Origin of the sequence: Psychrobacter sp. SC65A.3 (assembly GCF_025642195.1) — a bacterium.
GTDB classification, from domain to species: Bacteria; Pseudomonadota; Gammaproteobacteria; order Pseudomonadales; family Moraxellaceae; genus Psychrobacter; species Psychrobacter cryohalolentis.
The window spans coordinates 115344-173014 of record NZ_CP106752.1 but is presented as its reverse complement, the minus strand read 5'-3'; the positions used below and the strand labels follow the sequence as shown (position 1 = coordinate 173014).

The following is a 57671-nucleotide window of genomic DNA, read 5'->3' as shown; positions in this document are numbered from 1 at the left end:
GAGAACTTATCCTAGATTTCTTATTTACCTTTATCGCCATAATACTTTTTAGAACACCACTCAAAAAATATCATAATTAAGTTGTTTATATATCATAGTAATATTTGATTACTATTCTGTTACAATAGTTTTTCACTTAATCAACAAAGTTTAGGATGTATGTAATGGGTATTTCACAAAAAGCAGTATTGGCTTTATTAGTTGGTTGTTTCATGAGTGCTGGTGCGCAAGCAGCTGTTTCTTATGGCGATGGTCAGCCGTATGTTGGTGCTAAAATTGGTCAATTCATGATTGATGATGGCGATAGTAATGATAGTTTTGATGATGCGACAGCATTTGGTGTTTATGCAGGTTATAACTTCACACCACAATTCGGTATGGAAGTAGAGTATGTAGGTTCATCTGTAGTGGTCAACTAATTTAGGACACCTGATAAGAGGTTTTTATTAAAGTAGCGTTTCTCTTTTTCTAGCGGTGTTAAATAATTGTTGAAAGTATGTGGTCTCACGGTTTGATAATAGCCCCAGATATAATCAATAATGGCACTTTTAGCCTCAGCGATATTCTCATAGCCATTCTTTGGCATCCACTCCGTCTTAAAGCTCCTGAAGAAGCGCTCAGTTGGGGCATTATCCCAACAGTTACCTTTTCGGCTCATACTTTGCATCATGCCATTACAACTAGCAACGGATTCAGCAAATGTCTTACTGGTGTAATGGGTTCCCTGATCAGAGTGAAACAGTACTTCACTTGGCTGTAAGCGCGTCTGATACGCCATCTGCAGTGCTTTAGCGGTCAGTATGCTGTCGGGTGAGTCTGATATAGCAAAGCCCACCACACGCCGAGCATATAAATCTAAAACGACAGCTAAATAGCACCAGCCGCCTTTGATGCGAACATAAGTGACATCGCCCGTCCAGACTTGATTGGGCGCTGATGGGCTAAAGTTTCTATTTAAGATATTGTCATGCGTTTTATGCACCTCGTCAGCGTGCTTGTATTTGTGCATCTTCAATTGACAGCTTTTAAGCCCCATTTGCGCCATGAGATTCCCTACCATATAGCGTGTCAGCTTGATGCCATGTTCATTCATCAGTATGGCGGCAGTGCTGCGAGCGCCTGCTGAGCGCTTTGAGTCGTTAAATATTTGGCGTATTAATGCTTTGGTTTTTACAGTGTCAAGGCTGATGGGCTTGAGCTTTATTCCATAGTAGTAACTACTCTTCATCACGCCAAACAGCTTGCACAGAAGGCTTTTATTGACCTGTTTGTCTTGCTCTGCAAGCTGACTGATTAACGATAGCCGTTCAGGCTGTCCAAGGCCAGCAGAGCGGAAGCCTTTTTTAGAATGTCGCGCTCCATAGTCAGCCGTTTAACCTGCTTGCGCAGTTCTTGGAGCTCGCGCTGCTCATCTGTTAAGGCGTTGCCGACTTTAGGTGCTTGGCCAGTCACTTCTTGACGGTACTGACTCAGCCATTTCTGCAAGGTGGATTTACCTACCCCTAATGAATCGGCCACGTCAGGTATGGTGCGGTTGTGGTCAACAACTAAGCTGATGGCTTCTAATTTGAATTCTCGGGTGTATTGGTTGCGTTTGTTGGTCATACTGTTTTCCTTCTTTGGGTTAGTATAAACCTCTTAGCAACTGTCCAAGTTTATTATGCCACTACAATCCAACCTTGCGCTTGGGCAAAGTTACTACTACGAGTCTCACCCATTGCCATGAGCATTTGAGCCCGTTCATGCTGCGGATTCTTAGCTAATATAGCTTGTAATACACGGCGAATATTGGCGTCTAACTGACCTTCATTAACAAAAAAACTAGTCTGAGCATAAGTAGTAGCAATCTCCTCGTTATCAGGTGCTAAACGATAGGCACGCGATAAGGCTTCTAAAGCAGAGCCAGTCGCCTCCATCGATAAGAAAAGCTCAGATAGGCGCATCCAGCGATTAGGATCATCAGCGTTACGATGGACGTTGGTCTGCATAGCGCTAATCAACTGACGACCGTTTTCAGTCGCCCACTTTGGTGGCTTATCAATCTTAGCCGTCAATAGGTCATCAGCCACTTGTCCTACTTTGTCCTCGCTTGTCCACGAATCAAACACGGGCGTACGATTGCCTATTAGTAAGTACGCCATTGCAGCCAATATTGGGATCCAAGCTGCGACAATTAAACGGCTTTTGACATCAGGGGTGACCATAGGTGTTATCTGACGCTGCGCATCTAATAGCTGACGCTCCAGTTCCAGCTTTTGATTTTGATAATGGCTATTATTAATAGTACCGCTGTCTTTATCTGTTTGTAGCTCAGCTAAACGTTCGCGAAATACTGCAACATTAATATCTAGCAGTTGATTGTCTATTGGTTTGGACTGCAAACGCGGTGCTCGTAGCCATGGCATAATAGCAATTAGCGCAAATATAAGAGCAATCAGCAAGCTTAGAGCTACAAATAAGCCAAAAGTAGAAAATAGAGTCATTTTTTGTCCTCTATGCTAGTAATATCGTGGTCGACATTCTCAGCTTGCGATAATAGACGATCAAGCTCAGCCTTTTCCGCAGAGGTCAAGGCAGCAGTACTGTTCACTGTAACGCCGTTTTGGCCACGGGCGACAACTTGGCGGCGTTTACTTTGCCAAAACCAACCAACAATTAAGACGAGCAATAATAATGGTGGAAAAAACCATAGGATCCATGTCGATGGTCGCATAGGCGGCTTGTAGCTAATAAAGTCACCGTAGCGCTCTTGCATATAGGCGCGTATTTCAGCATCACTACGTCTATCTTTAATTAAATCATAGACTTTTTGCTTTAGATCCTGTGCAATCGGTGCATCAGAGGCTGCAAGGTTTTGATTTTGGCATTTTGGGCAGCGAAACTCTTCTATTAATCCACGATACTGAGCTTCTTGCTGTGGTGAATCAAAATCGTATACGTCAATAGCTGCGTTTGCCGTCATGTTAAGCAAACACGCTAGTATTAAGCTTGCTAGTTTTAAAATTATATTGAGTTTTATTTGAGGAGCTCTTATTCGAGTAACGTTCATTTGCACATCTCCTCAACCTGAATGAGATCAGGACTATCGTTGTTCTTATTAGCCTCATTAAGTACGGTCAGGCACGGCTTAACACGCTGTTGCCAATTGGCTTCATTAATCTCACCAACAATATGCTGACGAATGATGCCATCTCCATCCACAACAAAGGTTTCGGGCGCACCAGTTATGCCTAAGTCTAGAGCAAACTGACCCAATGAATCCTGAATAGACATAGAAAATGGATCACCGCCTCGGTTTAAGTAACTGAGCGCATTACCAATCTCATCCTTATAATTCACACCAACGATATCAACGCCGCGCTCTTCTAGTTGCATTAAAAACGGATGCTCAATAATGCAAGTTGGGCACCACGAGCCCCAAACATTAAGTAAAAACGGCTTATCTGGCAAATTATTATTGGTGATAGTACGGGTAGTATCTGCTAATAACGGCAGCTCAAAGGCAGGAACCGGACGCTCAAGAGCGGTATTGGTCACAATGTCTGTTGGTTTACCTAAGCGCATGTACAATATAACTACCAAACCAAAAAAGAGGATAAGCGGAATTAAGAACCATAGCTTCATCTGCTTTTTTTTCATTGCCTTTGGGTTACGCTGCTTACTGTTTTGGCTATCTTTTTGCTCAGGAGTGTTATTCGACATAGTCATTTACTTCTCCTTTAGTGTCGACATCGTCGATACTGAGATTGCCTGCTCAATAGCTACCTCATTGACTCCATAAGTAGCCAAACTACCAGTAACTAGCAACGGAGCTTTAATTTTTTTGATGCGGTATCGTTTATCAAGCATACTAATTAATCCACCTAGAGCCATGATAATTGCCCCTAACCAAATCCAGCGAATTAATGGTTTTACATAAATCCTTAATGCCCATTGGTTACTACCATCGGCAATAGGTTCGCCCAGTGCGACATAAACATCGCGCATAAGACTGGGGTCAATAGCAGCTTCAGTTGTTGGCATCGTGCTGATAATATAAGTACGCTTTTCTGGAGTCAGTTTCGCCACTTCACGACCGTCTTTGGATACCACCACTTGCGCTTGCGTTGCATCAAAGTTACTACCCTTTATTTCAAAAAATTCAGTTACTTCAAAATCGTAACCTTGAACATTGACTGTATCGCCAATACCCATTGCTACGTCACGCTCAATACTCAGGCTACTAGTAAAGGCTATGCCAATGACAGCAACCAATACGCCAATATGAGCAGTCTGTTGACCCCAATAGCTCAGACGCAACTGCCGCAAACCGTTAAAAAGATTAGGCGCATTCTTAGTTTTATCTTTAAAATCAACTGCCATCCATAGCAGTGCCCAAAAGCTAACGGCTAAAGTCACACCAATATTAAGCATAGACGATGGATTAACAAAGTAAGTAATAATGGCGGCTAATACTAAGCTACTAACGGCGATGACCATGCCTATACCCAGTAGTGGACGGGTGTCTTTTTTCCAGCGAATATTTGAGCCCATACCCATAGCTATTAATAACAGCCACGTTAAAGGTACAAATAATGCATTAAAATAAGGAGGGCCAACGGACACTTGTCCTAAACCAAAAGCATCAGCGATAATAGGGTAAAGGGTGCCGAGCAGCACCACTAAGGTTGCAATCAAAATGATGGCGTTGTTGATCACTAAAAAGGACTCACGTGAAATCAGCTGATATTGACTTTCAACGGTTAAACGCCAACCTCGAACGGCAAACATTAATAGACCACTACCGATGATAATGCCAAGAATAGCTAAGATAACCAAACCACGCGTCGGATCAGCGGCAAACGAATGCACTGAGGTAAGGACTCCAGAGCGTACCAGGAACGTGCCAAGCAAGCTTAAGGCAAAGGCGAAAATAGCCAGCATGATGGTCCATGCTTTAAACACCCCGCGCTTTTCAGTGACTGCTAATGAATGCAGCAATGCTAAGCCGACAAGCCAAGGCATAAACGAGGCATTCTCTACCGGATCCCAAAACCACCAACCGCCCCAGCCAAGCTCGTAGTAGGCCCACCACGAGCCCAGTGCAATACCAATGGTCAAAAATCCCCAAGCCGCGAGCGCCCATGGACGTGACCAGCGTGTCCAAGCAGCATCTAAACGCCCTTCCCACAATGCCGCCATACAAAATGCAAAAGGTACTACCATACCCACATAGCCCATATATAACATGGGCGGATGAATAATCAGACCGAAATCTTGTAGGACAGGATTTAAATCAGCGCCATCGACCGCTAGATTGGGTAAGGTACGCTCAAACGGTGACGAGGTAAATATCAGCATCGTTAGCATCATTAACTGTACACCGGCCAAAATAACTAATACCCGCGCACGCATTGATAACGGCAAGCCGCGACTAAAGTATGATACCAGTGCACACCATGTGGCCATGATGGTCATCCATAGCAGCAAAGAGCCCTCGTGTCCGCCCCATGTCGCCGATAACTTATAGTACCAAGGCAACAGCGTATTAGAATGCTGCGCGACGTAACTGAGGCTAAAATCATTATAATAAAAACCTGCTATCAAAGCGCCAAATGACGTTATCATGGCGGCAAACTGTGCCCAAGCTAGGCTAGGGGCTAGTCGTTGCCAAGCAACTTGGTTACGAATAACACCAATAGTTGGCAGAATTACCTGCAATAACGCCAGTACAAAAGCGGTAAGCAAGGCAAAATAGCCCAATTCTGTAATCAACATACGGTCTAACCTTATTTACTCTAATGCGGTTGCAGTTTACTGTGGCGGTGGAATTTTTATTATTAGAACCCACCCCGAAATCTGCTGCTATCTCTAGTTTTTAATTGATTTCGAAGGGTTTTATTTAACTACTTTAGGCGGATTTACCAGTGGAGGCGCGCCTTTAAAGCGCAGTAAACGTAACGCATTAAGAGTAACGATCACTGTTGCTCCAGCATCAGCTAGAACCGCAATCCATAGTCCAGTAATGCCGAATATGGTCGTGATCAGAAAGACGCCTTTGAGACCTAAAGCGAAAATGACGTTCTGATGAATGTTGCGCATGGTGGCACGTGAAAGTGCGATGAGATGAGCCATGTCCGTAACACGACTTTTTAATAATGCGATATCGGCCGTCTCAATGGCCACATCGGTACCACCACCCATCGCGATGCCAACATCGGCAGTTGCTAGCGCTGGCGCATCGTTAATACCATCACCAACCATCGCTATTTTGCGGTTGTTCTTCATCTCGTTAAGCAGGCGCAGTTTGTCCTCAGGCAACAGCTCAGCTTCCCATTCCACGTCTAAATTACTGGCAAGTGCTTGAGCGGTTAAGCGGTTGTCGCCTGTTAGCATGACGGAGCGCACACCCATCGCTTTGAGCTGAGCCACACCTTCATGAGCGTCGTCTCGTAATTCGTCTCTTAGCGCGATTAATCCAAGCACTTCACGGTTTTGCTCATCGAAAAGAACAGAGACGGTCTTACCCTCATTTTGCAGCGCCTCAATTTGCGCCTGTTGTGTGGATGAAATCAATGCCTCATCGGCTGCGTAAACAGGCGAACCGATAGCTAGCGCGCGCTCCGCGACAGTTGCGTGTACCGCTTTACCGGCAGTTGCAGAAGCATTGAAGGCCACAGGTATGAACACTTTAGCAGCTTCAGCATGACTAACAATGGCTTCAGCAAGCGGGTGACTAGAACCAGTCTCCACACTGGCAAAAAGTGCCAATATCTCATCTTGACCTTGAGAATTCTGACCTTGAATACTTGAGTCCTCTTGTGTAAAGGCAACAACATCGGTCACGCGTGGTTTGCCTTCAGTTAAAGTGCCTGTCTTGTCAAAAGCGACCGTCTTCACTTGGCCGATAGTTTCTAAAGCACTACCGCCTTTGATCAGCAAGCCACGGCGCGCACCAACAGCAAGACCAGAGGCGATGGCAGCGGGTGTTGATAGTACAAGAGCACAGGGACAGGCAATCAGCAACAGTGCTAGACCGCGATACAACCAAGTCGACCAATCTCCACCCATGGCTAACGGTGGAATGATAATAATTAGTGCGGCAATAGCCATCACTGCCGGTGTGTAATAGCGACTGAATTTCTCAATAAAACGGGCAGTGGGTGCTTTGGAGGCTTGGGCTTGCTCTACCAGCTCAATAATGCGCGAAATGGTGTTATCGGCGGCTGTCTTTTCTACGCGCACTTGGAGCACACCATCGATGTTAATTGACCCTGCAAATACATTGTCACCCATCGTCTTGGCAACAGGAACAGACTCTCCCGTCACGGGCGAATCATCAAGGCTGGACGCACCTTGAACAATGGAACCATCAGCAGATACCCTATCTCCAGGACGCACCAGCACAAGGTCATTCACTTGTAATGAAGTCGCTGGAACGTTACGCTGCCCACCTTGAGCATCAAGTAAAATTGCACTTTTCGGAACCAGCGATGATAAGGCTCTGATGCCAGCGCGAGCGCGATCAGCAGCGATACTCTCAAACAGTTCACCGATTGAGAACAAAAAGACAACCGCTGCGGCCTCTTCAGCTTCACCAATGATAAGTGCGCCAAGCACGGCGACGGACATCAGCGTTTCAATTGAAAAGAATGAACCTGTTTTAGCCAGTGCTAAGGCTTTGCGCGCAAATGGAAAAACGCCTACAATCACAGCGATGGCAAACACCCATATCCCATAAGCGGGCAACAGTAGTGACAGTGCATAACCGCTGCCCATCAAAATACCGAGGCCAACAACCTGTTTGCCTTTTTGAGTTTGCCACCATTGCTTATCCTGCGGAGCCATCTGATTGTCGCTGTCAATATCAATAGCCGATACAGTTTGTTGACCAGTATTGGCAGAGATGCCGAACCCTAGGCTTTTGATTGTTTTTTCGATATCACTAGCCTGAGTCGGCGCACCAGGGGCTAAATTTAGCTCTAGCGTTTCTGTAGCGAAATTCAGCTGAACATCAGAAACCCCAGGCATACGTTTCAAAGCTGTTTCAATCTTGCCGATGCAACTGGCACAGTCCATACCTTCAATATGATATTTCATAATAATTTACCCTTTGAATAATGATATTATGAACCCTATAGTGGCTTTAGAGTCAAGGTTATTTATCTACAGTTTCGTAATTTTAATTTCTCTAGCGCTAGTCTTTACAGCCACTTTAATTATTTAAATCATAGAGGTTGTTATGACAATCAAAATTGGTGAGCTCGCTAAACGCACAGGTGCCACAGTAGAAACCATTCGCTATTATGAAAAAGAGCGTTTATTACCCGAGCCTTTTCGTAGCGAAGGGAATTATCGTTTATATAATGAAGAGCACATTGAGCGTCTACAATTTATCCTACATTGCCGTACGCTCGATATGGCTTTAGATGATGTGCGAATCTTACTTGAATACTGGGAGTCGCCTGACAAGGACTGCGGCGATGTGAATAACTTGCTAGATGAGCACATTCATGCTGTGGAAATACGAATGGAAGAACTGATGCACTTAAAGCATCACTTGACCGTTTTGCGCCAGAAATGTGCAAGTAGTGCACCAGCGTCATCATGTGGCATTTTAAACGCGCTTGTCGATAACTCCTGTCATGAGTAATGATATCAGTAGTGTTCATTTCTGACGGATCAAATCATGAAAGGTTAAATACGCCCTGATGTTAAGCACAAAAAAACCCAGCAATGATATTAAGATCACTACTGGGTTGGAGAAAAGCAATAAATATGTTGTGCTGACTTCTCAGGTCTTATTTATCATTCATAGCAAGGTAGATATTACGATCTGATGCGGATGCGTCATCCACATATTTTGAATCACGCCATGTCGTATAAGCATAGACACCACTGTATGGGCTGATACTGTTCTGACGGAAGTCAGAAATCCAATCTGTACCATCGAAAATTTGAATATGGCCATGTGGACGCTTTGATGAGCGATCATAGACAATAACATCACCTACTTGGGTTGGCATATCATTGCTGATTTTGCTGAAACCTGCTTTCTCAAGTGTGCCACGAGTAGCGTACTGATAGGCTGAAGGATTTGGAGTGAACTCATAACCAGCTGATTGTAGTGCTTTACGTACGTAACGGGCACAGTATCCAGAGCTGCTAGATAGAGCCACTCGTGAAGCGCGAGCAGCAGCGATAGCGGGTGCTGAATTGCTATCAGGGATAGTATTGACTTGCTGCTGTTGTCTTTCAGCATATAAGCGGCTACTTGATAACGAAAGCTGTTTCTCTTTTTGTTGAGCCTGCGCACTTAAGTTGCTAATTGCTTGACTGATTTCATCATTGCTAGAAACATAAGCACCACTTTTGGTGCTATAAATATTTTTTGACGAACTGTAGTTTGATGCCGCAGAAATATTGGTTATATTATTACTTGTTTGAAAGGTCGTTACAGCAGCAGTACTCGTTTGTGCTATGCCCATACCCAGTACTGACAAAATCAATAAGGCCTGTTTCATAAATCTAATACCTACGGTTAATTCAAAATGGTCTGTTATCAACAACAGCGCAGTCAATTAAATCTCAATAACTCAAGTATATATATGTCATAGTGACTGATACTTCTGCTGCATATTATTCATATAAAAAATGATTATTGGCGATCACAGCTCATTGAAGTCTTACGAAGCTGTTACAAATCAAGCTGCTGACCAAAACACAAAGCCGACTTTAGCATAGGTTGTTTAGCCTGTCATTCCCCTTAAAAACCCCAAAAATACTTTTTTGATGTCGAAAAAATTGCTAATATCCCACATTTTACAATGTAAGTTTGTGTAACATGTACAGAATATAGCTGACTAGATTGACCACAATTTCTACTGTTTTATAAGCAAAAAAAACGTCTGAGGGTTAAATCTATAATTTAGATTTAACCCTCAGACGTTTTTCTATTGGATGAAGTAATTACCCTATATAGGGTCTAACTAATTATTAAGATAATATAATTAATTTATAATATTAATATAGATGCTAATTCCCTACTAGCTTATGTAATATTACGTAATTGTTTCGATACATCCTGTATATTCTTGTATTAACCCTTAGTCATTTATCTATTTTAAGGGTTAATAACCGATAAATTCGCTTACATTGTCATCAAAAGTTACAAATTCAAAGTTATTTTTAATTTTAAAGTCGCAATAGCTAATGAATTTTTTGATGAAGAATCATTTTATAAGCAATAGAACAGTCTTATACCTACCTCATTTACTTTTAACGCTAACACTATAATCAAAGTATTCTTAACTGCTAACACACTATAATTGCTGCTCTACCGATTCAATATCAGCATAAACTTGGGTTGTCCCGTCTTTATTGAGCTGCATAACCTGATAGGGCATGAATTTATTTTGATACTCCATACCTGGGCTACCAATAGGCATGCCAGGTACGGCAAGACCCATAGCTTGTACTGGCGGATTTTCTAAAAACTGCGCCATATATTTAGCGGGTACATGACCTTCAAAGACGTAACCATCCGTAGTGACTACAGTATGGCAAGAACGCATTTCATTTGGAACGCTGTAGCGCTCTTTAAATACGGCTAAGTCCGCAACATCTTGCGCGGTTGCACTTAGACCATTATCTTCTGCATGACTTATCCATTCTTTACAGCAGCCGCAATTGGCATCTTTATAGACAGTGGCTGATACGTTTTTTAGTAAGTCTGGTTTACTTACTGATGTCATCATAGAATTATTTATAACGTTTGGTTCAGCTGTCTTTGGAACAGCCAAAACATCTTCAGTTGATGCCGATGTTGTGCTTGCATCAGATACGCCACTACTCGGTTGGCTACAAGCAAATAGTGATGAGGCAGCCAGTAATAATAACGTACTACGCAACCCCTTAGACAGATAACGATTGCATATAAGACTGGATTTTATTTTTAAGGGGGGCATAGTGCTTTCTCATGTACTGTAGATATTGTGAGCTATAGAAGATCAAGTAACACTTCATATCGTTTGGTAATGTAGCATAATAACCCATTAAACGGAGTACGTAAATTCATCCATTGAGCAGTGCAGGCTGGTATCATAAGCAGTTTTTATTTTAAAATACTGCCTGTAGTATTAACGGCTCTATCTAAGTTTTGGATTTTGATTAAAAATTCAAGGCTCATAATTTTGGATAATTTGCGATGCGCCTGTCTACTATTAATCTACAAAAGCGTTTGAGTACTCACTTAAATCAATTACCGCTATCGCTTACGCTAGTAGCAGCATGGCTTGCAGGAGCTATTTTTTTATTTTCGCTAGCGCCTTATGGGTTTTGGCCGCTAGCAATAGTATCACCAGCGATTTTATATGCGCTGTTGGTGACAAGTATGAGTGGTCGTCGCGCTTTTATTATCGGTGAAGCTTACGGTATGGGGCTATGGTGCGTCGGCGGCTTTTGGCTCTATACTGCTATCCATGATTATAGCGATACACCAACGTGGCTCGCATTGATTATGATTGCATTGATGGGTCTCGGTATGGGACTATTTCATGGATTGTTAGCACTAGTCTTTAACCGTATGGTAGGCAAACAACCCTTTTCATTTGCTGCTCTTTGGGTGCTACAAGAATGGTTAAAAACTTGGTTATTCACAGGCTTTCCGTGGCTGTTTGTTGGTTATGCATTTACTGAAGAGTATTGGTTATCGTCCTTAGCACCCGTTGCTGGTGTTTTTTCCGTCTCTTTTGTTGCCATACTATTGGCTGCAAGTTTAGTAGAGCTACTGCTTCGGCGCAGTAGTTATGCCATCGTTTCTGTACTGTTATTAGCCATTAGCACATCATTATGGCTGGTCAATCCGCAATGGACAAAACCTAAGGGCACACCTGATCTGTCAGTGTCATTGATTCAAGGTAATATTTCACAAGATATAAAGTGGCTGACTAAGTATCAAGTAGAAACGCTAAAGATTTATGCGAAGTTAACACGCACTGAGTGGGGACGTGATGTTGTGGTGTGGCCTGAATCATCTATTCCTATGTTTCAGGATGAGGCTGCGGGCTTTATTAGTGAAATGATAGAAATGGCTAATGCGACCAATACGACATGGATAACTGGTATCCCTTATAAGGATAAAGCGGCATTCAATGCCAGTACGGATAAGTATCCCCCATTTTACAATAGCGTGATTGCTCGAGGTGTAGAAGCGGAAGGCCTATACAAGAAGCAGCGTCTAGTGCCTTTTGGAGAGTATATTCCATTTGAAGGCGTGCTCGATATTTTCCCAAGTTTGGCCGGTAGTCAGGATATTAAGAGCTATAGTCGTGGTAGTGATCAGCAGTCACCTCTAAAGGTGCGTGGACACAATATAGGGACGGCTATCTGTTATGAGGTAGCTTATCCAGATACCACGCGTAAAAATGCCATCGATACTGAATTTTTGTTGACCGTCTCTAACGATGCCTGGTTTGGCACTTCAGCAGGACCATTGCAACATTTGCAAATGGTACAAATGCGCGCGCTTGAGAACGGGCGCTGGTTTATTCGAGCGACCAATACTGGTGTTACCGCTATCATTAACCATAAAGGTCGTATTGTAAAACGCGCACCGCAGTTTGAGCGTACTGTACTACGTGGTGAGATACAGGCACGGGTTGGTAACACGCCCTTTATGCTTATGGGAAATTATCCTATCTTGATAATAATAACCTTGTTATTACTACTAAGCTATTTTGGCAAAGGTCTAACCACACTTAGAAGACGAGGGTAATAGTAAACTTAATCATAATAATTTAATCAGTGTAAGTTTTTTATTTTTTCTAGGTAACGTCCTAACGCACGTAAATATAAAAGTTTTAAACTATTGACCCCTGCCGTCAAATCCGTATACATAAACTTGGGAGATTTTAATTACGCAGCTTGACGATAATAATCAAACCACACCTGTCTTGGCGATTGATAGCCCAAACCCTTTTGAATCCTCGTCTGATTGTAGTACAGCTCGATATAACTGATAATATCATTGATGGCTGTGAACCTTGTTTTATAGTCTTGATGATATACCAGCTCATTCTTTAATGTGCCCCAGAAGCTTTCTATCGGAGCGTTATCGAAACAGTTGCCTTTGCCGCTCATTGAGCCTATAAATTGATGCTGCTTAATGGTCTTGTGGTAGGCGTGACTGCAATACTGACTGCCTCTGTCTGAATGAACGATTAGCCCTTTGCTTGGACGTTTATTCTTGATGGCCATATTTAGTGCTTTGCAAACTAAATCTGCGGTCATACGCTTGTTAATAGCGTAACCGACAAGCTCTTTGGTGTATAAGTCTTTGACCCCTGCTAAGTACAGCCAACCCTCATTCGTCCAGATATAGGTGATGTCGCTGACCCACGACTCGTTAGGGCGCTTAGCATCAAACTTCTGATCCAGTACGTTTGGATAGACCAGCTTGTTGTGATTGGAGTCGGTGGTGACTTTAAAGCGCTTATGACGACGACATTTAATGCCGTGTTGCTCTTTGATGCTTCTTACCATATACAGGCTAATGTTATGGCCTTGCTCGCTTAGATGAGCATGCAGTCGATCTGCGCCATAACGTTCTTTCGTTTCATTGTGAGCCGCTTTAACCAGTAATTCAGACTGGTTGCGATGTATCTGTTGGTCGCTGAGATCACGACTTAGCCAGTCGTAATAGCTTGATGGCTTAACCCTTAACACACGGCACATAGTGGTGATGCGAAAGAGGAACTGGTTGTCTTTGATAAAGGCGTACCTGACTAACTGTTTCTCGCGAAGTACGCCGTCGCCAACTCGAGCATAGCTCTCCCCTTGCGTCGGGGCGAAGCAGTGCTTCGCTTTATCCCTCCTCATTTAGTATTTCGCGTTCCTCTTCGGCAACTTTAAGCTGTCGCTTTAGGCGTTTTACCTCTTCAAGCGCACTCATAAGTTCAGGGTCATACTGCTTTGTTCCTACAAGCTTGCCTTGATTAGCTTTGTTCTGCCAGTTGGATAGCGTTTGCATGGCGATGCCAAGTTGCTTTGCGGTCGCTGAAATATTGCCGTTGTTATCCGCTATCTTCTTGACGGCTTCAGCTTTAAATTCGTCACTGTAGGTTCTTACTTTCTTGGTCATGGTAAACTCCTGTCAATACGCTTAGTTTACCAAGTTTATCTCTACGGTTTCTTCAGCATAGCTCACCATGATTTTGTATCCCTTAATAGTATATTGTAGTATGTTGTATATAATATAACCCCAGTTCGGGATAAGCGCTCAAAAAAAAGATAAAAAAGAAGTCCAAAGTTGCTAAAGTGAGTTTACCAAGACCACTTAAGCAAAAAGGACTTCTTACATGGACAACCTAACCGAACTATACTGCCATATTGACGACTTTTATCAGCAATTCAAACCTGAGTTTGACGCTCATTTAATCGCAACGGGCCGTCAACGGCTAAGAGCATGCCAGATAAGTGTAGCAGAGATGATGACCATCTTGGTACTGTTTCATCAACGGCGGTATCGACAGTTTAAGGCGTTTTACTACCACCATATGCATGGCATGATGAAACGGGAGTTTCCAAACCTGCCGAGCTACTCGCGATTTATAGAGCTTATGCCGCGCAGTATCATGCCACTATGTGCCTACTTGCAAAGCATGATGGGCGACTGTACAGGTATCAGCTATATTGATTCAACCAAGATAGCAGTTTGTCATAACAAACGTATCTACCGTCATAAAGTCTTTGAAGGACTTGCAACCCGAGGCAAAAGCAGCATGGGCTGGTTCTATGGCTTTAAGCTGCACGCCATTATCAATCATAAGGGCGAGCTTGTATCTGTTAAAGTCACTGCGGGTAATACGGATGACAGAGTGCCTGTTAAGGATATGGCAACACCTGTGTTTGGCAAGGTGTTTGGGGATAGAGGCTATATCAGTAAAGCCCTAAACGAGTGGCTCACAAAACACAGTGATACCACGTTGATAACCAAACTTCGGCGTAATATGAAACCCCAATTACTCAAGCCTATGGATGAGGCACTACTCAATCATCGCTCTTTGGTTGAAACGGTGTTTGGAGAGCTTAAAAACTTGTGCCAAATCGAACACTCACGCTATCGTAGTGTCACGGGTTTTATTACAAACTTGCTGTCAGGTTTGATTGCTTATTGCTGGTTTCCCTATAAACCCACCATCAAAAACATGCCTCAGCAGGGACAGGTAGCGACATTGTAAATAGTATCAATGAGTTACAATGTGGCTTATCCCGAACTGGGGTTATGATAGCTATCAGCTTTGGATGTACTAGCTTTGCCCCTGACCCATTCTCTACGTAGAACGCAGCAAGTTTATGACCATGATCAGTAGCAAACTGTATGAGCTCATTTTTGGCACGCTTGGCATCTTGCTCTTCAGGTAACGTTTTATGGTGACTTTAGATAGGATATAGCTCTAAAACAATCTCGTTCCCTTCTGTTAATGTTGGAGCTTAACCGTGCTCGATATTTTACAAGCAATTCCTAATTGGCATCTTGCAGGGCTGTTTTTGGCGGGTATGATTGCTTTTGTGATTTCCACCATATCAGGAGGTGGCGGTGCACTTTTACTTATACCTGTCACCTCTGCGCTGATAGGGATCTCGGCTGCGCCACCCGTGATTAATTTAGGTAATTTCATTAGTCGCCCTTCACGTCTTTATTTATTTTGGCATCATATCGACTGGTCGCTAATAAAGTATTATGCGCCAAGCGCTATCGTTGGTGCGTGGTTAGCTGCATTATTATTTAGCCGTCTTGATGGGAGCTGGATTCAGTTATTAGTGGGTGCATTTTTGATATCTACCGTCTTGCAGTATCGTTTTGGCAAAGTAGAAAAATCTTTTAATATGCCTAAACTGGGGTTTGTGCCTTTAGGTTTTATTACGGCGTTCATTAGCACACTCGTCGGCGGTTTGGGTCCTGTGCTCAATCCTTTCTATATGAATACGGGATTACAAAAAGAAGATTTAATCGCTACTAAAACAGCTAATTCATTCTTTGTAGGATTGGCTCAGATTGGTAGTTATACTTTTTTTGGCGTATTGACTGCCAATCTTTGGATTTATGGCTTTGCTTTAGGGCTTGGTGCTGTGGTTGGCAACATCATTGGTAAGCGCTTTTTAGCAGGTATGAATATCAAGCAGTTTAGAGTGATGCTGATCCTATTAATGGTCATTAGTGGCGTAGTGATGATTGTCCAAAACGTCATGATTCTGTTTTAAATTAAACCAAAGTTATCTGACAGTGAATATATTCATTATCACTGCTAGAGCTAACAATACTGATGTAAAAACAAGCTACGCGGACCATAGCTGAAACGCGGGATACTCAGATAGGGATAGATAACTAAGAATTCATTCGAGGCATGGTTGCCTGTGCGGTACTAATTCTAAATAGTGAGCAGCAAGCAAACCTTTGCCACCGTATTTACTCATGGTCCCACTGTTAAAAAGTCTTTAGTAGAGTTATTAAGCCATATACCTCTTCTGCGGGAAGCTGAAAATGAGCTGTCTGTTATGTTTAATCAAGACTTTCTATAGTCATCCGTCCAATTATTTCACTAGCAAAACACCATAGCCGTTTTTTACTTCTTTACTAATAGGTTATACAGCTATTGATAGCACCACTTTCAAAAGCTGTCCTACATACGGTTCTAGTATTATGAAACTTACTGTAATAATCATTTGTTAAGGGATCTGTTGATTGATTTCAATATTAACTTGAGTCTGTTCAGCGCTAATCACTACTGGGTTACCTGATAGATCACCCGACTCTGCGGACGCAGTCCCACTATGGCTAACACGAGCAACGACTGCTAACTGAGTTTTGTCGCTACGGGCAGATTGTAACGTGCGTTCTGGCATCATCGCATCAAGATCGCTTAAACGGATACTGGCTTTACCTTGCTTGATGATACTAATAGGTAAACGTTTGGCGGCAAACGGAGGGCCCCCTTTCACATCACGTATCGCTACAAACAACACATCATTGGCTTTAACCAATGGTAATAGACTCGCATCAATAGAGACGGTAACTTCGATACCTTGCGCGGCTTGCTGCTCTTGCTCGATGACATTAGCACTTAGCTCATCAAGGCTCGCTAGCGCTTTACTATGGTCACCTGGTTTGGCAGCGATGCTCTCACGTAAACGCTTAATCCAACCTTGCGCTTCTGCAAAGTTACTACCACGTGCCTCACCCATTGCCATTAGCATCTGCGCACCTTCATGCTGTGGATTTTTGGCAAGGACATCTTGTAATACACGGCGGCTACTGGCATCAAGCTGACCTTTATTGGCAAAAAAGCTAATCTGCGCATAAGTGGTCGCAATCTCTTCATTGTCTGGTGACAGACGGTAAGCGCGTGACAAAGCTTCAATCGCTGAGTCGGTAGCTTCAAGCGATAAAAACAGCTCTGACAAACGCATCCAGCGATCAGGATCATCGGCATGACGATAAACGTTGGTCTGCATCGCGCTGATAAGCTGCTGGCCGTTTTCGATTGCCCATACAGGTGGCTGATCGATTTTGCCAGTCAACAAGTCATCAGCGACTTTTCCGACCTTGTCTTCGGCCGTCCACAGATCAAACACAGGCGTTCGGTCACCCACCATCAGATACGCCAGCGCAGCCAATACAGGCACCCAAACCATGAGGATCAAGCGGCTTTTGATACCAGGGGTGACCATCGGCGTGACTTCACGCTGGGCATCCAATAGTTGCCGCTCAAGCTCAAGCTTTTGGTTTTGGTAGTGAGCATCATCGATGGTGCCACTGTCTTTGTCTGTTTTTAGCTCTGCCAGACGCTCGCGAAACACCGCCACGTTGATATCTAGTAGCTGGTTGTCCACAGAAGTGCCTGATGTACGCGTGGCGCGCAGCCATGGCATGATGGTAATAACAGCAAGGAGTAAGGCAATCAGTAAGCTTAGAGCAATAAATAAGCCAGCAGTAGAGAATATGGTCATTTTTTGTCCTCGGGGCTTGTGGTGTCATGAGCGTCATTATCGGTGCTATTGGCACGCGATAGCAGACGATCAAGTTCGGCTTTTTCGGCGGCAGTCAGCTCCGAGGCGGTATTATCTACCGTCACTCTACTCTGACCGCTCGCTACCAGCTGGCGGCGACGGCTTTGCCAAAACCACCCTATCAATAATACGATCAGTAGCAATGGCGGAAAAAACCATAAAATCCATGTCGATGGACGTACAGGCGGCTTGTAGCTGATAAAATCGCCGTAGCGCTCTTGCATATAATCCCGGATTTCCGCATCACTACGTCTGTCTTTAATCAAATCATAGACTTTTTGCTTTAAGTCTTGGGCAATCGGCGCATCAGAACCTGCCAAGTTTTGGTTTTGGCATTTCGGGCAACGTAGCTCTTCGATCAATCCTCGGTATTGTGCTTCTTGTTGGACAGAATCAAAATCATAGACGTCAATCGCCGCATAGCTGGTCACACTTAGGAGACAGGCAAGTATTAAGCTCGCTACTTTTATCGTAACGGCCTTTATTGAAAGGGCTATCATTTGCACACCTCTTCAACCTGAATCGCATCTGGACTGACGTTATTATCATTGGCATCATTGAGTACCGTTAAGCAAGGCTCAATACGATCTTGCCAGTTACTCTCGTTAATCTCACCAACAATGTGCTGGCGAATAACGCCTTCACCATCGACAGTGAAAGTCTCAGGCGCACCCGTCAACCCTAAGTCCAAGGCAAACTGGCCGGACAAATCCTGAATAGACATCGAAAAGGGATCACCGCCTCGGTTCAGATAACCGAAAGCATCACCAATATCGTCTTTATAATTCACGCCAACCAGATTGACACCACGCTCTTCTAGTTGCATCAAAAAAGGATGCTCAATAACGCAAGTTGGGCACCAAGAGCCCCAAATATTCATCAAAAAGGGCTCATCAGGTAAGTTGTCATTGGTCATGATCCGACTGGTATCGGACAACAATGGCAGCTCAAACGCTGGTACTGGGCGTTCAAGCGCGGTATTGGTTACGATTTCAGTCGGCTGCCCCAAACGAAAATAAAGCATAACCATAACAGCAGCAAAGATGATCAGCGGGATCAAAAACCATATTCTAATTTGGCTTTTTTTCATTGTTCGATTACCTTTTGTTTCAGGGGGTTGCTCGGAAAAATGATTAGACTTAGTCATTTTGCTTCTCCCCTATTAGTGTCGTGTTATTAGTAGTGCTTTTAACATCTAAATCAGTAACCGTCGTAAAGCCTGACTTACTCGCTGCAATTTGTGCAGGGGTCTTGGATGTTTTGAGACGATAGCGCCTATCAAGCATACTCAGCAGACCACCCAATGCCATAATAATAGCGCCGAGCCATATCCAACGAATCAATGGCTTCACATAAATACGTACGGCCCATTTATTACTGCCTTCAGCTATAGGTTCACCAAGTGCGACGTACACATCACGCATCAGACTGTCATCAATCGCTGCTTCGGTCATTGGCATCATGCTAATAATGTAATTGCGTTTTTCAGGGTATAACGTAGTCACAGCACGGCTATCTTTACTCACTTCGACCTCAGCTTGGGTCGCATCATAGTTACTGCCTTTGACTTCGCGGAAGCCTTTAACGGTGAAGTCGTAACCTTGGACATGGACCGTTTCGCCAACACTCAATGCCACATCGCGCTCGATACTCAAGGTACTGGTAAAGGCAACACCGATGACCGCTACAATCACACCAATATGTGCCGTTTGCTGACCCCAGTAGCTTAAACGCAGCTTATTTAAGCCTTGCAAAAAGCTTGGTGCATTTTTGGTTTTGTCTTTGAAATCAACCACCATCCAGAACAGTACCCAAAAACTTACTGCTAGTGTTACACCAATATTAAGCATGGCAGATGGACTGACAAAGTAAGTGATGACTGCAGCTAATACTAGACTGCTCGCCGCAATGACCATACCAACGCCTAACAATGGACGCTTATCTTGTTTCCAGCGGATATTGGAGCCCATACCCATGGCAACCAGCAATAGCCATGTTAAAGGCACAAATAGCGCATTAAAGTACGGAGGACCTACCGATACCTGACCCAAGCTAAAGGCGTCGGCAATGATAGGATAGAGGGTACCAAGCAATACCACTAACGTTGCAATCAAAATGATGACGTTGTTAATGACTAAAAATGACTCACGCGAAACCAGTTGATACTGACTTTCAATCGTCAAACGCCAGCCACGCAGCGCAAACATCAGCAAACCACCACCGACGATGATGCCAAGAATCACTAAAATTACCAGACCACGAGTGGGGTCAGCGGCAAACGAATGCACTGAGGTAATAACCCCTGAACGTACAAGGAAAGTACCCAAGAGACTTAAGGCAAAAGCAAAGATAGCCAGCATAATGGTCCATGCTTTAAAGACACCGCGCTTCTCAGTCACTGCCAACGAATGCAGCAAGGCTAAACCGGCAAGCCAAGGCATCAGTGAGGCGTTTTCTACAGGATCCCAAAACCACCAGCCGCCCCAGCCAAGCTCATAATACGCCCACCAAGAGCCAAGAGCGATACCAACGGTCAAAAACCCCCAAGCCGCTAGCGCCCATGGACGCGACCAACGTGTCCATACTGCATCCAAACGCCCTTCCCACAATGCCGCCATACAAAAAGCAAATGGCACCGCTAAGCCCACATAACCCATATACAGCATCGGTGGATGAACGATCAGCCCAAAATCCTGCAAAAGTGGGTTGAGATCTACCCCATCTACGGGCAGATTGGGCAAGGTACGATCAAATGGCGACGAGGTAAAAATCAGCATCGCTAGCATCATGACCTGCACACCGGCCAATATCACGAGTACCCGCGCGCGCATCGACAACGGTAAGCCACGGCTAAAATAGGAGACCAGCGCGCACCACGTGGCCATGATGGTCATCCACAACAAGAGCGAGCCTTCGTGTCCGCCCCATGTCGCCGAGAGTTTATAGTACCAAGGCAACAAAGTATTAGAGTGCTGCGTGACATAGACGAGACTAAAGTCATTGAAATAAAAGCCTGCCATCAATGCAACAAATGAAAAAATCATGGCAGCAAACTGTGCCCATGCCAAACTCGGTGCCAAACGCTGCCAAGCAACATGGTCACGCATAACGCCTATCGTTGGTAATACCACCTGCAAAATCGCCAAGATTAAGGCGGCTAGCAAGGCAAAATAACCCAATTCTGTGATTAACATACGGTCTAACCCTGTTTACTCTAATATGATTTAAGCTCACTGTAACGGTTGGATTTTTATTATTGGAAACTATTGAAATTTACTGCTATCTCTAGCTCCAATTGTTTTCGAAGTGTTTTGAAAAGCGTGCCGAAAGTAATAGACAATCATAAATATACAACCATCTTTTGTTAGGTAAGAAGAATATTGAATTAGTTAACCGGACTTATAACAGCCTAATGCTATCTAAATAAGACCTAGACGATCACACCTGAAAGACAGGCGCGAATCCACCGCCTGGCGTACGGAAGTTAGTCACCTGACCTTGATACACACGCGCAGCAGGTAGTAACAGTTTTCCGCCATACGTATAAAGACGTATATCTACCTTTCTTGTTGTTACGATGTCATCAATTTTGAGTGATCTCTCTCCTGCAGGGACAAAGGTCTGTGCGATATAATCTTCATCCAGAATGTTTTCGAAGACGCGTCGAGTCAGTTTGCTACCGCGATAAACGCCTTTGCTTCCATGACCAGCAACTGGCTTAAAAAACAGTTGCCGCCGAGTAAGCCACAACTCTGCTGCATCGTCTCTTGATACAATCTTAGTCCTCGGTACAGACCTTTCGAGGCACTCCACTGCAGCCTCATCCAGACCCCAAGAGCGCAATATTTGGGAGTCTGATAGCAATGTCAGGTTTTGCTTATTGGCCAACATAGCATGTACGCGGGGATTGGGTGTCACTACCACAGCACCCTCTAAATAAGCCTGCTTAAGCAATACATGGTCAGGGTCCTCAAATGCAAAGTCGACAAGCCGATTGTAAATCATATCGATTTTCTGGCCATGGGCTGTTAACGTACCGTCGATATACTCGAGTTCAGAGGGATCAAGTATCACAGTATCAATACCTCTAGCTTGGAGCAGTTGACAGGCTAACTCAAACTCTAAGAACATGAACTGACTCTCGGGGTCATTGTCCACAATGGCTATCCGATTGGGCATAGCAACAGCGGACTGTCGCTGCCATTCCTGTTTGAACATGTCAAACACTGCTTCCTCGAACCTATCTAGCATTTGATTGGTTGCAGCGCTTTGCTCTGAGGGGTTGCAACAGCGTTTTTGTGCGCGAGCGAGCAACACATTCAGAAATGCGCCACCGGCATTAGTATTGACCTCGATGAGCTGAGGTCCATCGCTACCCAAGTGAAAGTCATAACCCATGAGGGCCCCTATTGGGCCTGGGTCGAAAGCAGCTATTTCTGGTGCCCACGACAGCACTTGCTCTTGATACAATGGCAGTTCGGCAGCTGACTCGATAGCCCTGACGATTCGCTCCATCGCCTCTATCTCTGTTTTGGGAACGAACACGGGTGTTGCTGAAAAAAGCTTATTAAGCTCGTTCGCTCCTATTGGATTGTTTCTAGTTTCTACCAATTGATCTTGAAGGCTTGTATTAAGCGCTTTACGATCAAGGGTAATGCAGTAGCACTCTTGGTTAAGTCGATTTGCAAGACCGTCATTTTTTTCGTTGTTATTAGTTGGGTGTTCCATTTAGAGTCCGTCGCTAAGTAGAGTACTCACGCTGACATACTCTAGTAAAAAGTAAAAAGTAAAAAGTAAAAAAGGTTCTTGGCGTATTTAAGTAGTGCTAGCTACTTTCTAATGTTTCATTCCCTGAGACTAAATCATTATTTCGTTCATTTTTAATTAATATCTTTGCTAAGAGTAAACCCAGCTCAAATAATAGCCACATAGGAATCGCCAACAACAGCATTGATACACCATCAGGCGGTGTCACTACCGCGGCGATCCCAAAACAGCCGACTATGATATAACGACGCTTATCTTCTAAAATTTGAGTAGAAACGATTCCGGCCATTATCAGCAATAAGGTAACCACTGGAATCTCAAAAGTCAGTCCAAACACCATAAATAGCTTGAGGGCAAAGCTCAGATAACTGTCAATATCGGTCATTGGTATAACGTTCTGCGGAGCGAACATAATAAAAAATTTCAATACCCCTTTGAGTACGACAAAGTAGGAAAAAGCAACACCAGCATAAAATAGAAATATCGAAGATAGCAGTACAGGAATGGCAATTTTCTTCTCTTTTTTATATAAGCCGGAAGCTACAAATGACCAAATTTGATACAGGATATAAGGCATTGCTAAAAATGCGGCGACGAATATCGTTAAGCGAATGGGTGCCATAAAGTTTGACGTTATATCAGTGGCAATCATGGTCGAATTGATGGGTAACTGCGCCACTAATGGGTCTGATAAAAGATTATAAAGCTCGCGTGAAAATCCCACCAATACTAAGAATATAATTAAGACGACCACGCATATTCTTATTAAGTGCGTACGCAGCTCGATTAAATGTCCGGTAATAGGCATATCGCCAAGCGTACCTAACGTATCTCCAGACTCACTATTCTGTGTTGTATCTGTTGGCGCCTCAAACTCTATATCTGTTATTTTTTCTTGTCGACTTTTTTGCCGTTTAAATAGGCTCACTGATCCGCCTCCTGTTTAATGAACGAGGAGGTAGTATTCTGTTGATGGTCTTTATCATAAGGGGTGATTGACTGATGTGAAGCGTCTAGGCTTTGGTTCTGTGACTGCTCAAACTTTTGCATACTGCCACGCATTTCTGCTAATTCGCGCTTCATATCCGACTCGGTCTGACGGATTTTCGCAAGTTCATTTTGCATTTGTTGACGTGTTTCAGCTAGATCAAGCTCAGCTTCTATTTCAGATTGTAGAGTGGATACTGTACGGCGCAGTTTGGCATACCATTGCCCAGCGGTACGTGCGGCTTGCGGCAGTTTTTCTGGGCCCAATACGATTAAAGCAATGACGCCAAACAAGAGTAATTCGGAAAACCCAATATCAAACATAACAGTCACATATATTAATAGACTACTTAGTGCCGCTATTTATAAGCGGCGCGCTTCATACTTTAGGCTGGTCATCAGTGGAAATAGGGCTGATTTCCATATCATCAGCCTGATTACCTACACGCGTATTTAAATCATTACTTGCAGCTGGCGTACTATTTTCATGGCTAAGCACATGATTTTTGCGAGCATTCTCGGGTTCTTCATCTTTGACCGCTTCTTTAAAACCCTTCACCGCACCGCCTAAATCTTTACCTGCATTTTTAAGCTTGGCAGTACCAAATACGACCACCACTACGACCAATAAAATCAGCCAATGTGTAATAGAAAAGCTGCCCATAACGGTATCCTTATATTTTGTGATCTTGTTTAGACCAGTATGTGTCAGTGTGCTTTAGAACACTTTTTACCGTACCAGAATTATAGTTTCAAACGGCGCAATCGCAGCGCGTTAGCAATCACCGAGAATGACGACAAGCTCATCGCTGCCGCTGCTATCATCGGACTGAGCAGAAGCCCAAATGTGGGATAGAGCACACCTGCGGCAATAGGAACACCAAGTGCATTGTAGATAAAGGCAAAAAACAGATTCTGTCTGATATTGCGCATGGTGGCGTGGCTAAGCTTATAAGCTTTGGCAATGCCCATTAAATCACCTTTTAGCAGGGTAATGCCCGCACTCTCCATCGCCACATCGGTACCGGTTCCCATAGCGATACCAACATTAGCTTGCGCTAGCGCTGGTGCGTCGTTGATACCATCACCCGCCATAGCGACCAATTTACCGCTGTCTTGCATTTCTTTGACGATACGGTTTTTATCCTCTGGTGAGACATCCGCATGAACTTCATCAATACCTAGTTTATTGGCGACTGCCTGCGCGGTTTTTTCGTTGTCACCGGTTAGCATCACAACTTTTAAACCTGCGTCATGAAGCAGTGAAATAGCCTCTTTAGTGCTTGGTTTAATAGGGTCAGCAACTGAAATAATACCAGCAGCTTTACCGTCTATAGCCACAAACATTACCGTTTCACCGTCTTTTCTACGGACATCAGCTTTAGTGGACAGCTCATTATCAAAACTATTTAGGCTTTCCATAAGCTTAGAGTTACCAATAGCGACTTTCTTACCATCGACCACGGCTTGTACGCCTTCGCCAGTAGTCGAATTAAAGTCAGTAGCTTTAGGAATAATGAGTGATCTTTCTTGAGCTGCTCTAACGATAGCTTCTGCTAAAGGATGCTCGCTAGCGCTTTCTACTGAGGCTACCAATGCGAGGAACTCGTCTTCATCTTGACCTACCTGCGCATCAATTGCGGTAAGCTCGGGCTTACCAGCGGTCAGTGTTCCGGTCTTGTCGACGACAATGGTATCGACTTTTTCCATACTCTCTAACGCTTCAGCATTTTTGATGAGGACGCCGTTTTGCGCGCCTTTGCCGGTACCAACCATAATGGACATCGGCGTCGCTAGACCAAGGGCACAAGGACAAGCAATAATCAGTACCGCAATCGCGTTAACCAAGGCATAGGCCATAGCGGGCTCAGGGCCGAATATCGCCCAGACAATAAAGGTAATGACGGAGCAAATAAGCACGATCGGTACGAACCACCCAGCTACCTTATCTACCAATTTCTGTATAGGTGCGCGGCTACGCTGGGCTTCAGCAACCATTTGTACAATTTTAGATAATACTGAATCTGCTCCAACATTGACCGCTTCGACTAATAGCGTTCCGGTGCCATTTACCGTACCACCAGTCACTGTATCTCCTGCTACTTTTGATACAGGGATTGGCTCACCCGTCACCATTGATTCATCAACATTACTATTACCATCGATCACTGTACCATCTACGGGTAGTTTCTCACCTGGTTTAACCCGTAGCTTATCGCCAGTGACGACCTCATCAAGCGAGACTTCGACTTCTTTACCGTTTTCATCGACACGTCTTGCGGTTGGTGGTGCGAGCTCAAGCAAAGCTCTAATCGCACCTGAAGTTTGACTTCTAGCTTTGAGCTCTAATACTTGACCCAGTAGCACCAAGGTCACAATGACCGCTGCCGCTTCATAGTAGACTCCGACTTGACCAGAGGCATCTCTGAAACTGTCTGGGAAAATATCGGGAAAAAAGGTCGCGACAATACTAAAAATATAAGCAGCGCCTACGCCTATCGCAATCAAGGTAAACATATTTAGATTGCGGCTTTTTATAGACTGCCAGCCACGGACGAAAAACGGGGCGGCGCCCCAAAGCACTACAGGGGTCGCGAGCACTAACTCAGCCCATTGTAAGATCTTTGAGGAGATACCATACTGACTAAAATTAACTACGTTTAAGTCAAACATACCGCTCATCACATATATTAATAGCGGTACAGTCAACACGGTACATATCCAAAAACGACGAGTCATGTCGTCAAGCTCTGAGGTGTCCTCTTCACCGATAGTAAGCGTTTCGGGCTCAAGCGCCATACCACATATCGGACAACCGCTATTTCTAACGTCTCTCACTTCAGGATGCATAGGACAGGTATATACCGTGCCATCGTAATCAGCAGGTACTTTATCGTATTTACCGCCTTTAACAGATTTTACTCCGCTACTATCAGTATCCTTTCCATGACAGCTGGCGTGACTATCATCTTTAGCAACTTCGTCTTCAGGTTTAAGAAACATGCCACATATTGGGCAGTCACTTTTTTCAACATCTCTTACTTCTGGATGCATAGGACAAATATAGACCGTACCGCTATAATTTTCCGGTATCTTGTCGTACTTATCGTCTTCGACAGAATTTACCTCATTACTATTATTAGCATCCGCTCCATGACAATGCGCATGACTATCTTCATGGTTGTTGGATTCAGCAACCTCGTCTTCAGGTTTAAGAAACATGCCGCATATCGGACAATCGCTCTTTTCAGTATCTCTAACCTCAGGATGCATCGGGCAGATATAAACCGTACCACTATAATTTTCTGGTACTTTATCGTACTGACCACCTTTGATAGATTTTTCATCGGCAATATGTTTCATAAAACCACTCCTTGAAGACAATAAATATTTATAATAAGTACAACTCTTAAAGCACTATCATCAATCCTCGATTGCTATTCATCTAATCATTAATCTAAAAACCTCTAAAAAATAATTTCTATACTTTTCAATTGGAATTTAGTTTTTATCACGCAAATACTTGAGCAGTGCCATGATTGTTAGTACTAGTACTAGTACTGCGAAAAATAGTAGCGCAAACAACAAGCAGAGAGCCATCCAACCCCAACCCATGCCTTCCATCATAGTATTTCTCCAAGACTCATAGCACTCATATTGACAGTGGTGGGCGAGCGTATACTTTTAGATGCTTACTATCACTCAAGAATAGCAATCGACAGATATTGAACATTTCGATATAGGAATAAGAGGTTTTGAAATAAGAACAGTAAAACAAAGAGCAGTTACTGCAGTTGAAGGGGTAGGTAAAAAATCACATTAATTATCTGTGCAATCTGTCCTTTTAAGGTAAAGGTACCAGCGAAGACTATAGCGCTGATACCAGGTATCACCATTTTTTCATAATCAATTTCTTAGCTTGCCATACCTCTATATATAGCCGTCTATTCGAGCTCTTCAATAAGCGCTTGCATCTCAGCGATTTCACGCTTTTGCGCTTTAATAATATCGTCAGCGAGCTGTTGTACTCTAGGGTCTTCAATATCTGCTCTTGAGCTCGTCAAAATGGCAATCGAGTGATGAGGTATCATGGCTTGCATCCAATCGACTTGATCAACCGTTGCTTGGGAACGCACACCCCAAATACCTACAGCAAACATTACTACACTTATTCCATAAACCAGTAGATTTACCTTGGTCTTCTTATACATATTACCCATAAAGGCCAGCATAATGACGGCCATACCGGCACCCATGTAGAGCGCCATATAAGCTCGGGTCTCACTAAAATAAACATGATCCAATTGATAGGTATTAAAATACATCATGATAAACATTACAATCGTAGACGTCAGAATCATCAAAGTGAACTTCACATAAGGATTCATGCCCTGTTGATGGCTTTGATGATTCATGCTGTTTTGATCAGAAGTATTCATAATATATCTCCTATAATTTTGACAATGTTAGAACCAGAATTTAACACCGGCAGTCAAACTACTGCTATCAACCGATTCATTTTCTTGACGCCGCTGGTCACGCGCACTGCCAAGAGCCGTCTCATAGCTCACACCGACGTAAGGTGCCAGTTGACGACCTAAGGTTTCATAAGTCAGTCTAACTTCAGTCTCTAATTCATTGAATCCCTTGGTGATATGATTGTCAATATCGTCTTTACTAAAAGCTGACAGACCAACTTCCGGTATCACAACCCAGTGCTGACTCAAACGCCATTCATATTCTGCACCAAGATCAAGCCTAACTTGACCATCGGTGTAGAGATATGCTCTAGCATCTGTTTCAATAAAGTAAGGCATTGTGCCGACAATACCGGCCATAATGGCAGGCTTATCATTCTTGGTATCATAGGCGACCCCTGCTTCGCCATTCCAAAAAATACTTAGCGGCTTCCAGTAAGACAATGAGGTCAGACTATCAATGTCTTTCTCATCTTTGGTCTGAACACTACCTTCACTACGTAAAGATAGACGGCGCTCATCTAGGCCATACCAAGCACTAACCTCATAATTAATCTGATCGTCATCAAACTGATAGCCTAAATCGTCTACAGAAACGCCCCATAATGGCATATCACCCATCATCATAGGCTGACCATAGCGTCCATAGGGAACACCGTTTGAATAGTCAGGACTGCGAGCATCAGCTGGAGCTTTACCACCTTGCATACCTGACATATCCATACTGCCATGGTCCATGCCTGACATATCCATGCCACTGTGATCCATATCCGACATATCCATGCCGCTATGATCCATATCCGACATATCCATACCAGACATGTCCATACCGCTATGATCCATATCCGACATGTCCATATCTGACATATCCATATCTGACATATCCATGCCGCTGTGATCCATATCTGACATGTCCATACTACTATGATCCATGCCTGACATCATCATGTCTTTTTTAGCAGTGGACGGGTCAGCAGCATTAGCAAATGATGATGCTAGTAATACCAATGATGATACCCCAGCGAACCGTAAACCCACTTTATGTATTTTCATCTCATCTCTCACCTATCAACCAAAGATTTGCTTAAACGACCGCCACTTCTCTGAACATACCGGCTTCCATATGATAGAGCAGATGACAATGCCATGCCCATCGACCAGCTTCTCCTGTGACATCAAAGCTAATTTTTTGAGCTGGTTGCACCATCATAGTATGCTTGCGCACCTGAAACTCACCGTTAGGCATGCGCAAATCGCTCCACATCCCATGTAAATGCATCGGATGATTCATCATCGTGTCATTGACTAAGGTAATACGCACGCGCTCACCCGGCTTGATATTGACCGGCGTGGCCTCACTGAACTTAACCCCATCAAACGCCCAAATATAGCGCTCCATGTTACCGGTTAAATGTAGCTCGATCTCTCGGGTAGGCTTGCGCTGCTCCGCAAATATTGCCTCATCGACAGAGCGTAGCTGACTATAATTCAATACCTCTCTATTAATATTGCGCAGGTTGATACCTGGATCGTCAAGGTTCATACGTGGACTGTCCACACGCATATCAGACTTAAAGTCATATTCTGTTTTAGCGTGCTTAGCTTTATAACCATTAGCACCCATAGCACCCATCATATCTGCCATGGTGAGCCATTCAATTTTGTCCATAGCAGGCGTTGCCGCACGAGCACCTTCTTTGGTGGCAAGCGTTGCTGCGACATAGCCCGAACGGTCTATGTTTTGGGCAAATATGGTATGCGCATCTTTGGTCGGGGTGACAATGACATCATAGGTCTCAGCCACGCCAATACGAAAATCATCAATAGCGACTGGTGCGACATCATTACCATCCGTTGAGACGACTGTCATTTTAAGACCGGGTATGCGTACATCAAAGATGGTTTGCGCTGAGGCATTGATAAAGCGTAATTTAACGCGCTGTCCTGCTTTGACGATTTGCGCCCAATTAGCTGCGGTCGTTTTGCCATTGATAAGGTAGGTAAATGTGTTTTCACCCGACAAGTCCGTAAAATCAGTGGGCATCATGCGCATCTGATTCCACATTTTACGCTTATCAAACGCGGTTTTCATATCCGTTTCGGCAATATCAGCAAGCAGTTTTTTGAAGTCTGGTAGATGGTAGTTGTCAAAGTCGGCGCGCTGTTTGAGCAGCTTCAAGAGATTATGCGGGTTGCGGCTGGTCCAATCACTAAGCACGATCACATGGTCTTCGTCGATAGGATGACGCTCACGCCCTTTAGGTTCAATCACAATGGCACCCAGCATACCGGTTTGTTCTTGGAACCCACTGTGTGAGTGATACCAATAAGTGCCTGATTGTTTTAATTTGAATTTATAAGTAAAGGTGCTGTTCGCAGGAATGCCATCAAAGCTAATGCCCGGCACCCCATCCATCTCAAACGGTACTAGTAGTCCATGCCAATGGATAGAGGTTGATTCATCCATCTGATTATGAACACGTATCACCACCGTATCGCCTTCACGCATTTTTAGCGTCGGTGCTGGTAGTGAATCATTGATGAGCGTCGCCATGCTCTTTTTGCCGTTCACAATAGCGGACTGTTTACTGACGTATAAATCAAACTCTTTCCCTGTCAATACAGGTACTTTATGAACGTTTTGATCACTATTAATAGTAGCGCCCTGACTGCCTGAGCGACTCGATTGTCCCAATGCGCTACTAGCAATAGTCGGCATCAAGGAGGCACCAAGGACAGCAGAGGATCCGGTTAAAAAACGTCGGCGGTTCAGTATGTTCTTTTTATTCATAATGATAACCTGATTTAATTTGAGAGATGGTGGTTAAGCTTATAGTTATAATATTTTCGATATTTAACAGAATCTATTCACATCTAAGCCAACACTACAGCTGCTGCTGAGGAGAATCAATAGCGGCATAAACTTCTGTGGTGCCGTCTTTATTAAGCTGCATTACTTTATAAGGCATGAATTTATCTTGATATTCCATACCGGGGCTGCCAACTGGCATACTAGGTACGGCAAGACCAATGGCTTGTATAGGAGGATTTTCTAAGAACTGAGCCATGTGTTTAGCAGGGACATGTCCTTCAAAGACGAAACCGTCGGTAGTAACGGTGGTATGGCAAGAGCGCATTTGCTGTGGTACGCCATAGCGATCCTTGAATAAAGAGACATCTGCCACATCTTGCGCGGTTGCACTTAATCCATTGTCTTTTGCATAGCCTACCCATTCTTTACAGCAGCCACAGTTGGCATCTTTATAGACGGTCGCTGAGACGTTTTTGAGTAATGATGATGGGTCGATTGCAGGAGCATCTGCCGGAGCCGAACTTTCGTTTAGTACTTGTGCCTTCTGAGTAGCAGACTGTTCAACCTTTACTGGTTGAGAATCAGGGACACTGGTAGTAGATTGGCTACAAGCGGCTAGTGTAAGGGGTAGTGCCGATACCGCCATCAATAAAAGGACACGACCGGATAACCAGTGATGTCCATTAGGAAACCCGTGTATGTAATGTCTCATCAAATCACCTTTAAGTGTCTATTATTATGCTCGATACTCTAAAAACTGGACCCTATATTTGTGGTCTTAACTAAAAACGTTAAATGCAGCACCGTTCAGTACTGCATTATTAATAACGATAACATTTAATGATGATGCTTCTATATACAGATAGGGTTAATGCTGCATTCCAGAACCATCTTCCGACATCTCCATACCCATACCATCATCCGACATATTCATATCACCATCAAATGACATGTCCATCATATCGCCATCTATCCGAGTGGTTAGCATCGTGTACTGAGCTTCATCTAATTCAGGTAGCGATCTGATAAAAGCGACCATTGCCCACATTCTATCGTCATCATGGGAGGCGCCCCATGCAGGCATTCCCGAAGCCATAATGCCATGTTTGATGGCCCAAAAGCTTTGCTTTGCACCGTCCTCAGTTTGATAACGTTTGACGATATCAGCCTTGGTAAAGTTGGGCGGCTTCGGATATAAGCTTTCGCTAAAGTCAGTTTGTGCCACTCCCGGAGACAAGTGACAGCCTGCACACATATCTTTATAGTCCGCGCCACCAGAGCTGATCATGTCAACCTTCTCTAAGTCTGGTACCACAATATCTTTACTGGCAGTTTGTATAGAACGATTGCGCGCAGTTTCTAAAAAGCTATACATCATTGGGCTATGCTCTTGGTCTGCACCCACGTTGACAACGCCACTGCTGACAACCGCAAACATCCCAACGATTGCCACAAATAAAGTAAAGAGCACACCCAATAAAAACTTCATATATTTTCCTAAAAACTTATTTCCGTTAATTTCTCTCTGCTATTAGAGAGGAGCTGTGAGTTAACAGAGCTGAAATTTTTAAGATTTACTGTCAGTAGTCACACAATGTTTTTGGTACATTTGCTTCATTTTGCTCATATTGGCCATCATGGCTTTCATAGCAGGGTCATTCATGTCCATCTTGCTATGATCCATTTTTCCCATCATTTGCATATGCTTTTGCATTTTTTCACAGTTCATTTGATCTTTTTCAGCATGCATTTTAGGGTCATGCGCCATAGCTGAGGTCGATACGACAAGAGCGATGACCGTCATTGCGATTGATTTAGACAGTAATTTAAATTGTGACATGATTAATTCCTATTATTTGGATTAAAGGTTATTGAGTTCAATAGCTGTTAAACCAGCCTAAATGATACATCATTTATTCTGACTGGCAGATGACGTTAAGATTACAATTCTGTCATTCTCACTGCTTTAGATTCTAATGCGCGATATATTCATTTAATATGGCTTCAGCATTACTATCACGATCGCTACCATATTTTTCTACAAAATACTTTTCAGACTGCAAATGTTGATCTTGATGTTGAACCTGACAAGCCACTCTGGCGTCGACATAACTTTTCTTTTGCTCTTTGGACATTTGTGCATCATTATGATCTGCGTTTCTTGCAAAACTAGTGAGCGCATCACAATTACCGAGAACAGAAGCATCTAAGTTTGTGGTATGCGCATTGGCCGCTGACATGCCCACTAACATCGATACTGAAAGCAAAGCTGCTTTTTTTAATGAACTATAATTTTTCATATAAGACCCTTTAAAGATAAATAACAAACTGTTCAAGTAGGATAATTGCTTTACTCGTAGAGACAGTCTGTATCAGAGACAAGCCAATATGCGGCGTTGATTTAGAATACTAAATGGTGGCTGACAGCTAGATGACACGGATATTACATGTTCGTTAGGAACAGCATAATATTGTCATCTTCTTGTCATTAAAACCAAATACCAGCATCTGTCTCTATCCAAAGAACACTGTTATAACAAGGGTTCCTGATAAATATATGGCTGATAAGCTAACAATGTTAGTGATACGCTGTTGACAACTATAATGATATAAAGGTAAGCAACGATGAAAGTACTGTTAGTAGAAGATGAGAAAAACCTTGGAGAATATATTAAGAAAGGCTTAACTGAGGCCGGTTTCATCGTGGATCATCACATGACAGGTTTAGATGGCTATCATGCGTTAATGACTGAAGATTTTAGTGTGGTTTTGATGGATGTCATGCTACCTGACGTCAGTGGCTTTGAGTTGGTACAGCGCTACCGAGCTGCTGGAAAGCATACGCCAGTTTTATTTTTAACGGCTAAAGATGATTTAAGCGATCGGATCAAAGGTATTGAAATTGGTGGCGATGATTATCTGACCAAGCCTTTTGCTTTTGCTGAACTGATTGTTAGAATAAAAAGCCTATTGCGCCGTGCCAATCAATCTGATTATAAAAGCTCGGTCATACACATAGCTGATCTGAAAATGGATATTGCCAAACGCACCGTTCATAGAGGCAACACTAATATAAAATTGACTGCTAAAGAGTTTGCTTTATTACAACTTTTCTTAGAACGTCAAGGTGAGGTACTGCCGCGCACTGTGATCGCCTCGCAAGTATGGGATATAAACTTTGAGAGTGATACGAATGTCATTGACGTGGCTATAAGGCGCTTGCGGATAAAAATTGATGATGGATTTGATATAAAGCTGATTCATACGGTACGCGGAATGGGCTACAAGTTAGAGCCACTGGCTGTCGACGTGGATAGTGGCATGGGCGACGATAGTATTAATAAAGACAGTCTGACATCAAATGAGAGATAAATCTAAGAATCGGCGTTGGTCACTGTTATGGCGTACTGTTTTTTTACTGACAATATTTGTTGTTATCTCTCAAGTTGTTATTTATATATGGGTTCAGCGCTCTGTTAACGAGCACTTTGAGCAAATGGACTCAGAGATTATTACCCATGCAGCTTTTAACCTGCGTAAACGTATGGTTAGTTTGGAAGATCACATAGAACCATTCACAGTATCAAAATCGCAAGCGCTAATTGATGCCAATCATCTACATTCTTCTTGGCTGGATTATGATTTAAAAACCTTAGTATCAGACAAAAACGGCAAATTATTATCCAGCGATCCCAGTAATTTCATCAATGATCTACCGGCAGATTTTAGCTTGTTACAACTATTGCAGGACTATCGCGATCAGCAGTTTATGATCAAGATAAATAATAGGCATTACCGAGCCATTATCATTACACATCAAGAGGTTTTGGCATTTATTGCTCTACCTATCGATGTGCATCATCAATATCTTATCCAGTTTAATCGCCAGCTGAGCTTGATACTTATCGCCATTACCTTATTATTGGTTTCAGTAGCAGCACTAAGTGTACACTGGGGTTTTGCTCCCCTAGCTACTATCGTACAAAAGATGAAAGGCATTAATCTTCAAAGGTTAGATGAAAGAATTGTGGTTGGCGATATGCCGTTAGAATTACGTCCACTAACGGAGTCTTATAATTCTATGATGGTCAAGCTTGAAAGTAACTTTGAATCATTATCACGGTTTTCAGACAATATCGCCCATGAGCTACGTACGCCAATAGCGACGCTGAGTACGCAAACGCAAGTCATGTTAACTAAGCCAAGAGAAAGCGACGAATACATTGAGCAATTGCATCATCAGCATGATACGTTAAAGCAGTTATCCGCCATGATTAACGATATGTTATTACTGGCAAAAACTCAAAAAGAGCTGAGTGATTCGCAAATCAGTCATGTCGATATAGAGAGCTTGATCACAAAGCTTATAGATTATTATGAGATGATTGCTGAGGATCGTGAGATAATCTTTGAAAAATCGGGTGATTTTAAAACAGTACTAGGTGATAAAGGCTTATTGCAACGGCTGTTTGCCAACCTGATGTCAAATGCGATTTATTATGCGGCTAGTAATAGCACTATTATGATATCCGCTACTGTCCTCACTTCAAGCACCTCGCTTAATGCGCCAAAAGACGATATTCAATCCCCAGAGCAGCTCTGGTTAAGAATAACTATGACCAACCGTCTAGACAAACCATTAAATCAGATTGAAGCCGATAAACTGTTTGAGCGATTCTATCGTCATGATAAAACGAATACGATGCATTCAGGAACAGGCTTAGGCTTATCTATTGTGCAAGCTATCGCCAATGCTCATAATGGCAAAGTTAGTATTACTATCAAAGATGAGTGTCTTTTTGAGGTTGCTGTAAAGTTGTTGATTGCCAGGTAGTAAATACCTTCATACTGTCTATGAACCGCTCAGATTAGATCGAAGGCGAGTTTACTTGGAAGGTCTCTCTATCCATAAGATGAGATTCTGACTTGCGATAGTTGTACTTTTCAATTGTTGGACAAAAAATTTCTTATATAAGCCTATTTCATACATTCTATTACCAATAATTATGATGCCTTTATGATGATTCATCCTCAGTATGATCCCGTAGCGCTTTCCTTGGGTCCATTGGAAGTGCACTGGTATGGGCTAATGTATTTGCTAGCCTTTGCTGCCGCTTACGGTTTGGCTTGGTATCGCAGTACCAAACGCGACAATTGGACCACCGACATGGTCTCTGACTTAGTCTTTTATGGCGCGCTTGGTGTCATCTTAGGCGGTCGTATTGGCTATGTGCTGTTTTATCAGTTCGGTGAATTACTCCAAAACCCTGCCTATATATTAAAAGTCTGGGAAGGCGGTATGTCTTTCCACGGCGGCTTTATCGGCGTCATGCTAGGTATGTGGTTCTTTGCCCGTAAATATAAAAAGACTACCTTTCAAGTATTCGATTTTATCGTTCCTTGTGTACCAACCGGCTTACTGTTTGGGCGTATCGGCAACTATATCAATGGCGAATTATGGGGTCGCGTCTCAGACGGTGGCTATAACTGGCTGACCTACTTTCCGCAAGCCGCGGCGTTTGATATGGAGCAATTACAGAGCAATCCACAATTGCAAGAATTGATGATTGAAGTCAATGGTCAATACATATTGCCTCGTCATCCATCACAGCTATATGAAGCCTTTGCCGAAGGTCTGCTGCTATTTATATTCTTATGGTGGTATTCATCAAAACCACGTCCACGTATGGCCGCCTCCGCTGTATTCTTACTAGGCTATGGCATCAGCCGCTTTATCATTGAATTCTTCCGCCAGCCAGATGCTGACCAAGGATTCATATTATTAGGTTGGATGACCAAAGGGCAAATCTTAAGCGCGCCGATGATTATCGCCGGCTTAATCATGCTGATTTATGCTTACAAACGCGGTATTTATGATTGGGGTAAGCAGTCTGCATATTAGAAATAAGTGTCGAGGTGCATGAACAAATAAATATAAATGCAGTTCTAACAAGATACATTCCATTTGCAGAATTAATACCTATGTTAGTACAAGGATTTTTATTCCTAAACCTAATTTTTTCATCAGATAGTGGAACTTCAAAAGCTAAAAATAAATTTGGATATGTAACTTTTTATGTCAATGTAACCTATTTTAGATGTTATCTGTCTTTAAAATAACCAATTTCTTAGAAATTAATACAAGGAACTACATGATGTATCGCAACAATTACGTAAGATTACATAGTTCCTTAGCGAATTAAAATTCATATTGACACTATAAACTAGTATATTATTTTAATAAGGGGCTGTCCTAGATAACTAGTTCAAACCCTGTTTAACCCATTGTTTTAATTGTAGTAATTGCGACTTTGGGTCACTGTGATTAAAACGCCACTCACATTCCTTTAAATAGAGGTGAAAATGTTCTTTTGGAACTCCGTTAAACTTACGTAGATGCCGTTTAGCTTGGTTCCAAAAGTTCTCTATACCATTAATGTGATTCTTGTCATTAACAAAGGTTTTGGAGTGGTTGATACGATAATGAGTAAACTCACTGACATCTAATGCGTTATAGCTTTTAAATGAGTCAGTATAAACAATGCTATCAGGCTTCACTTTTTCTCTTATGATGGGGATCAAAGTATCTGCTTTAGCATTGGGTATAATACAAGCGTAGACCTTGCCATTACGCTTTAATAGACCAAACACGGGCACTTTGCTACCAGCACCTCGCCCTCGCTTGCCTTTACGAGTTCCACCAAAGTATGATTCGTCTACTTCGATTTCGCCTTCAAATAGACCAGGGTCTTGACTATTCTCGTAAATAAGCAGTCTTAGCCTATGAAAGTAATAACTGGCTGTCGTTTTATTAATACCAATTAGGCTTGCTGCTGTTCTCGCGGTAGAACCGGCAACAAATAACTCGATTAGTCTGCTTTGTTTATACCAACTTAGTTTACTCTTTCTCATAGTGCTATCCTAAATAATTTTACTTATCTAGGACAGCCCCAAAAATTATTACCGTAAGTTTCATAATACCAGAGCGGTAAGTGGAGCCGTTTATGAAAGTGGCGCGATTAATAATCGTATACCAAAAACATATACGTTTAACATTGTTCATTGTATAAACATAGATAAAGGAAACAACTATGACTGAATCTACCGACAGATTAGATAGTACTAAATTGAATAGCGTTGAATCGGCTAGTACTAATATTGCTGACAAGAAGGTACCTATAGCTGTGAGTAGTACTCATCAATCGATTGACTCTAAAACCATAAATCATACGCCTAAAGCTATGTACGTGACTTCAGGCAACTCAATAACACCTAAAGATAAGTTGGACAAAATGCCAAAAATGGTTGCCAATGGCAGTCGCGCTTTTATCTGGTATTTGTTGGCGATAATGGTATTAATACTTGATCAATGGACTAAGTGGTTGGCCCAAACCACATTAGCGTTCAATGACCCCGTACCGGTCATTGAACCATTTCTCAACTGGACACTCGCTTATAACTATGGGGCAGCATTTAGCTTTTTAGCCAACGCTGGCGGTTGGCAGAAATGGTTTTTCTCAGGCTTAGCTTTTGTAATGGCTATCTTTTTAACGGTTTATTTAATCAAAGCGCCACGTGCAGCCAAGCTATTATCTATGGGGTTGGCCTTAATGCTTGGTGGTGCGATTGGCAACTTAATCGATCGTTTAAGAATTGGTAAAGTGGTTGACTTTATCCATGTGCATTATGCTGATGTCTGGAATTATCCTATTTTCAATGTTGCAGATATAGGTGTCTGTGTCGGTGTCGCATTGATTATAATTGACATGATATTTTTAGAAAGTAAGCGTAATAAATAAGCACATTGATACCGATTATCACAAACAAAATGAACTAGCGTCGTATTCACTCTATACGGAAAAATACTTTTTATACTTGAGTATGTTTATAAAATGTGAACTGGAAGGTAATGTATGACTGGTATAGGTACTCACTCATTTTAGGTCTTAAAACTCAATACTTAAAAGCTCTGCGTAGAGCCATTATTATAGAGACATTGAATAATCCATAAATTCTTTATTGATAATAACAAAAGGAAAATACAGTGTCACAGACTCAGCCAACTATTGAAAAAATTCACAGCCTTAGAAAAAAACAAGAGACAGCGTTAAAAAGTCTTACCCTTATAGGCTATCTAGAAGGCACCTCTTTCTTATTATTGCTCTTCATCGCCATGCCACTAAAATATATGATGGACATTCCAGAAGGTGTGAAATACATCGGTATGGCACACGGTATGTTGTTTATTACCTATATCATAATACTTATAGGCTCAGCTATCAAAATGAAAATGCCTCTTTGGGCAATACCTGCGGGCGTACTCGGCTCACTCTTACCTTTTGGCCCATTTATATTCGATCATTTACTAAAAAAGAACTTGCAGGAAAATGTAAGTAAAGAAGCCTAGAACAAGCTCTGCTATAAATGCCACAAACGTATCTTATTACTCAAGATTATTTTTCCTAACTAAATCACAAGCCGCCATCACTCATCGTGGCGACAAATGAATAACATTGAGCAGAAATTAATCACAATAAAACTTTAATTCAGACCCAGTATGAATAGTCTCACACTCCAGTTACTTTTCGAACTTATCTTACATACTATCGACAAACCCGTTTTGTTTAAAAGCTAAACAGGTTTTGTCATCCGCGATGGCTTTCCTGTTATCGTAGGGTATACCCCAGGGGCACTATCAAAACAGGTCTCTTAATCAATTAATAGTCTACTTATAATAGACTGCAATAATGGAACTACTTATAACAGACTATTTTAGGTGTTTATGTTTATCAGAGCATAGAGCGCCAATCAAAGATCAAGATGCCAAGCGTGCCAAAAGTGAGCTCATATAGCTTGCTGCTGATCATGGTCACAAAATTGCCGCCTTCTATGTTGAAAACGAGTCAGACGCAACTTTAATACGTCCACAGTTAATGTAACTGATAAATGATGCCCATGAAGGCGATATAATTTGGTTGAGCAGATTGACCGCTTAGCACGTTTAAACCAAGCTGATTGGGATACTCTCAAAAGAATGCTATTAGAAAAGAAGCTGGCGGTAGTATCAGAAGAGCTACCGACCTCTTATATAACGCCTCAATCTGATAGCAGCATTGTATTTATGAGCAGCGTATTACAGGCCATCAATTCGATGATGCTTTATATGCTCGCTGCTATTGCTAGAAAGGACTATGAAGATCGACGTAACCGTCAGATGTAAGGTATTTCTCGTACTAAGGTAGAAAGTAAATATTCAGGACGTAGGAAAGATACCGAGAAGCGTAAGATTATCGCTAGCCTTCTGAAATCTGGGCGTAGTTATTCTGAAATACAAGCTACAGCTAAGTGCTCGCGTCATTTGATAGCTGTATAGCTAAATAAATACTCAAATAAATACTCAAATACTCAAATACTCAAATACTCAAATACTCAAATACTCAAATACTCAAATACTCAAATACTCAAATACTCAAATACTCAAATACTCAAATACTCAAATACTCAAATACTCAAATACTCAAATACTCAAATACTCAAATACTCAAATACTCAAATACTCAAAATTATTTTGAGGATCTGTAATAACCTTGTCAAATAAAAATTGTCTGTTATCAAAGTTCCTCTAATATATTCTGTTTAAGTAAGAAAAATATTGATTACGTTTCAAGTTACAGTATTTTAGCCGAATCTTTTATAAACGAATCATTATCGCAACGATGATACTGATACTAGCTTAAGCTTGATTATCAAGGCAGATTTTCTTGCGTATAGCAGGGTTTGTTCTAACTATTCAAACCATCTGCTTCATCTTTAAAGGTTTCTACAACCACAGAGAAAATATCGTCCCAAACCTCATCATTTGCCAAAAACGGATAATCCTTCAATAGCTTATTACTTTTAACACCCTTATTTTGTAGCATGCTACGAATAATTCTATCGGCATAGCTGTTGGGCATCTCAACAATCTCTTTTATCGCCAGTCGTGCATGGTCATGCTTTCTTAGGTACTGTGACTCGTTATGCATCTCTTTTTCAATAACATGAGCAATGAGTCCTGATAAGTACTGAACGTGAGGCGTTAGATCCATAAAGCGCCATGCAGGTTGAATTAGGTGAGTATTTCCAAAATTTAAGTTTGAGCGAATACCATCAGGGTAAGTAATCGCTTGTTTATCAAAGCTGTAATGATCACGGATTTGCTCCATAAGTGGCACGGATACACGGTCTAAAATTTTGTCATAGGCATGACGGTCTGAGGGATGCTCAGCAATGGCTTGTGATATAGGTAGGATAATCGGCTCATGAATGACCTGGTCTCGCCTGAGGACGTCATTAATTAAGAAGCGATGTACACGGCCATTGCCATCCGCCAGCGGATGAATATATACAAAAGCAAAGGAGGCAACCGCACTACGCATCAGTGCTGATTGTCCCTCAGTCTTTTCCATAAATACCTGTAACCCTGCTAGCTTGTTAGCAATGTCATCAGCAGGTGGCGCGATATAGTGCACAATTTCTTTAAAGCCATTCACCTGAGTATGCGACACAAAAACTGGTGATTGACGGATGCCGTACTGCTGAATAATAGTTTTACTACCCAATATGTCTTGTTGCAACTCTGCTAGCGACTCAGGATCAAGCGGAATATCGCCCTTGCCGGTACGCCGTGCCATTACATCGGCGAAACGTTCAATACGTTTTAACTCTTTCCCTTCACCTTCTATAGTAAAACTGGCTTTACTCTCTCGTAATGTCATCCATACGGAGGCACGCATCAGTAAGTCTTGCCCAAATTCATCGTTCAGCTTGTCAACCATTGTGGCAATATCGAGTGCAGCGGCTTGCGTAAACAACTCTGTTTTCACCAATTGAGGACAGAAATGACGGGTTCCTGCAAGATTGTCATTGATACGCCAACGAGCATTCTTTATGACATGCGCAGGGCTTGAAGTAACCTGCTTCTTAGCATCTAAAGCGTCCACATAGTTACCGCCTAAATTACTCGGTACTGCTAACTGCTGACCCATGAGCCACTCATACAAGAAAGCCATTCTACGGGCATAGCTGCCTGTCGGCTCAGCGTTTACCCATGCTTGTACGTCATCAGCACCTACCTGCTCAAACAAACGAGTCAGTAACTCTAAATTCAGTACTTCATGACGCATGTGAAACTGTAAGTGCGCAATGATAGTGTCCAGTGGACGCGCGGTTTCCTGATAAGCGTTATGAATGACGTCACCGTCTTTATAGGTTTGTCTGCGCCCACCGATACTACTGATGACATATAAAGGGGACACCAGCTCGATGCTGGCATAACGGATAAGCCATGCTGCGCCAATAGGGTCTGAAGTAGGGGTATTCATCATGAGGGGCTCAAGCGATTATAGATAAGCTATTTTGCAGAAAAGCGATTATGAATGCAATATAATGATTATAATGAAGCCTCATTGCATTAAATCGATTTTTATATGACGCTGTGATGTCTTTAGATAAAGATCGAAGGGCGTTTTAAGTGGGCATAATTGAACGAAATTGAATGATGAAAATACACCGTTCTTAACACAGCTACGTAGTAATAGAGTACCTATTTCTGCAAATAAAGCCTTCTTGCCTCGCGTGTAAAGCCTTATATATCAGCTGTTTATGAACAAAAATAAAATAAAATACCTCAGCTATTAGCCCTGCTTTAACACCCGATAAACCGTAGCCACCCCAACACCAACCGCCTTAGCAATCTCCTCTTTTGTCATATTGTTTTGACTGGCTAATTCTTTAATACGATTGTGTTTCGTTGTATTAGGCTTCTTACCAGTGGGCTTATAACCACTGTTCGCCAATCCCTGCTTAATACGCTCTCTACGTTTGTCGTTATCAAGCTTTGCCATTGTGGCTAATAAGTCGATCAACATATCGTTGATCACCCTGAGAATATCCCCGGTCATACCCTCACTGACTGTATGCGTCGTTGGCAGATCAGCCACCACTAATCGTAAGCCCTTGTCTTTGATGCGCTGCTTTAGAATTGCAAAATCATCTTGAGATAATCGGCTTAATCTATCCACGCTTTCAACCAGTAGAATATCGCCTTGCTCAGCGTCCTTTAGCAGCTTGGCTAATAATGGTCTATCGAGCTTTGTACCACTGAAATGCTCGACGTACTCAACATGGTTATCATCATAACTTGTACTGAAAGCCACCAAATCAGCCAATGCTCTGGTAGCGTCTTGATCCTTAGTGCTGGCTCTCACATAAATACGAACAGTCATAACCCACCTCTATTATTTAGACTTAATAATTAGTGCTCATTGATAATAACAAGATATTACTATCATTTAATAATATAAAAAAGTCTAATGATAGATAGATTATCATTTAAAGGTTTTATGTTTTGGGTATAGGCTAATGATAGGAAAAAAGCACAGCAGCCAGTCTTATAATTCAAAAGTCTGTTATAGATGGTTCCATGCTAACAGTCTGCTTTAAGTAGTCTGTTAATATGTTTGAAGGGTGAGATAGCTGGTTCCGCTAAGGTATACCCTTATTTACTGACCAGTTTTATGAGGCCCCTATAATGCTGCCACCCCAAACAACCGACCAATCAATGATGTTGCGACCATAGCGAGCACACCCCATATCACAACTCTAGACGTAGCAGGAATAACAGGGGCACCGCCCAAGCGCGCTGATATTATGCCAAGTAGCGCTAAGCCTACTATCGTTAAAGTCGCGAGTGACCAAACCAGTGTTTGTGCTGGCAAAAGTAAAATACCAATAATCGGTAATATGGCGCCCGCAATGAATGACAATCCAGAAGCAACTGACGCATGAATCGGCTTAGCTTGACTCAGATCTGTCAAACCAATCTCATCTCGGGCATGCGCCTCTAGTGCATCATGCTCAGTCAAAGCTATGGCAACTTGATGCGCTAAGACATGATCCAGTCCACGTTTCTCATAAATTTTGGTGAGCTCAAATAGCTCGCGCTCAGCATTATGAGTCAGTTCATGCAACTCTTTATCCAGATCCGCTTTTTCGGTATCAGCTTGAGACGATACTGAAATATACTCACCAGCTGCCATCGATAGAGCACCTGCGGTTAACGCGGCCATCCCTGTCAATAGCAGTGTTTGACTATTTGCACTTGCTGCAGCGACACCGACTAATAGACTCGCGGTTGAAATCAGTCCATCATTGGCACCAAGTACTGCTGCCCTAAGCCAATGATTGCGATTGCTTAGATGAGCTTCGTCGTGAATAGAATGATGCATAGCATAGATACCCTCAAACGATTTAGACATAAATTAGAATATGTCAGTGTAGCCTATAATGACACACCAATTTCCACATAGTTACCTTGCTTGCTTTAAAGCGATTATTCGATAGGTTATTAGTAAAAAGACTATTGTTTGACTGCCGGCATAAAATAATAACAAAGGCAGCGCGCGACTGTCTGAGCCCACCATAAACACATGAATACTGATGAACATATACGCCATAAAGGTCAAAAAGTGTAGCCAGCGCCATGCTGATTGACCAATATACTGCTTAATATAAAAACTAAACGCACAGATAAATAAGAACCAAAACCCCAACTGCCCCAAGGCCACGCCCACACGCTCAGTCTGAAAACCAAAAGGCATTAGCACCTGCCATAAGTTCAGATTTAAGAAATTATCTGCTAATAAGATACCAGCATGAAACGCGGCAAAGCCTACGGCAATCAGGCTTAGATACTGATGTAAGACAAATACCCGCGCTGCATTAAAGCGCTTGCCTAAACGAGTGCTTAACAACAAGCCAAAAATGACTGCCAACCAAAATAACGTATAAGCGATAACACCGCTTGCCCGTGATAAATACCAAAAGTGTTTATCTGTGCTGGTCAGTAGCTGAGATACCGTCTCTCCCCAAGTTAACGACGCATAACCACCAACTCCGATAGCAATGCTTAACGTTAAGCCAACCCATAGAGCCTGAGTGAGAACATTAGTATTGGAAGCAGTATGACTGCTGGTAGGATGGTCTGTATGCATGACTATGCTCCTATGAATGGCTTTACTTAATGTATTGATATCTAGCGCATGTCGCGTGATAAATTAACTAGCAAGCAGGTTTGGACGCATGGCAGAAGTCACCATCACTTTGTTATCCCTATCTATTAACAACGCCGCAATATGGTGTTTGTTGAGCCACGCCACGGCTGCTTTAACACCAAGAAGCACGCAGTATTTGGCGTATACCTCCGCCGTCATCGCATCTTTCGCCAGTACCGTTGCAGTTAGGACGTCACTTGTTACTGGACGCAAGTCATGCGGATGGATCAAATGATGTTGCCAGCGGCCGTCGTGCAACCAGCGACGATAATCTTGCCCAGATGTGGCGACAGCCCCAGAGCTGAGCTTGAGGATCGCCACATCTTCATCATTGTGAACGTGCTCACTATTGGCAAAATACGGCTTGGCAACAGCCACTCCCCAAGACACCGGTTTATCTGTTGGGTTTTTTGGAACACCAATCGCGATATCCCCACCCATATCGACTAAGCAGGGAATATGCCAGTCATGAACTCGGCTAATATTTTCCGCCAACTGCATGGCGCACCACCCTTTGACATATCCATTCAAATCCAGTGCCATGCCAGCTGGCAGATATACTTGATGTTGTCTGTCAGCTAACTGGCGAAGCTGAATACCTTCTATCTGCTGATTGGCATGGTTAGCACTTGTCGTGTCTTGCACGTTTGTAGGGGTGCTTACGCTAGTAACAGGTAATGATGGCACAGACATTTTGGGCAAGGTCTCAAATGAATGCTTATAGCCTGCGTCCCATAGAGGGTGCAATAACGTTGGTGTTACTAAGCCTTGAGTCTTTGAGACAAAGTGAATGGCACGCTGCAACACCTCAAATAATTCTGAACTCACCTCAGACCATTGGTCGCCACGGTTATTCAGTCTCATAAGCTCACTGCTGTCATCAAAACGACTGAAGATATGTTCCCAGTCAGCTAAGCGCTGCTGAATATCGTTTGTCAAAAAAGCGACTTGTTGGTCTATTCTCATTTGTGAAGGTTGCGCGCTCAGTCTTGTGGTATTTAAGCTAATTTGAATGTGACAACCCATGGCAAACAGTTTAATCGTTGCCAGTTGCGGTGTTGTTTGATTGGACATATTTGTGTGCATTCAAAGCCCTCCCTTGACTAAACATTCAAACTAAATAATCTGTGGTTTTTCTTATTTATTGAGAAGATCGCGTACGAGCGACAACCCTTATTACCTCAACAGGTGCGACTGCATTGACCTGTCGCAATTGATTGATATCAGCGATGGGCGTTGGCGTGACTGCCCTTTCATCAGACTCAGCAACAGCAGTGCTTATAATGGCAGTGCTCACAGGGGCAGTTTTTTGTTCTTGATTGAGTAGTACCAGCCATCCTGCCATAGTACCTGCAATCGAGACCATCATAATGCTGCTTTTAAGAGCGGCAAAAGGATCTGCTTTTTTAGCCGTTTTTTTGACGGCTGGTGTCGAATGTGATTTGGTATTAGTCATCGTATTCCTCCTCATCATGTTGCTGATAGCTCATGGCGATTAGGCGATCATTCTCTTTATAGTATTTTTTATCGTGTGCTTTGCGATGTTTATCCTCTTTACGTTTATCATCATCGTGGTGCTTATCTTCATAATCGTCATCGTCAAATCTCTCAGCACGATAGTCATTGGTCGCAACCGGATTCAGTACAGTGCCGACACTGGCATCAATATAAGTAGCGCCGCTGTCTAATAGCACCTCATAAGCGACGGTGCCGTTATAATTGACGAGCTCGGGTGAAGCCTGCAATACTGAATTGGGCGCGTCTTGCTGCGCAAGCGCAGTTGCTTGCGTGGCTGTGAGTGCCGCCAGAGGTGATGGATTGGCAAATGGGGATTGCGTGAGAGGGTTTGCCACGGCTTTAAAGGACGATAAATCAGAGGATATAGAGGTAATGTCAGTATTTTGACTCATGGCATTCGCAGCTGATAGTGCGTCATCAGCGCTGGGCGACTGGACAGATAAGGCGATAACGCCACCAAAAAACACTAATGAGGTTGCACCAACAGTCAATAATAAGGGTTTTAATAGAGGTAGGCTCATAAGATTGTACTCCGTCTATATTATTAGGGAATACAACTAGCATACGGGGTAAATATTAACTCAACCTTAAGCCCACGCCGATTAATTTTTATCGTTTTATCAGATGCTTGATATCGCTTTTTTATGTCTTATCGTGACGATAAAGCCAGTTTCTGGTTGAGAGCGGTTAGCAAACTCTAACGTCAGACCGTGCAGCTCTGCTATTCGATTGGCAATGGATAGCCCAAGACCGCTACCTAATTGGCTTTGACCTGCTGGGCGATAAAAGCGCTCGCTTAAGCGCGTCAGTTGTTCTGGCTCGACGCCACTGCCATTATCGACCACTCTAATAGCATTGGTGTCGAGCTGAAGTTCAATCAAAGCGCCCTCGGGACAATAGCGAATGGCATTGTCCAACAGGTTACGGATGAGCAGTTTGAATAAAATTGGATTGATAAGGATGGGTAGAATATCAGCAGGATTGTCACAGTTCACAGTGCGTTTTAATTGCATGTGCTTTTCACGAGCCAGCCGATTGACATCACTGAGTACAATATCCGTTAGCATCAACCAATCCGGACTTTCTAATTGCTCAGGAGGTAATTGTTGTTGCGGTTCTATTTTGGCTAAAATCAGCAGTTGATCGACCAAATGAGTGGCCCGCTCAATGCCATTGCTAATGTTTTGGGCATGATAGAACAGCTGATTATCGTCTTCTACGCCAGATAACTGCAATATCTGCTGCTGTAACAAATCAGCTTGTAGCTTTAACGCCGCAAGCGGGCTTCTAAGCTCATGTGAGGCATCGGCGGTAAAGCGCTGCTCACGTGCTAGGGTATCCGCGACTTTTACAAACAAGACATTTAAGGCGCTCACTAACGGTTGGATCTCTTTGGGCACGTCCGCTGTGATGGGGCTATCATCTTGCGGTTGACGCTGTTCAAGCGCACTACTAATCTGAGTTAACGGCATAAACCCCCGCCGGATCAGCCACACCACCAAACCCATAAATGCAAATAGCCCAATCAACATCGGCAGCACTTGCACGGACATGGCATCAGTAATCATCTCTCGGCGAGATTTGAGGTTCTGTCCGACGGCAATGACCCGACCTTCATAGTCATGATCATCATGGACGTAAAATAAACGCCAGCGCTTACTAAAAGGGTTGAGGCGCTGATAGGCAGAATCATGCTCTTCTAAAAACCCATGCTGGTCTGGCAAAAAAGCAAATGATTGACCATTTTCATCAGCCATTAATAGACGGCCTTTTTTATCCCAAATGGCAAAGCCCATATAGTCATCCTCAGCCTCACCAAGATCACCTGATAGCTGCTTACTTTTTAACGCATAGATTTTGGGCGTGTGCTTTTTGTTATCATCCCTTTGCCTATGATGGTCTTTATCGTCCTCTTCTTTGGGGGCGACCCCTATTAAATAACGGGCAACTTGAGTGATTTGGGTGTCATTCATCTCATTGATTTCGTGCCAAAGCTTCCACGCAATAAAGCTTGAGGTAAGCACCCACAGCAAAGGTAAACCAATCAGTAGCGATGTTAATAGCCGTTGCTGAATACTTTTCATAGGCTCACCAAGTAGCAGACAAAGTGGAGGCACCAAAAACAGACCGTTGAATGCCTAACGGTGGTTAATGGTGGTTATGGACTGGATTGAGATAGTAGCCAATACCGCGTTTGGTCAAGATAAAATCATTGCCCAGTTTTTTACGTAAATGATGAATGTGTACTTCAATGGCATTGCTTTCGATATCTTGTTGCCACCCATATAGCTTGTCTTCTAAGCTTGCGCGGCTGTGGATTTGCTTAGGGTGGGTCAGCATTTGCTCTAAGATTGCCACTTCTTTGATGGTTAATTCTACCATTTTGCCTTGATAAGAGACTTGCTGATTCTGAGGCTGATAGGCCACTTCGCCATAACGGACTTCAGGTTGACACCGACCTTGGCTGCGTCTCATCAATGCTTGTAGACGGGCAATCACCTCATCTAATGCAAATGGCTTCACCAAATAATCATCAGCGCCGGCATTGAGTCCTGCCACACGATTGGCAATCGCATCGCGAGCGGTGATAATCAATACTGGCGTATCTATGTGTTTTTCCCGCCAGTTTTTTAGGACGGTCATGCCATCACCTTTTGGCAAGGTCAAATCCAGCAGTACCGCATCAAACATGCCATCTTGCAGCGCCATCTCACCTTGCTTGGCATCACCAAACCAATCCACCATCATGCCATGACTTTTTAAGCCAAGGACAATTCCATCAGCGATGGTGCTGTCGTCTTCTATCAATAATATGCGTGCCATAAGTGCTCCATCGCTTGACTTATTTCATAGTAGTCGGCTTGTCTGTCACCGTTTTTTTGCCCGTTATCATTGATTTAATGAGGTTTTGGCGTTGCCAGTAACTCATGGCAATCGCTGCGATGATATGTAGAGGAACCAGTAGATATAAGCTGTTTGCTAATAACTCATGAATCTCTTCAAGCACCTCTTTATCACCAAACAGCCCTGCTTCCATCAGATAACCGGTTAGTCCTAACCCTATAGTCACAGCCCATAACGATAACATCATCAGTGCGGCCAAGGGGTTATGACCAAGATTCTGCTCATCAACGCGTCGAACGCTTAAATCTGATACATGCCGTTTGAGTCGTTTTGGTGTGGGGAAAAAGCCAGTAAAGCGTGCATAGCGCGTGCCAACCAGACCCCAAAGTAAACGTATGACCACCAGTCCCAAAACGGTATAGCCGACATACTCATGCCACTCACCACCATCTTCGGTAAAAAACAGATTAGCAATAATACCAGCTGCGACTGTCCAATGAGTCACTCTTACTAATAGGTCCCAAACTTTTACTTGCCTCGCTTTAGGCATGTTCGGTACATGTGCAGAAGAGTCGTCCCAATTAATGATGTCTTTTTGGCTCATGGTTGTCACTCCTTAATCATTTGTTTGTTTATTGACAACACCCGCTGCTAAACACTGAAAATCAGCAAGATATCGTAAGCAGACGAGATATCACATCATCTGCCTTATCGCTATTACAACAAACAAATCTTAAGGTGAGCTTAGGACGTTAAAACAGGTAAATCATTGTGCAGCGAACCGGTAGCCTACGTCGTGCCATATACACCACTTAAGAATTATTTAAGAATCAGGCTGTATTATTAGCCATACTTCTCAATAAATACCTACTTGTTAAATCAAGCTTTCTTAACGGCAATAAAATAATTTTTCGGGAGATTCTTATGGCTTTAAAGTCATGGCAAGTGATCGGTAGTGTCGTACTGATCACTTCAATCACTGTACTCATGCAAATTTCCTCTGAAACGTGGATCACATCAGCAACAGTCAGTTTGATAATGGGTGCTTCGGCTTTAGCGTGCATGGCAAGCTCATGCATACTCGCTAGCCGTTGGCACGGTATTGAAAGGCTCTTTGGCGGTCTGGACAGGGTTTATGAAGCGCATAAGTGGATTGCTATATGGGCACTTATTTTCGCTGTCTATCATTTTGTCTTCAAAGCCAAGCTAGACGCTTGGGATCTTGCGCCCATTTTGGAGTTGTCCAAATATTGGACGCGTTTGATGCGTCAACTCAGCCTTGTCGCGTTAGGTCTGATTATACTACTGGCGCTGAATCGCAAAATCCCGTATGGCAACTGGCGTTGGTTGCATAAGTTCTCAGGCCCACTTTTTTTAATCGTTATACTACATTGGCTGAGCTTTGAGTCTCCCATCACACTGACTAGTCCAGCAGGTATTTGGTTAGCACTACTTTGTTCTGTAGGCGTGATTGCAGCATTGTACAAGATGATATTGTACCCATTCATTGCCAAAGCCGGAGAGTATAAGTTAGTCGCTATATCCCAGGGCAAAGCGGCGGTACACTTGGAGTTTGAGCCAGTCCGTAAAGGGTTTCAATTTAAGGCTGGTCAATTTGCCTTTATCTCTCTTAAAGAACCAGGTTTGCACGAGCCGCATCCTTTTACCATAGCTAACGCACCTTCTGATACTGGACACATCCATTTTGTGATTCGAGCATTGGGTGATTATACAAAAAAGCTAAATGAACAAGCCAAAGTGGGTATGTTGGCTGATATTTATGCGCCTCATGGTAATTTTAAACGTATATCAAATGCAGAGCGTGAAATCTGGATTGGTGCCGGAGTAGGAATCTCTCCCTTTATTTCTTGGCAAGAGGATAAAACTATCGGTCATTTTGAACGTGCCACTCTGATATATTGCTTCGATCCTGCGCGTGTTTTTCCAAGTGTTGAGCGTATGCAGGAGATGACAGAACAGTCTGGAGTAGATTTCGTAGCCAACCCAAGTGGCAGTAATGCCATGGCTGAAACCATTCGGCAAGTCGCCAGTGAAGTTAATCCAAAGCAGATTCAGATTAGTTTTTGCGGTCCAAAAGGGCTTTTAGGAAAAGTACAAGAGTTAATGAAAGAAAATGGTATTCCTGCCAAAAATATTCATTATGAGTTTTTTGATTTTCGCTAGAACACGTACAATTTGCCGTGCTTAACACAAACCCAATAAGACAAATGGCACGCTGGCTCAAGTCATAAAGTCATCGGTGCTAGTGCTAAGTAGGCGAACGACAATGGTATACAGATTAATTTAAGTCATCGAACGTTGATCAGGAGCCTGGTGGTTTAAAGGCCGTCTTATACTTAATGGTCTACAGTGACTTAACATGAAATGGATATACCGCCATTTCATGTTAAAAAGGACACTACTGTGTACACGGAGCTACTATAAATAACTAGGAGTGATGATAACAATAGCGTACAACCGAATATTCAAGTCCTCACTAGGGAACCGAACCAGTAGAAGCATTTGACTGGTTCGGTAGGGTATAGCCTATGTATTGCGCGGTGCAAACATAATAATAGCCATGCCTAGAAGTGCCACTGAAGTACCTAATATGTCCCATGTCGTTGGTCGAATACCATCAACAGCCCATAACCATAGAATTGCCATCGTTACATACACACCACCATAGGCGGCATAAACTCTGCCAACAGCGGTTGGATGTAAAGTCAGTAACCACACAAAAGCAACCAAACTAAGCGCACTGGGGACAAGAAGCCATATTGACTTACCCTCTCTCAGCCATAGATATGGCAAATAGCAACCTACAATCTCTGCTAGTGCAGTAATGGCAAAAAGCCCAACTGTTTTTAATTCAGACAAAAAACTTACCCCTTTAGTCATTTATAATGCAGCGCTTGAGTTTATCATGACACTCTAAAAAAACATCTAAAATGGAACTACCTTTCATGTTAGAAATATTATTATTGGCGTTAGCACTAGCAGCGGATGCTTTCGCAGTTTCTATTACTATTGGCTCAACCCATAAAGACTATTCCAAACAACAATTTCTAAATATGGCTTTGTTAATTGGTCTGTATTTTGGAGTTGCTCAAGGCGTGATGCCACTTCTTGGTTATGCTTTAGGCGTTACTTTGGTTGGGTGGCTAGCTGAATGGTCATCTTGGATTGCATTTATAATCCTTGTAGCTCTTGGAGCTAAAATGCTTTATGAATCACGCTCAAATGATGAAGATGAAGTTCGAATTAATATAAATCATCGCACCTTGTTCTCCTTAGCTATTGCCACAAGTCTTGATGCAATGGCAGCAGGTTTTACCTTAAACTTATTGGAAATTAATGCTTACTTAGCATGTTTAATTATTGCTTTAGTGACTGGAGTATTAAGCATCTTAGGTGCGTACATAGGACGCCAGTCTGGTAACTGGCTTGGAAGTTGGGCAGAAGCAGCCGGTGGACTAATTTTAATAGCGATTGGTGTAAATATGGTGGTTTAAAGTCCATCTTATATTTAAGAGTTTTCAGGGGCTAATGTAGGATACTATTATCAGTAGCCTACAGCCAAAGGTTCAAGTCCTCACTAGGGGACCGAACCAGTGAAGGCACCTGATTGATTCGCCATAGGTATAGCTTTTGAAACCATTTTTCTTTATATTGTCACTTAGACAGGCTGGGCATTTGAACCACCACCCGGATATAAATGTAGCTATGAATAAAACAACTTTTAAAATATCGAAGATGGACTGCCCTTCGGAGGAAAACCTAATCCGAATGAAATTAGAGGGTCACTCGAATATTGAACATCTTGAGTTCGACATTCCTAACCGTCAATTAACTGTGTTTCATCATGACAATATAGAAGGGATAGAGACTGCTATTCATGACCTAAAATTAGGAGACACCCTACTCTCGACCGAAACCATTGACCCCTCTGATCCCAACAATAATTTTAAAATTGATGCTGACTCTAGTCACAAAAAAGATGCTGAGCAAAGAAAGCTGCTATGGATAGTGCTGGTCATTAACTTTGCTTTCTTTATTATTGAAATGAGCACGGGACTGATTTCTCGTTCGATGGGGTTGGTCGCCGATAGCTTAGATATGTTAGCAGATAGCTTCGTGTACGGAATTAGCTTATTTGCGGTCGGTGGAACGGTCATTAAGAAAAAACGGATTGCTAGAATTGCCGGATATTTTCAAATTACGCTAGCGATTCTTGGTTTTTTAGAAGTACTAAGACGTTTCTTTGGCAATGAGCAGTTACCTGACTTTTCTACCATGATAGTCATATCGATTCTTGCGCTAATTGCAAACTCGATTTGCCTCTATTTACTACAAAAATCGAAAAGCAAAAAAGAAGAAGCCCATATGCAAGCCAGTATGATTTTCACTTCAAACGATGTGATTATCAATTTAGGGGTAATTGTTGCAGGGATTTTGGTTAATTGGTTACACTCTAGTACGCCTGATTTGATTATTGGTAGCATCGTATTTGCTTTAGTTATTCAGGGCGCCTTTAGAATATTGAAGTTGAGTAAGTAGCCAAGCCTAATAACTGAAGCAAATAGCTCAAGTAAGTAGCTTAATTAAACCGCTAAGTGTAAAGTAACTGGGTTTGAAGCAAATAAACATCATAAGGATATGAGACCTCAAGCAATGATTGAACAAACTTTAAATCTAGTCACCACCAAAGACCATCAGCAAGTTGCCGTTTGGCGAATAATAGATGATGAAGTCTTTGATAAGAATCTGGTGGTGGTCAACTAATTTAGGACACTAATAAAATTCAAACCTACATCGCCATTACTTATAACCCTGAGTCGAGAACGGATAATAATTATAAGCGTTGGGGCAACTTTTATGACCGCCAAGATCTGTTAGTAGGTGACGAGTTGTGTCAGGTGGTTAATTTTCAGAGACCTTCCTAAATTTTGTGTAAGTATTTAATCTAAACGTCAGTTACACAGAATCTGGGATGGTCTCGCAAATATCTCAACCATAAGATACTTATCCAATAGAATTAAGCTGCACTATTTAACAGTTAATGTCTAATTTTAAGCATTCTGATTTATTAACGGAATTATCATTAAAGTTTATGCCAATCTTCAATCGCTTTGTACCCAGTTTCTAGTCCTACATCATAGCTATAACGAATTTTAGCTTTATCTTTAGATAATCGACCCGCCATATTTTTCAAGTCGGGTGGGCAAACTTCTAAAAACTTCTGTGGTGATGCAGAATGTAAAAATTGCACCGCATCATTATAACGTTGGGTTCGTGTTAATAAGCTTTGGGCAAAACCGTATCGTTGCTTAGAAAAATATTTAGCCAACAGCTGATCGCCCTTGCGACCTGCTTTATAGTAATTGTGAGGACGAGTACGGATCACCATTAGCTTAGCAACACGATCTTGTTGAGCGGCCCAATGCACAGGCAAAGCATCAGCTACACCACCATCGAAATAAGGTTCGCCAAATATCTCGACCGCTTGACGAGTCAGCACTGGTATAGAACTTGATGCTCTTAATCCATCCAAAATATTGTCTTTACAGGCTTTAATATAGTTAGCTTCACCTGAAATAGCGTGTGTTAGCACCATGTGAAACTCAGCATGACTGGCAAATAATTGTGCCTGATTTAGTGGATGCTCTTGTTCCACCACGTCCCACATCCACTTTAGATCCAGTAAGTCCCCACCTTTAAGGAAACGACCATAATGGATAAATTCAGGTCGAAGTGAATGATCTAAGTAAATCTGCAGGGTGCGACCTTGTTGCGCAGCTAAATAGTTAGCAACGTTCGTTGAGCCTGAGGACACCCCCACACAAAGATCAAAAGGATTAAATTGTTGTTGTAAAAATGCGTCTAAGACACCACTGGTAAATGCGCCACGCATTCCACCACCTTCAACTACAAGTGCTTGTCGATGTTGTTTAAGCATTGAAAACCTCGAATTCTTGTAAATACTACCTTTTTAACTTAACCATTACATAGAGTAATTAAGTGAAGCGCCTCGAGTATATCGGAGGCTGATACTTTTCCAAAGAACCATCTTAAACTACCTAGCTCCAAATTTTACTCATTCAAGTAAAGCTCAGCCATCCCGTCGAGCCTAGCTTTCACCTCTTTCCAATGCGGCATGACTTGAGTTAATAAGCGCCAAAAATGCTCACTATGATTGTGCTCAGCGATATGACACAGCTCATGCAATATCACATAATCAATGCATTCTTTTGGTGCTTTGACTAAGTGCGGATTGAGGATTAAATTACCTTTATTTGAGCAGCTTCCCCATTGTTTTTTCATTACTATTAACTTCAATGAAGGATTATTTTTTACCCATGAGGCCTTATGTATCAAGGCCTCAAGCCTCTCTCTAGAGACCGACGTAAATTTATCTTTATACCATTTATCAATCAAGCTTTTCACGAGAATCGCTCGTTTTTCAGCGTCTAATTCAGAATCATTTTGAGACAATTCTACATGTAACTTACCGCGACTGAGCTTCACCGTACTGTTTATTTTATCGTTAGTTTTTGCATCGGTTATCACTTTTAACACATAACGACGACCCAGATAAAACTGGGTCTCACCACTGATATAACGTTTAGGCAATACGTGATCTTGTTGCTTTGCAAATTCTTGTAGGCTTTGCCATATCCAGCGAGCACGCTTCATCATGGCGTCATGTATTATCTCGTCACTGGCATCAACAGGCGCTGTGGCGACTACACGCTGATCAGGATGTACCTTGATGACCACTTTGCGAGGTTTGCTCTTTTCGTTAATAAGCGTATCGCTTCTAGACTTATTTTTTGTGTCTTTACGCACGACTTCATAATGGATCTTATCTTCACCATAATAAAAGTTGCCTGTCTCAGTCATTGCCTACTACCCTCTTGCTGCTCGTGGGCTACTTGTCTCTCTCGACAGCCCAAGTCGGGTAATCTTTAGCACCTCTTCAATGAGCTGTTGCGCTTTATCAATACCCAAGTCAGCAAACAGCATTGGCAATAATCGTCTATTAATCGCATTTTCAATTTCACTGGCATTGATGGAATATTCCGCCACATTCGTTTTGACTACTTCATCAATCTCAAAGGCGTAAGCGACCAGCTTGTCATTATCTAGCTCTTTATCCGCTAAGCTATCATTATCACCACCAGCGTCAAATAAAAGCTTAAACAAACCAAAATAAGCCTGAGCATGTTTATTTAATTTGCCATTGTCATCGATAAATTCATTCGGTACATCAGCAACATCGCGGTCTTTGACGGCCTGCTCAAAGTCAGCAAACATCATGTACTGCTTCACGGGTGCATCGAACATCGCTTTAGCTTCTTCAATGGCTTTTTTTAGGAGCTTAGAGAAGTACTCTTGCGCATACGGATCATCAGCCAAATCTTGCTCAATCATCTTGGTCACACGACCTGTAATTTTATCGGTTTGGTTGCGTGCTTCATCATCACTTAATTCTTCAGGCTTAACATCCTTGCCTAAATTGCCGACCAAGTAAGCCCCTTTCGCCTCTTTAACCTCAAGTCCTGCAATATGCTTATCGAGTAAGCTACGAATATCCGCTTCATACTCATCATAATCGATGGTCTCATCAGCGTCTTCACGTACTTGCTTACGTAGGTTAATAAAGGCTTTTAGATCCTGCTTATAACGATCGCGCTTGCTATCAAATGATTTGTCTTCAAAGAAGGACGCCGATTGCAATGCAATTTTCATGGCGTTAGAAAATTCAGTTAAAGCAGCATAAAAGTCATCACGTTCTTTTAGCTTGGTATCAACCACTCTGCCATCTATTTCCTGCATTTTTGGTGCAAGCACTTGTCTTAATGCTTGCCCGTCTTGCTTGTTTTTTACCGATGAGAAGATAGCCCACAGCTCGCTATGTAGTCTTGGCAGCTGCTTGTACTCAGTATCCATGGCGTTATAAAGACCTTTGAGGTCTTCGATATCAAAACCTCCTTGCGTACGTTCCGCTAAGTCTTGGTATTTCTCGATGGTGACATCTAGCTCTTTTAAGATGCCACGATAATCAATCAGATAACCAAAGCGTTTCTTCTCATGCAAGCGGTTTACCCGTGCAATCGCCTG

The 57671-nt window shown here is 42.7% G+C and carries 54 protein-coding genes and 1 pseudogene (1 of these 55 only partly in view); 14 read left to right on the top strand and 41 right to left on the bottom strand.

The window, feature by feature from the left end:
* The first annotated feature begins 164 nt into the window (after positions 1-164).
* The gene (locus tag OEG80_RS00730; RefSeq protein ID WP_263241284.1) at positions 165-419 is read left to right on the top strand and encodes a porin family protein; all 255 of its coding nucleotides are present in this window, start codon (positions 165-167) and stop codon (positions 417-419) included.
* On the opposite strand, the gene OEG80_RS00725 is transcribed toward OEG80_RS00730, so the two are convergent.
* From OEG80_RS00725 to OEG80_RS00695, 7 genes are all read right to left on the bottom strand, one after another.
* On the bottom strand, positions 416-1294 hold the full coding sequence (locus OEG80_RS00725; protein ID WP_327108128.1) for an IS3 family transposase: 879 nt from the start codon (positions 1292-1294) through the stop codon (positions 416-418). The genes OEG80_RS00730 and OEG80_RS00725 overlap by 4 nt on opposite strands.
* The gene (locus tag OEG80_RS00720) at positions 1294-1605 is read right to left on the bottom strand and encodes a transposase (RefSeq protein WP_263241283.1); all 312 of its coding nucleotides are present in this window, start codon (positions 1603-1605) and stop codon (positions 1294-1296) included. Before OEG80_RS00720 ends, OEG80_RS00725 begins: the two co-directional genes overlap by 1 nt.
* 53 nt (positions 1606-1658) lie before the next feature.
* Positions 1659-2483: a c-type cytochrome biogenesis protein CcmI gene (gene ccmI, locus OEG80_RS00715; protein ID WP_263241282.1), complete on the bottom strand. Its 825-nt coding sequence runs from the start codon at positions 2481-2483 to the stop codon at positions 1659-1661.
* A complete protein-coding gene (locus OEG80_RS00710) occupies positions 2480-2962 on the bottom strand; it encodes a cytochrome c-type biogenesis protein (RefSeq protein WP_371532842.1) in 483 nt (160 codons plus the stop codon). The genes ccmI (OEG80_RS00715) and OEG80_RS00710 overlap by 4 nt, the downstream gene beginning before the upstream one ends.
* Before the next feature lie 83 nt (positions 2963-3045).
* Complete coding sequence (locus OEG80_RS00705; RefSeq protein WP_084387320.1) at positions 3046-3708, bottom strand: DsbE family thiol:disulfide interchange protein; 663 nt, start codon at positions 3706-3708, stop codon at positions 3046-3048.
* Positions 3709-5757, bottom strand: a complete 2049-nt coding sequence (locus tag OEG80_RS00700) for a heme lyase CcmF/NrfE family subunit (protein ID WP_062844959.1) — start codon at positions 5755-5757, stop codon at positions 3709-3711.
* A 120-nt stretch (positions 5758-5877) separates the two neighbouring features.
* Positions 5878-8079 (bottom strand): heavy metal translocating P-type ATPase, encoded by a 2202-nt coding sequence (locus tag OEG80_RS00695; protein WP_007394844.1) that lies wholly within the window; start codon positions 8077-8079, stop codon positions 5878-5880.
* A 142-nt stretch (positions 8080-8221) separates the two neighbouring features.
* On the opposite strand from OEG80_RS00695, the gene cadR reads away from it, so the two are divergent.
* The gene (cadR, locus tag OEG80_RS00690; protein WP_007394845.1) at positions 8222-8632 is read left to right on the top strand and encodes a Cd(II)/Pb(II)-responsive transcriptional regulator; all 411 of its coding nucleotides are present in this window, start codon (positions 8222-8224) and stop codon (positions 8630-8632) included.
* Between the two features lie 148 nt (positions 8633-8780).
* Here the strand turns inward: cadR and OEG80_RS00685 are convergent, their stop codons facing one another.
* Positions 8781-9503 carry a CHAP domain-containing protein gene (locus OEG80_RS00685; RefSeq protein WP_045448103.1) on the bottom strand — a complete coding sequence of 241 codons (723 nt, stop codon included), beginning with the start codon at positions 9501-9503 and terminating at the stop codon, positions 8781-8783.
* A 798-nt stretch (positions 9504-10301) separates the two neighbouring features.
* Positions 10302-10946 (bottom strand): DUF411 domain-containing protein, encoded by a 645-nt coding sequence (locus OEG80_RS00680; RefSeq protein ID WP_007394850.1) that lies wholly within the window; start codon positions 10944-10946, stop codon positions 10302-10304.
* Between the two features lie 239 nt (positions 10947-11185).
* Here OEG80_RS00680 and lnt point away from each other — a divergent pair, with 239 nt between their 5' ends.
* Positions 11186-12754 carry an apolipoprotein N-acyltransferase gene (gene lnt / locus OEG80_RS00675; RefSeq protein ID WP_007394851.1) on the top strand — a complete coding sequence of 523 codons (1569 nt, stop codon included), beginning with the start codon at positions 11186-11188 and terminating at the stop codon, positions 12752-12754.
* 140 nt (positions 12755-12894) lie between these two features.
* Here lnt and OEG80_RS00670 read toward each other — a convergent pair.
* Positions 12895-14119 (bottom strand): annotated as a pseudogene (locus OEG80_RS00670) (IS3 family transposase).
* A gap of 217 nt (positions 14120-14336) precedes the next feature.
* On the opposite strand from OEG80_RS00670, the gene OEG80_RS00665 reads away from it, so the two are divergent.
* Together OEG80_RS00665 and OEG80_RS00660 are read left to right on the top strand one after the other, a co-directional pair.
* Positions 14337-15218, top strand: a complete 882-nt coding sequence (locus OEG80_RS00665) for an IS982 family transposase (protein WP_263241277.1) — start codon at positions 14337-14339, stop codon at positions 15216-15218.
* Between the two features lie 259 nt (positions 15219-15477).
* Entirely contained in the window at positions 15478-16242 is a 765-nt protein-coding gene (locus OEG80_RS00660; protein WP_227522957.1) for a sulfite exporter TauE/SafE family protein, read from the top strand.
* Between the two features lie 465 nt (positions 16243-16707).
* Here the strand turns inward: OEG80_RS00660 and ccmI (OEG80_RS00655) are convergent, their stop codons facing one another.
* From ccmI (OEG80_RS00655) to OEG80_RS00580, 16 genes are all read right to left on the bottom strand, one after another.
* Complete coding sequence (ccmI, locus tag OEG80_RS00655) at positions 16708-17988, bottom strand: c-type cytochrome biogenesis protein CcmI (RefSeq protein WP_062844964.1); 1281 nt, start codon at positions 17986-17988, stop codon at positions 16708-16710.
* Positions 17985-18548 (bottom strand): cytochrome c-type biogenesis protein, encoded by a 564-nt coding sequence (locus OEG80_RS00650; protein WP_062844965.1) that lies wholly within the window; start codon positions 18546-18548, stop codon positions 17985-17987. Before OEG80_RS00650 ends, ccmI (OEG80_RS00655) begins: the two co-directional genes overlap by 4 nt.
* On the bottom strand, positions 18545-19195 hold the full coding sequence (locus OEG80_RS00645) for a DsbE family thiol:disulfide interchange protein (protein WP_062844966.1): 651 nt from the start codon (positions 19193-19195) through the stop codon (positions 18545-18547). The genes OEG80_RS00650 and OEG80_RS00645 overlap by 4 nt, the downstream gene beginning before the upstream one ends.
* The gene (locus tag OEG80_RS00640) at positions 19188-21242 is read right to left on the bottom strand and encodes a heme lyase CcmF/NrfE family subunit (protein WP_058025868.1); all 2055 of its coding nucleotides are present in this window, start codon (positions 21240-21242) and stop codon (positions 19188-19190) included. Before OEG80_RS00640 ends, OEG80_RS00645 begins: the two co-directional genes overlap by 8 nt.
* Positions 21243-21486: 244 nt before the next feature.
* Entirely contained in the window at positions 21487-22776 is a 1290-nt protein-coding gene (locus OEG80_RS00635) for a hypothetical protein (RefSeq protein ID WP_036599449.1), read from the bottom strand.
* Between the two features lie 97 nt (positions 22777-22873).
* On the bottom strand, positions 22874-23743 hold the full coding sequence (gene tatC / locus OEG80_RS00630) for a twin-arginine translocase subunit TatC (RefSeq protein ID WP_011959994.1): 870 nt from the start codon (positions 23741-23743) through the stop codon (positions 22874-22876).
* Complete coding sequence (gene tatB, locus OEG80_RS00625) at positions 23740-24126, bottom strand: Sec-independent protein translocase protein TatB (protein ID WP_036599454.1); 387 nt, start codon at positions 24124-24126, stop codon at positions 23740-23742. The genes tatC and tatB overlap by 4 nt, the downstream gene beginning before the upstream one ends.
* 55 nt (positions 24127-24181) lie before the next feature.
* Complete coding sequence (gene tatA / locus OEG80_RS00620; protein ID WP_011959992.1) at positions 24182-24466, bottom strand: Sec-independent protein translocase subunit TatA; 285 nt, start codon at positions 24464-24466, stop codon at positions 24182-24184.
* Between the two features lie 80 nt (positions 24467-24546).
* Positions 24547-27165 (bottom strand): copper-transporting P-type ATPase, encoded by a 2619-nt coding sequence (locus OEG80_RS00615; RefSeq protein ID WP_263241271.1) that lies wholly within the window; start codon positions 27163-27165, stop codon positions 24547-24549.
* A 581-nt stretch (positions 27166-27746) separates the two neighbouring features.
* Entirely contained in the window at positions 27747-28241 is a 495-nt protein-coding gene (locus tag OEG80_RS00610) for a DUF305 domain-containing protein (RefSeq protein WP_060492335.1), read from the bottom strand.
* A gap of 27 nt (positions 28242-28268) precedes the next feature.
* Complete coding sequence (locus OEG80_RS00605; protein WP_263241267.1) at positions 28269-29333, bottom strand: copper resistance protein B; 1065 nt, start codon at positions 29331-29333, stop codon at positions 28269-28271.
* A gap of 31 nt (positions 29334-29364) precedes the next feature.
* Positions 29365-31071 carry a copper resistance system multicopper oxidase gene (locus OEG80_RS00600; protein ID WP_045448091.1) on the bottom strand — a complete coding sequence of 569 codons (1707 nt, stop codon included), beginning with the start codon at positions 31069-31071 and terminating at the stop codon, positions 29365-29367.
* Positions 31072-31165: 94 nt separating this feature from the next.
* Positions 31166-31804, bottom strand: a complete 639-nt coding sequence (locus OEG80_RS00595) for a DUF411 domain-containing protein (protein WP_263240434.1) — start codon at positions 31802-31804, stop codon at positions 31166-31168.
* A 156-nt stretch (positions 31805-31960) separates the two neighbouring features.
* Positions 31961-32581, bottom strand: a complete 621-nt coding sequence (locus tag OEG80_RS00590; protein ID WP_263240431.1) for a c-type cytochrome — start codon at positions 32579-32581, stop codon at positions 31961-31963.
* 78 nt (positions 32582-32659) lie between these two features.
* Positions 32660-32932, bottom strand: coding sequence for a hypothetical protein (locus OEG80_RS00585; protein ID WP_263241265.1), 273 nt, complete (start codon positions 32930-32932; stop codon positions 32660-32662).
* Positions 32933-33065: 133 nt separating this feature from the next.
* A complete protein-coding gene (locus OEG80_RS00580) occupies positions 33066-33392 on the bottom strand; it encodes a hypothetical protein (RefSeq protein ID WP_165596721.1) in 327 nt (108 codons plus the stop codon).
* A 325-nt stretch (positions 33393-33717) separates the two neighbouring features.
* On the opposite strand from OEG80_RS00580, the gene OEG80_RS00575 reads away from it, so the two are divergent.
* The 3 genes from OEG80_RS00575 to lgt all read left to right on the top strand — a co-directional run bounded on the left by OEG80_RS00575 (position 33718) and on the right by lgt (position 36994).
* Positions 33718-34464, top strand: coding sequence for a heavy metal response regulator transcription factor (locus tag OEG80_RS00575; RefSeq protein WP_165596722.1), 747 nt, complete (start codon positions 33718-33720; stop codon positions 34462-34464).
* Positions 34454-35926, top strand: coding sequence for an ATP-binding protein (locus tag OEG80_RS00570; protein ID WP_263241262.1), 1473 nt, complete (start codon positions 34454-34456; stop codon positions 35924-35926). Before OEG80_RS00575 ends, OEG80_RS00570 begins: the two co-directional genes overlap by 11 nt.
* 183 nt (positions 35927-36109) lie before the next feature.
* Positions 36110-36994 carry a prolipoprotein diacylglyceryl transferase gene (gene lgt, locus OEG80_RS00565; protein ID WP_011959981.1) on the top strand — a complete coding sequence of 295 codons (885 nt, stop codon included), beginning with the start codon at positions 36110-36112 and terminating at the stop codon, positions 36992-36994.
* Between the two features lie 359 nt (positions 36995-37353).
* Here the strand turns inward: lgt and OEG80_RS00560 are convergent, their stop codons facing one another.
* The gene (locus OEG80_RS00560; RefSeq protein WP_007394843.1) at positions 37354-38004 is read right to left on the bottom strand and encodes an IS1595-like element ISPssp3 family transposase; all 651 of its coding nucleotides are present in this window, start codon (positions 38002-38004) and stop codon (positions 37354-37356) included.
* 179 nt (positions 38005-38183) lie between these two features.
* Between OEG80_RS00560 and lspA the strand changes: the two genes are divergently transcribed.
* The 3 genes from lspA (at position 38184) to OEG80_RS12940 (ending at position 40312) form a co-directional block, all read left to right on the top strand.
* Positions 38184-38891 (top strand): signal peptidase II, encoded by a 708-nt coding sequence (gene lspA, locus OEG80_RS00555; RefSeq protein WP_007394842.1) that lies wholly within the window; start codon positions 38184-38186, stop codon positions 38889-38891.
* 275 nt (positions 38892-39166) lie between these two features.
* Positions 39167-39499: a DUF3817 domain-containing protein gene (locus tag OEG80_RS00550; RefSeq protein WP_131603940.1), complete on the top strand. Its 333-nt coding sequence runs from the start codon at positions 39167-39169 to the stop codon at positions 39497-39499.
* Positions 39500-40063: 564 nt separating this feature from the next.
* A complete protein-coding gene (locus tag OEG80_RS12940; RefSeq protein WP_228139849.1) occupies positions 40064-40312 on the top strand; it encodes a hypothetical protein in 249 nt (82 codons plus the stop codon).
* A 562-nt stretch (positions 40313-40874) separates the two neighbouring features.
* Here OEG80_RS12940 and OEG80_RS00540 read toward each other — a convergent pair.
* The 10 genes from OEG80_RS00540 to OEG80_RS00495 all read right to left on the bottom strand — a co-directional run bounded on the left by OEG80_RS00540 (position 40875) and on the right by OEG80_RS00495 (position 50151).
* Positions 40875-42458 carry a Fic family protein gene (locus OEG80_RS00540; protein ID WP_263241257.1) on the bottom strand — a complete coding sequence of 528 codons (1584 nt, stop codon included), beginning with the start codon at positions 42456-42458 and terminating at the stop codon, positions 40875-40877.
* A gap of 309 nt (positions 42459-42767) precedes the next feature.
* Complete coding sequence (locus OEG80_RS00535; protein WP_062844955.1) at positions 42768-43358, bottom strand: recombinase family protein; 591 nt, start codon at positions 43356-43358, stop codon at positions 42768-42770.
* 300 nt (positions 43359-43658) lie between these two features.
* Positions 43659-44360 carry a VIT1/CCC1 transporter family protein gene (locus OEG80_RS00530; protein WP_011959977.1) on the bottom strand — a complete coding sequence of 234 codons (702 nt, stop codon included), beginning with the start codon at positions 44358-44360 and terminating at the stop codon, positions 43659-43661.
* Between the two features lie 81 nt (positions 44361-44441).
* Positions 44442-45125 (bottom strand): hypothetical protein, encoded by a 684-nt coding sequence (locus OEG80_RS00525; protein ID WP_011959976.1) that lies wholly within the window; start codon positions 45123-45125, stop codon positions 44442-44444.
* A gap of 63 nt (positions 45126-45188) precedes the next feature.
* Complete coding sequence (locus OEG80_RS00520; RefSeq protein WP_011959975.1) at positions 45189-46271, bottom strand: FAD:protein FMN transferase; 1083 nt, start codon at positions 46269-46271, stop codon at positions 45189-45191.
* A gap of 55 nt (positions 46272-46326) precedes the next feature.
* Positions 46327-46641: a hypothetical protein gene (locus OEG80_RS00515; RefSeq protein WP_020444569.1), complete on the bottom strand. Its 315-nt coding sequence runs from the start codon at positions 46639-46641 to the stop codon at positions 46327-46329.
* On the bottom strand, positions 46634-47224 hold the full coding sequence (locus OEG80_RS00510) for a PepSY domain-containing protein (RefSeq protein ID WP_011959973.1): 591 nt from the start codon (positions 47222-47224) through the stop codon (positions 46634-46636). Before OEG80_RS00510 ends, OEG80_RS00515 begins: the two co-directional genes overlap by 8 nt.
* A gap of 99 nt (positions 47225-47323) precedes the next feature.
* Positions 47324-48787 (bottom strand): ATP-binding protein, encoded by a 1464-nt coding sequence (locus OEG80_RS00505; RefSeq protein WP_011959972.1) that lies wholly within the window; start codon positions 48785-48787, stop codon positions 47324-47326.
* Positions 48788-48851: 64 nt separating this feature from the next.
* Positions 48852-49526, bottom strand: a complete 675-nt coding sequence (locus OEG80_RS00500; RefSeq protein ID WP_020444568.1) for a response regulator — start codon at positions 49524-49526, stop codon at positions 48852-48854.
* Positions 49527-49545: 19 nt separating this feature from the next.
* Positions 49546-50151, bottom strand: coding sequence for a cytochrome b/b6 domain-containing protein (locus tag OEG80_RS00495; protein WP_020444589.1), 606 nt, complete (start codon positions 50149-50151; stop codon positions 49546-49548).
* 320 nt (positions 50152-50471) lie between these two features.
* Here OEG80_RS00495 and OEG80_RS00490 point away from each other — a divergent pair, with 320 nt between their 5' ends.
* Positions 50472-51731 (top strand): ferredoxin reductase family protein, encoded by a 1260-nt coding sequence (locus tag OEG80_RS00490; protein ID WP_020444588.1) that lies wholly within the window; start codon positions 50472-50474, stop codon positions 51729-51731.
* A gap of 363 nt (positions 51732-52094) precedes the next feature.
* Here the strand turns inward: OEG80_RS00490 and OEG80_RS00485 are convergent, their stop codons facing one another.
* The gene (locus OEG80_RS00485) at positions 52095-52427 is read right to left on the bottom strand and encodes a YnfA family protein (protein ID WP_015060935.1); all 333 of its coding nucleotides are present in this window, start codon (positions 52425-52427) and stop codon (positions 52095-52097) included.
* An 86-nt stretch (positions 52428-52513) separates the two neighbouring features.
* On the opposite strand from OEG80_RS00485, the gene OEG80_RS00480 reads away from it, so the two are divergent.
* Positions 52514-53062 carry a manganese efflux pump MntP gene (locus OEG80_RS00480; protein WP_263241249.1) on the top strand — a complete coding sequence of 183 codons (549 nt, stop codon included), beginning with the start codon at positions 52514-52516 and terminating at the stop codon, positions 53060-53062.
* 211 nt (positions 53063-53273) lie between these two features.
* Positions 53274-54107 (top strand): cation transporter, encoded by an 834-nt coding sequence (locus tag OEG80_RS00475; RefSeq protein WP_058368786.1) that lies wholly within the window; start codon positions 53274-53276, stop codon positions 54105-54107.
* A gap of 544 nt (positions 54108-54651) precedes the next feature.
* Here the strand turns inward: OEG80_RS00475 and OEG80_RS00470 are convergent.
* The 3 genes from OEG80_RS00470 to OEG80_RS00460 form a co-directional block, all read right to left on the bottom strand.
* A complete protein-coding gene (locus OEG80_RS00470; RefSeq protein WP_263241247.1) occupies positions 54652-55506 on the bottom strand; it encodes a patatin-like phospholipase family protein in 855 nt (284 codons plus the stop codon).
* 134 nt (positions 55507-55640) lie between these two features.
* Positions 55641-56450: a M48 family metallopeptidase gene (locus OEG80_RS00465; protein ID WP_263241246.1), complete on the bottom strand. Its 810-nt coding sequence runs from the start codon at positions 56448-56450 to the stop codon at positions 55641-55643.
* 6 nt (positions 56451-56456) lie between these two features.
* Positions 56457-57671, bottom strand: partial view of a type I restriction endonuclease subunit R gene (locus tag OEG80_RS00460; protein WP_442792439.1) — the end only. 2205 nt of this gene lie beyond the right edge of the window; only the last 1215 of its 3420 coding nucleotides appear in the window; its start codon lies off the right edge, out of view; its stop codon occupies positions 56457-56459.

Coding starts and splice junctions, on each gene's coding strand:
- OEG80_RS00730 (WP_263241284.1), top strand. CDS start 165: ATGGGTATTTCACAAAAAGCAGTATTGGCTTTATTAGTTGGTTGTTTC.
- OEG80_RS00720 (WP_263241283.1), bottom strand. CDS start 1,605: ATGACCAACAAACGCAACCAATACACCCGAGAATTCAAATTAGAAGCC.
- ccmI (WP_263241282.1), bottom strand. CDS start 2,483: ATGACTCTATTTTCTACTTTTGGCTTATTTGTAGCTCTAAGCTTGCTG.
- OEG80_RS00710 (WP_371532842.1), bottom strand. CDS start 2,962: ATGACGGCAAACGCAGCTATTGACGTATACGATTTTGATTCACCACAG.
- OEG80_RS00705 (WP_084387320.1), bottom strand. CDS start 3,708: ATGACTATGTCGAATAACACTCCTGAGCAAAAAGATAGCCAAAACAGT.
- OEG80_RS00700 (WP_062844959.1), bottom strand. CDS start 5,757: ATGTTGATTACAGAATTGGGCTATTTTGCCTTGCTTACCGCTTTTGTA.
- OEG80_RS00695 (WP_007394844.1), bottom strand. CDS start 8,079: ATGAAATATCATATTGAAGGTATGGACTGTGCCAGTTGCATCGGCAAG.
- cadR (WP_007394845.1), top strand. CDS start 8,222: ATGACAATCAAAATTGGTGAGCTCGCTAAACGCACAGGTGCCACAGTA.
- OEG80_RS00685 (WP_045448103.1), bottom strand. CDS start 9,503: ATGAAACAGGCCTTATTGATTTTGTCAGTACTGGGTATGGGCATAGCA.
- OEG80_RS00680 (WP_007394850.1), bottom strand. CDS start 10,946: ATGCCCCCCTTAAAAATAAAATCCAGTCTTATATGCAATCGTTATCTG.
- lnt (WP_007394851.1), top strand. CDS start 11,186: ATGCGCCTGTCTACTATTAATCTACAAAAGCGTTTGAGTACTCACTTA.
- OEG80_RS00665 (WP_263241277.1), top strand. CDS start 14,337: ATGGACAACCTAACCGAACTATACTGCCATATTGACGACTTTTATCAG.
- ccmI (WP_062844964.1), bottom strand. CDS start 17,988: ATGACCATATTCTCTACTGCTGGCTTATTTATTGCTCTAAGCTTACTG.
- OEG80_RS00650 (WP_062844965.1), bottom strand. CDS start 18,548: ATGATAGCCCTTTCAATAAAGGCCGTTACGATAAAAGTAGCGAGCTTA.
- OEG80_RS00645 (WP_062844966.1), bottom strand. CDS start 19,195: ATGACTAAGTCTAATCATTTTTCCGAGCAACCCCCTGAAACAAAAGGT.
- OEG80_RS00640 (WP_058025868.1), bottom strand. CDS start 21,242: ATGTTAATCACAGAATTGGGTTATTTTGCCTTGCTAGCCGCCTTAATC.
- OEG80_RS00635 (WP_036599449.1), bottom strand. CDS start 22,776: ATGGAACACCCAACTAATAACAACGAAAAAAATGACGGTCTTGCAAAT.
- tatB (WP_036599454.1), bottom strand. CDS start 24,126: ATGTTTGATATTGGGTTTTCCGAATTACTCTTGTTTGGCGTCATTGCT.
- tatA (WP_011959992.1), bottom strand. CDS start 24,466: ATGGGCAGCTTTTCTATTACACATTGGCTGATTTTATTGGTCGTAGTG.
- OEG80_RS00615 (WP_263241271.1), bottom strand. CDS start 27,165: ATGAAACATATTGCCGATGAAAAATCTATCAAAGGTGGTCAGTACGAT.
- OEG80_RS00610 (WP_060492335.1), bottom strand. CDS start 28,241: ATGAATACTTCTGATCAAAACAGCATGAATCATCAAAGCCATCAACAG.
- OEG80_RS00605 (WP_263241267.1), bottom strand. CDS start 29,333: ATGAAAATACATAAAGTGGGTTTACGGTTCGCTGGGGTATCATCATTG.
- OEG80_RS00600 (WP_045448091.1), bottom strand. CDS start 31,071: ATGAATAAAAAGAACATACTGAACCGCCGACGTTTTTTAACCGGATCC.
- OEG80_RS00595 (WP_263240434.1), bottom strand. CDS start 31,804: ATGAGACATTACATACACGGGTTTCCTAATGGACATCACTGGTTATCC.
- OEG80_RS00590 (WP_263240431.1), bottom strand. CDS start 32,581: ATGAAGTTTTTATTGGGTGTGCTCTTTACTTTATTTGTGGCAATCGTT.
- OEG80_RS00585 (WP_263241265.1), bottom strand. CDS start 32,932: ATGTCACAATTTAAATTACTGTCTAAATCAATCGCAATGACGGTCATC.
- OEG80_RS00580 (WP_165596721.1), bottom strand. CDS start 33,392: ATGAAAAATTATAGTTCATTAAAAAAAGCAGCTTTGCTTTCAGTATCG.
- OEG80_RS00575 (WP_165596722.1), top strand. CDS start 33,718: ATGAAAGTACTGTTAGTAGAAGATGAGAAAAACCTTGGAGAATATATT.
- OEG80_RS00570 (WP_263241262.1), top strand. CDS start 34,454: ATGAGAGATAAATCTAAGAATCGGCGTTGGTCACTGTTATGGCGTACT.
- lgt (WP_011959981.1), top strand. CDS start 36,110: ATGATGATTCATCCTCAGTATGATCCCGTAGCGCTTTCCTTGGGTCCA.
- OEG80_RS00560 (WP_007394843.1), bottom strand. CDS start 38,004: ATGAGAAAGAGTAAACTAAGTTGGTATAAACAAAGCAGACTAATCGAG.
- lspA (WP_007394842.1), top strand. CDS start 38,184: ATGACTGAATCTACCGACAGATTAGATAGTACTAAATTGAATAGCGTT.
- OEG80_RS00540 (WP_263241257.1), bottom strand. CDS start 42,458: ATGATGAATACCCCTACTTCAGACCCTATTGGCGCAGCATGGCTTATC.
- OEG80_RS00535 (WP_062844955.1), bottom strand. CDS start 43,358: ATGACTGTTCGTATTTATGTGAGAGCCAGCACTAAGGATCAAGACGCT.
- OEG80_RS00530 (WP_011959977.1), bottom strand. CDS start 44,360: ATGCATCATTCTATTCACGACGAAGCTCATCTAAGCAATCGCAATCAT.
- OEG80_RS00525 (WP_011959976.1), bottom strand. CDS start 45,125: ATGCATACAGACCATCCTACCAGCAGTCATACTGCTTCCAATACTAAT.
- OEG80_RS00520 (WP_011959975.1), bottom strand. CDS start 46,271: ATGCACACAAATATGTCCAATCAAACAACACCGCAACTGGCAACGATT.
- OEG80_RS00515 (WP_020444569.1), bottom strand. CDS start 46,641: ATGACTAATACCAAATCACATTCGACACCAGCCGTCAAAAAAACGGCT.
- OEG80_RS00510 (WP_011959973.1), bottom strand. CDS start 47,224: ATGAGCCTACCTCTATTAAAACCCTTATTATTGACTGTTGGTGCAACC.
- OEG80_RS00505 (WP_011959972.1), bottom strand. CDS start 48,787: ATGAAAAGTATTCAGCAACGGCTATTAACATCGCTACTGATTGGTTTA.
- OEG80_RS00500 (WP_020444568.1), bottom strand. CDS start 49,526: ATGGCACGCATATTATTGATAGAAGACGACAGCACCATCGCTGATGGA.
- OEG80_RS00495 (WP_020444589.1), bottom strand. CDS start 50,151: ATGAGCCAAAAAGACATCATTAATTGGGACGACTCTTCTGCACATGTA.
- OEG80_RS00490 (WP_020444588.1), top strand. CDS start 50,472: ATGGCTTTAAAGTCATGGCAAGTGATCGGTAGTGTCGTACTGATCACT.
- OEG80_RS00480 (WP_263241249.1), top strand. CDS start 52,514: ATGTTAGAAATATTATTATTGGCGTTAGCACTAGCAGCGGATGCTTTC.
- OEG80_RS00475 (WP_058368786.1), top strand. CDS start 53,274: ATGAATAAAACAACTTTTAAAATATCGAAGATGGACTGCCCTTCGGAG.
- OEG80_RS00470 (WP_263241247.1), bottom strand. CDS start 55,506: ATGCTTAAACAACATCGACAAGCACTTGTAGTTGAAGGTGGTGGAATG.
- OEG80_RS00465 (WP_263241246.1), bottom strand. CDS start 56,450: ATGACTGAGACAGGCAACTTTTATTATGGTGAAGATAAGATCCATTAT.